We start from the raw sequence: 45,638 nt of genomic DNA on the forward strand, positions 1-45,638 counted from the left end.
TTTTTTTTAATTTAATTAAATATTTTATACATGTAATAAATTTAATTATTTATATTTTTTATAAAACAAATTTTAAAAATGTTTTATGCACGTTTATAATTCATAATTATTTTTAAAGTATTTATACTTAATAAACAAAAAAAATTATTTAAAAATTAAACACATATTTAATCATAAACTAAAATCTAGTATATTAATATTTAAAATAAAAAATTTAATGTAATAAAATTATGTACCATACAATAAATAATATTAATTCTAAAATAAAAATAACTCTTTATTAAAACAAAAAGAATTGTTTAAAACGGAATATCATCATCAAAATCTACTATAGATTCATCATTTTCTAAACTTTTAGAATTTATATATTTTGTTGATTTATTTACCACAGATTTTTTTTCATTTAAGTTTTCTTTATTTGGTTTATTATTTTTAGGAACAAATGAAGTGTTAGAAACGTTATTAGAAACAGCAGACGAATGTCTATTGCCTAACATTTGCATAGTACCACCTATGTTCACAATGATTTCAGTAGTATACCTATCTATGCCGCTTTTATCCTTCCATTTTCTAGTTTGCAATGAACCTTCTATATAAACTTGAGATCCTTTCTTTAAATACTCCCCAGCAACTTCTGCTAACTTTCCAAATAAAACCACTCTATGCCATTCTGTTTTTTCTCTCATTTCTAACGTATTTTTATCTTTCCAAGTTTCTGAAGTAGCCAATGTTAGATTTGCAACTGCTCCTCCATTAGACATATATCTAACATCAGGATCCTGACCTAAATTACCAATAATAATAACTTTATTAACACCTCTACTAGCCATAACTGAAACCTTATTAGTTAATGTAAAATTACATTAGTATAAAATACTGACTTCTTTAACTATAATTCTATGTAAGTTTTCTGTATTATACTAATAATAATTTAATATTATTTAATATTTAATATATATTTACATTATTTCATAAATATTTACTTTTATTTAAATATTTTTCCTATTAAACATCTTATTTAGTTAAATGTATACTTCTAATAATTTATCTTTCATACTGTTTATACTAATAAACATCTAATTAAAGATTAAAAAATATATTTAGTAAAATAATGTTTATATATATAAATTTTTGATATATTACTATATTATTATATTACAAATACATACTATTTTTTATAAAATGAATACAAATTTAAATTTTCATAATCAAAATCGATTTTGCGTTGCACCAATGCTAAATTATACTGATGAATTTTGTAACTATTTTCATCGAAAACTTACTAAAAAATCTATCTTATATACTGAAATGATGACCACAAGATATATTTTAAATAAAAAAAAAATTTTAAAAAAAAATTATACAATCCGATTGCCATTCAACTAGCTGGAAGTAATATAGTAGAACTAGTTAAATGTGCAAAAATATCGTACAATCAAGGTTATCATGAAATAAACTTAAATATAGGATGTCCTTCTAAAAGTGCTAAAGCCGGTATGTTCGGTGTTTTTTTAATGAAAAACAGCACTCTAGTAACTCAAATAGTAAAAGCAATAAATGATTCTATTCCAACTCCTATAAGTATAAAAACTAGAATTGGAATAAACAATAAAGATAGTTATAATTTTTTAAGCGAATTTATACATGAAATATCTACAAATACTCTTTGCAAAACATTTATTATACATGCTAGAAATGCTTTTACAAATATATATAGTCCAAAAAAAAATAGATCTCTTCCTGCTTTAAAATATAATATTGTATACAAAATAAAACAAGAATTCCCTCATTTAAATATAGTTATTAACGGAGGAATAACTACAATTAAAGAATCATTGTTTCATTTAAAAAAAGTAGATGGAGTTATGCTTGGGCAAGAAGCATATAAAAATCCGAATTTATTAAAAAAAGTAGATAAAGAAATTTTTAATTATTCTAAAAAAAAAACAAGTAATATTCAATTATTATATAGCATGTTTCCATACATAGAAAAAAAAATAAATTGCGGAATTCCAATATATAAAATAACACGACATATACTTGGACTTTTTAAAGGAGAAAAAGGATACAAACAATGGAAAAAATATCTTATTCAAGAATCTTACAAAAAAAATGCTAGTATTAATATGTTAGAAAAAGCTATGAAATTTATTCATATATAATTAAAGTATATTTAATAAAATATAAATATATATAATATTTTATAAATAATTATATTTTTAATTTCTTATGCATGTATTTTTTCAAATTTAAATACATTTAAAATTTATCTTTTAAAAAGATCATTTTTTATATAGTTTAATAAAACTTTATTCTATATTGTTGTAAACAATATAAAATAAAGTTTTAACATTAATGCTTTCATCTTTTTTATTAATAAATTTTATATCAAACAATATTTAATTCCATTAAAAATTAACCTAACTCTCTATTTTTTAAATTATTATTGAATTTTAAACTAAAATTTATATTCCTCAGTTTTTATCTATATTTTGGTAAATATATAAAATATGAAAAGTAATAAATTATTTCACCAAAAAATTAATACTTTTTCTCAAAATTTGCAAGTTCTACCTCATTCATTAGAAGCTGAACAATCTCTTTTAGGAGGTTTAATGCTTGATAATGACTATTGGGATAGTATTTCAGATCGCATAGTAGCTGACGATTTTTTTACACAATCTCATAAATTAATTTTTAAAGAAATGCAATATCTTCTACAATCAGGACATCCCATTGATTTAATTACTTTATCTGAATCACTAGAACAAAAAGGAAAACTAGAAATTATAGGAAGGTTTTCTTATCTAGCAGAATTATCAAAAAACACTCCAAGTACTGCCAATATCACTGCTTATGCAGATATAATTAAAGAAAGATCTATTTTTCGAGAAATTATTCTAACAGCTAACAAAATTATTGAAAAAAGCTATAATCCTAGAGGAAAAACTAGTGAAGAACTACTAGATTATGCAGAATCTAGTGTTTTTAAAATTTCAGAAAAAAAATTAAAAAAAAATTCTGGACCTAAAAACGTTGAGGAAATTCTAAATTCTACTATTTCTACTATCGAAAAAATGTACCAAACTCCTTATCATGGAGTTACTGGAATTAACACTGGATATAAAGATCTAAATAAAAAAACATCTGGGCTCCAAACATCAGATTTAATAATAATAGCTGCTCGTCCTTCTATGGGAAAAACAACGTTTGCTATGAATTTATGTGAAAACGTAGCTATGATCTATGATAAACCTGTTTTAATTTTTAGTTTAGAAATGTCAGGAGAACAAATTATGATGCGGATGCTAGCATCTTTGTCTAGAGTAGATCAAACACAGATACGTACTGGACAACTAGATGATGAAGATTGGTCTAGACTATCAGGTACTATCAATATTCTTTTAAAAAAGAAAAATATGTTCATAGATGATTCAACTGGATTAACACCAACAGAAATAAGGTCTAGGGCTAGAAGAATATACCGAGAAAATAAAGGGTTAAGCTTAATAATGGTTGATTACCTACAATTAATGCGTGTTCCTTCTTTTGGTGAAAATAGAAATTTAGAAATAGCAGAAATATCTAGAACACTTAAATCTTTAGCTAAAGAATTAAAAGTTCCTATTATAGCTTTATCTCAACTTAATAGATCACTAGAACAAAGATCGGATAAACGACCTGTAAATTCAGATTTACGTGAATCTGGTTCTTTAGAACAAGATGCTGATCTTATAATGTTTATCTATAGAGATGAAATATATCACGAAAATAGTGAACTTAAAGGAATAGCAGAAGTAATTATAGGAAAACAAAGAAATGGACCTATAGGAACTATTAAGTTAACTTTTAATGGACATTGGTCTCGATTTGACAATTATTCTAACAGAAATCACAAAAATTAAAAACTATAAACTTAAGAAAAGATATTAATAAATATTAAACATCTTACTTTATATAAAGATATATAATAAAATTTTTTATATAAAAATTTTTTTCAATTATATGAATAACATCTTGAATATATAATATATTTTTCATAAAAAATAAATTATATGAAACATAAAATTTATCTTAAAATGCTATACTAGATAATAATTAACAAATTTTTGTACAAAACACAGATTTTTTAAAAAATGTATGTAGATTTGTATTTATATATAAACAAAATATACATCAACAATACATATTTAATTTTACTTATGATGTTTTTTTCTTATTAAAATAAGAATTTAATTTTCATTAATAAATATTATTTTCGTGAAAAATATTTCTTCAAAGAATAAGAAATTTTGTATTTATTAAAAAAATTATTTAAAATAAACTCTTATATAAATAAATACCTAATTAATAGAAAATAAAAATAAATAATATATTTTATTTATATTATGTTAATAAAATCAGATTAATTAATAATATGTTTAGTTAATTTTTTAAATCCTTACTTATAAAAATAAATTAACTAACTAAATTTAGTATATTATGTTTTTATTTTATGTATAAAACTTTATACAACTATTATTTTCATCTCATAAACACTAAAATAGTCTACTATTTAATAAAGAAAATGACAATATTGGCTTTCGATTTTGGAATAAAAAAAATAGGAGTTGCTATTGGACAAACAATAACTAATACAGCAACCATATTAAACCCAATACAAGCAAAGAACGGTGTTCCAGAACGTAATTCTTTAAAAAAAATTTTTAAAGAATGGAATCCAAAATATGTAATAATTGGATTACCATTAAATTTAAATGGAAAAAAACAAAAAATTACTTATAAAACTATTAAATTTGCTAAATACATACGCGAAAATTTTTTAGTAAACATTGAACTACATGATGAACGATTTACTACAGTAGAAGCTAAATTACAGTTAATACATAAGTACAAAAAAAAATCACTAATAAAAAAAATTGATTCTTTATCTGCTGTAATAATATTAGAAAGCTGGTTATGTAAATTAACTGTCAAAAATAAACTAAAATATGGTTTTTAATGTATATAATTATATTATTAATTAATTATTAAAAAAATTTTATAAAACTAAAATCCAATAATTATTTTCGTATATGAAATAAAAATATATCTAAAATTACATCTATATTCATATTTAAATTTACATAATGAATTTAATTAATATTTATCAAAAATGCCAATATATTAATTATGAAAAAATTACCTAATTTAAGCCTATACATTCATATCCCATGGTGTTCAAGAAAATGTTATTATTGCGACTTTAACTCTTATCAAATAAAAAAAAAAATTCCTCAAAAAAAATATATCGAAAATTTATTAAATGATTTAGATAAAGATTTATTAATTATAAATAACAGAAAAATAAAATCTATTTTTATTGGAGGTGGAACACCTAGTTTATTTGATCCGGAAATAATAGAATATCTGATATGTCATGTAAAAAAAAAGCTACAAGTTTCTAAAACTGCAGAAGTTACTATTGAATCTAACCCTAATACAATAGAACTAAAAAAAATAAATCAATTTATAAAAATCGGAATTAATAGATTTTCTATTGGAATTCAAACTTTTAACACTAAAATACTAAAATCTCTAGGTAGAGAATACAGTCGATCACAAGTACAAGATTTATTGTATAACATATCAAACATTCAAAATATAAATTTTAATATTGATATTATGCATAATTTACCAGGACAATCTTATAACAATGCTATATATGACTTAAAAAAAATAATACTCATAAATCCGTCGCATATTTCATGGTATGAATTAACAATAGAACCCAACACTATTTTTTTTTATAAAAAACCTAAAAATATTCCTAATGAAAGAACTAATTTAAAAATACTCAAAAAAGGAAAATACATGTTAGAAAAAGCTGGATATTCTCAATATGAGATATCTTCTTTTGCGAAACCAGGTTTTCAATGCATACACAATAAAAATTACTGGGATTTTAACGATTATATTGGCATAGGATGTGGCGCTCATGGAAAAATTACTCAAATTAATGGAGATATTATTAGAACTATAAAAAACAAAAATATTGATATGTTTATGAAAGGATTATATTTAAAAAAAAAATATAAAATTAAGGAAAGAGATTTACCTATAGAATATTTTATCAATAAATTTAGATTATTAAATCCTATAAAAAAAATTTGTTTTTCTTCAAAAACTAATATTCCTTATGTAAACATAGAAAATAAAATAAAGATAGCTGTTAACCAAGGATATTTGTTAGAAACACAATTCTACTGGACAATAACTAAAAAAGGAATAAATTTTATGAATAATCTACTAGAAATATTTTTAAATTAAATAAAATTAAAAAAATTAATAAATAATTTTTTATTTAATAATTTTATTTAAATTAAAAATATAACATAACGGTTATACGTACTTGTTACTAATATAGTTTTTATAATTTTTTACATAAAATATAAAAATTAATTTTTCCTAACAACTTACTTTTTTTTTCAAAGACTGTAGTTGGACAAAAAAAAAGTTTGTTAGAACTATCGTACAATATTGTTATATTTAAATAATTTTTTATACTACTTAATGTTTTAACAATATCATCGGAATAGTCTTTGCAATCTGTAGAAATGCATAAATCGCCCCCTCTTTTTAATTTTTGTAATAGTAAAATAATAAATTGCCTATTTAATAATCTTCTTTTTTTGTGCTTGTTCTTTGGCCAAGGATCAGGAAAAAAAATTTGAATTCTTTCAATAGAAAAATCTTCTATCATATTTTCAAAAACTTCTGTAGCATCATAATATATAATACGTAAATTTTTTAATCCTAAAGAGTAAATAATACGTGCACATTGCAATATTCCCGGAAAATATACTTCTATACCTAAATAATTATTGTTTTTTTTTCGTCTTGCTGTTTCAACTAAAGATATACCTGTTCCAAATCCTATTTCTAATACTAAAGGATATTCATTAATAAAAAACTTATTTAAATTAACAAAATTTTTAGTGTACATCATTCCTATTAAAGACCAATATTTTTTAATTTCTAGTTCATGACGTTCTTTTATTTTTCTTCGTCTACATACAAAACTATTAATTTTTTTCAAGAATTTATGATTTTTAACTTCATGCGTAAATAAAAAACTATTTTCCATATTTATCTTCCTATTTATTTTATAATAAAATTATTTATAATACAGTATCGATAACATATTTAAATATCTCTTAAACAAAAGAATAATTCTCTATATAACATCAAATTAAAAAATAACTTAAATTTGATCTAATATAATTTTCTTTTATAACCATTTTATTCACTATAATTTTTATTTATAAGTTGAGATAAAAATGAATGTTTCACAAGAAATTTTAAATTGGTTTCATATTTTTGGAAGAAAAAACTTACCATGGCAAAAAAATAAAACAATATATTCTGTTTGGATATCAGAAATTATGCTTCAACAAACTCAAGTAAAAACTGTTATTCCATATTTTATAAAATTTTTAAAAAAATACCCCACAATTAATAGCATTTCTTTATCTTCAGAAAATGCAGTTTTACATAAATGGAGCGGATTAGGATATTATAAAAGAGCTAAAAATATTTATAAAGCAGCTAAAATAATTTCTAGTAAATATAATGGACAATTTCCAGATGTTTTTAATCATGTAATAAAACTACCGGGAATAGGAAAAACAACTGCAGGAGCAATATTATCTATTAGCTATAACTATTTTTTTCCTATATTAGATAGTAATGTAAAAAGAATTTTAATACGATTATATGGAATAAAATTTAATAAATATAATAAAAAAATAGATAATGTTCTATGGAAAAAAATTCAATCTATATTACCTTTACATAATGCCGGAAAATTTAATCAAGCGCTAATGGACTTGGGATCTTTAATTTGTTATCCAAAAAGTCCAAAATGTAATATTTGTCCTATTAATTATGCATGTATGTTTTTTCAAAAAAATTTTTTTCAAAAATATTCTGTTAGAAATAAAATTCTACAATTAAAAAATTATTGGTGTATTATTATTAATTACAAACAATATATTTTTTTAAAAAAATGTAAAAAATACACGTTTTGGAAAGACTTATTTTGCTTTCCACTATTTACTAAAAAAAACTATTTAATTAACTGGATAAAAGAAGAAAAGATAGTTCCTGTAAAAATAAAACAATTACGATCTATGACACTATATATTACTCGATATAAATTTATAATTACCCCTATATTCTTAATTATAAAAACCAATAAAGATTTTAAACCTGAAAAAGATGCTATTTGGTTTAATTTATTAAACCATCAAAAAGTTGGAATTCCAAGTTTAGTTTTAAAAATTCTAGATAAATATTCTCATTTAATATCACAAACAAATTACAGTGTATAAAATAAATATGAAACGTATAGTATTCTGTGTTTTTTATAAAAAAAATTTAGAAGGAATGGATAAAGTTCCATATCCTGGAAAATTAGGTAAAAAAATTTATAAAAAAATTTCTAAAAAAGCTTGGTTAAAATGGATGAATTATCAAACTATAGTAATTAATGAAAAAAAACTTAATATGTTTGATCCTAAAGATCAAATAAAAATCATAAAATTTATGAATATTTTTTTATTTAAAAAATAATATACTAAATACTAGTTAGAAAAAAAATATTTATATTTCAATATGAATTATTGTTTGTTATTAAATAAAAATTTAATTTTTACTTGTTATTTTACTTATATGTTTAATACGTCGATTTTATAAAAAATAAATTTAAACGATGTTTTATATAAATTCTTTTTGCATACAATAGTATATTTTTTAACAAAATTATTTTTTTAATATCATAGTTATAATATTTTAGGAAAAATTTTATTTGAATAATATACTCATAAAATTTTTTTTGATTAATTATTGAGTTACAATAATAAACCCATTCTTCTTGTTCTGATCTACTTAAAAGATAAAAGTAATTTCGAGCACGGTATCTATAAAAAACTTTGTTCATTCTATTATCTTCAAATTTTAAAATGTTCCAATTCTTTTTAGGCAACATATGAATGCTTTCTAAAATAAGTTTGTCACTATTACTTAAAAAAGAACGATAGATTAATAAATCAACATTTTTTTCATCTTTATTAATCTGAAAAGAATACTTACTTAAGAATAAAAGAACTATGTCTTTTAAAAGAAAATAATTGTTTTTAATCCATTTTCTATTTTTTAAAATTATATTTTTATTCAAATTTAACCTGAAAAAATCATTTTTTTTTAAAATAGTTATTGGAGCTATAATTTCACATCTATTCATATATAAAAAACTAAATCCACACGAAAAAAAATATTCTATATTATTGCTTTTTATCAAATTAAATCTATTTTCTATAAATTTTAATTCTATGTCTTTTACTCCTACATTTATATATATAAGTAAATTTTTATTATTTGGATCTATTACTATAGGAAAAAAACAATTACAATAATATTGTTTAAATCCAAAAAAAGAAGACGCATGAATAAATAACTTACTTCTACTATTTTTTAAGACATCTAACAAACCACTTTTTTTTCTTATTTTAAAGAAAAAATTTAGCATTTTTGGATATTTTTCCTGTACTAATTTTAACAAACTAATAGTTGTATAAACATCAGAAAGTGCATCATGTGCACAATAATGATTTATATTATTTGCTCTAGCTAAATCTTCTAATTTAAAACTAACAGAACCATCTTTATTCTTAGGCCAATTTATTTTATTTGGACGAAAAACATAACAAGCTCTAATTATTTTAATTACATCTAATCTTGAATTACCATTTTTCCATTGCCAACCATATATATCTAACAAATTTCTATAAAAAATATTTCTAGTAAATTCGTCATCAAATTTAATATTATTAAAACCAACAATACAAGATGATTTTTTATTTAAAATACTATAAATTTTTTTTGAAAACAAAGATTCATTAAATCCATGTTTAATAGTATATTCAGGAGTAATACCGGTAATCAATACTGATTTTGGATCAGGAAGATAATCTTTCGGAGGGTAACAATAAAATACTGTGGGATCTTCTATTATTTTAAATTTTGAATTAGTACGGATAGATGCAAATTGAGCTGGTTTATCTAGTGACGGATTAAGGCCAAAAGTTTCATAATCATAAAAAAGAAAAGTATTGCTCATAATGTATATTTATATATATACCCTTAATTAGTTTTAAACTATTCTCAATCATTTGTACTTAGTATATATTAAATATATAATTTTATGTTTAAAAAATTATTTTTAAAGTAATTTATTTAATTAACTATAATAATATTATAGTTTTTCTATTTAAAACCTTTTTTTAATATAAAATATTAAAAAAAATATAATATATTTTATATTAGTAAATCGCTACTACTGCAGCATAAAATTAATTATCATAAATATTTTATATGATTTAGAAATATTAATTTATATATGCTATTTATATTTCTTTAAAACATTTTTGATGAAAACTTAACAAGTTTGTTATTCTTTAATGTTTTTTTTAAAAGTAAAAGTATAGTTTATTAAAAACATTTAGAATGTTAAAAATATTATTTACTTTTAAAGTAAATAATACTTCTCCTCCGACTGGGCTCGAACCAGTGACATGCGGATTAACAGTCCGCTGTTCTACCAACTGAACTACAGAGGAATTATATATAATATATCAATAAAAATAAAAGTTGTCAAAATTATAATTTTTTTTACACCTATAAAATAGAAATATATTCATTACAAGAAATAAACTAAGGATATGTAACTTTATCTAAATAAATTTATATAGATAAATTATTATTATATATGGTATAATAAAAAACATTTCGGCCCCTTAGCTCAGTGGTAAGAGCAAGCGACTCATAATCGCTTGGTCGCTGGTTCAAATCCAGCAGGGGTCAAGTAAAAATAAGTCTTGACTTATATAAAATTAATTTATAATTATAAATATAATTATCAATTTTTATAAATCTATAATTACTAGATATAAATTACTTAACTAAAAAATGAATACTTTTTATTATTTTTATTTCCATATTTATTATTAAATTAATGTAATATTACTTTCGATATTACTAAAAAATTTTTATATAGGTTATAATTTATATTTATATTTAAAAAAAAATTTATTTTTTAAAATTTAAATATTTTATTTATAAAATTAAATTTTTATTTTGTTCCAGTATGTCCAAATCCGTTTATACATCTATCTGTTTTTTCTTTAAACGTTTTTACTATTTTAAATGTTGGTTTAAAAATAGGTACGAATATAATTTGAGCGATACGCATTCCAGGAAAAATTAGAAATTTTTTATTAGTTCTATTTAAAACTGAAATCATAAGTTCACCTTGATAATCTGAATCTATTAATCCTACAGTATTTCCTAAAATAATCCCTTTTTCATGACCTAATCCAGATCTAGGTACAATAATACCAGTAATACTGGTATCCGCTATATAAATAGCTATTCCAGTAGAAATTAAAATGCTTTTCATTGGAATTAAATCTATATTTTTATTAATGCATGCCACTAAATCTAAACCTGAGGATCCATTAGTAGCATACTTAGGAATAGAAAATTTTGTTCCTATTTTAGGATCTAAAATTTTACACTTAATTATATAATTTTTTTTATTTTTCATTTTTTTTAAATTAAAATTTAACTTTATTATTTTGCACTATAAAACAATTTTTTTATAAATTTAATTATTTTTTATAAAAATTAATGTTACCGAAAATATATATATATATATAAAATCGTTAACAAAAATCAAATCGGGTAACTTTTTTTTATAAACTAACATGGAATAATTTCTACTAAAAAATCTGTTTTTACTTTTTTATGCGGTTGAAAAACTATAGTATGTACACCTATATAATGTAAATTTCCATCATTAAAAATTAATTCTTTTTTATTTACTTCCATTCCTAATGATTTTATTGCAGTAACAACTTCTGAAGGACCGACAGAACCAAATAACTTTCCTTTACTTCCAGCTTGAGAATAAACAATAACTTTACCTACTGATTGTAGTTGATTTATTTTATCTTTAGCGTTTAAAATTTTTTTAAATGATTTTTCTTCCAATTCTCTTTGATGTAATTCATGGTTTTTAATGTTTTCTTTGCTAGCAAAAATAGCTTTTCCTTTAGGTATCAGAAAATTACGAGCATAACCTGATTTAACTTCTACAACCTGTCCTGCATTTCCTATATTTTTTATTTTTTCTAAAAGAATTAGTCTCATTATTTTTCTACTTTTTTCAAAGTTAAACACATATTATTTATGTAAATCTGTATACGGTAAAAGAGCTAGATATCTAGCTTTTTTAATAGATTGAGCTAATCTACGTTGATACCTTGCTTTAGTTCCAGTTATTCTACTAGGAACTATTTTTCCACTTTCTGTTATATAGTTTTTTAACATATTTATATCTTTATAGTCTATTTCCAAAGTTTTGTCTGCAGTAAACCTGCAAAACTTTCTTCTTCTAAAATATCTTACCATATTTATTTCCTATATAATTTTAATAAAAATATTCTATGAAATATATTATATTAGTGATTACTACAATTAGTTCTATGTAATAAATATTTTACGATACCAATGATCTATTTGTTACCGGAGATAATCTCTTTTCTTGTTGTTGTTCTTTGACAGCATTCATCATAATAGAAGGCGTAATATTATTTTTTGTAGTACACATAATCAAATGTCGTATAATAAAATTATCAAATTGTATTTTTTTTCTAACTTCATGAATATAATTAGAACTTAATTCAATATTCATCAATATATAATGAGCTTTTTGTAATTTTTTTATAGGATAAGCTAATTGTCTTCTCCCCCAATCTTCAGTTCTATGAACTTTACCTTTCTTCTCTACAATAAATCTATTATAATTGCTTATAAAAACTTTTACTTTATCACTTTTATCTGGATGAATCATTAAAACTATTTCATAGTATTTCATTAAGATCCTCTTCTATCATTCAACTTCATTTACTATTACTATATTCTTTATAAAAATAATAAAAGCATTAAATACTACACAATTCTTTTCAATATATATTATATAGGTAAAAAACTCAATATATATAAATCTATTTAATTAAAGGTGCAAATATAATAACAAATTGCTTTTTTAAAGTTTAATTTATATGTATATATTTCTATCAGTTTTAAACTATATTGTAAAATATAATGTTTAAAACAAAAAAGTTATATCTCATTTTATATTTAGACGAAAATATTAATAGAATTATCAATATATATCATTATAAATTTATAAAAAATTTATTTTTCTTTAAAAATATTTTCTTTGATAAAAATAAGAACTCAATTTTTCTAGATTCAGTAGAAACAGTATGTATTTTAACTATAACTTTATCTCCTAAAGAAAAAAATGAATCTGACGATTTTCCAACTAACTTTTGTTTCTGATTATCATAAAAATACTTATTATCACCTAAAGTAGATATATGAACTAAACCATCAATTAAAAACCTAGATAACCTAACAAAAAATCCGAACTCAACAACATGAAAAATAGTTCCTTCAAACTCTTCTCCTAATTTTTTTTTTATAAAATCACATTTTAACCATTCTATTGCATCTCTTACTGCACACTCAGCTCTTCTTTCAGCAAAAGAACAATAATTAGCTATTTTATTTATTTTGTCTTTATAAAACAACGCGTTTTTATTTATAAAACATTTTCTTTTATTTTTTCTTTTTAAAATCTCATACTTCAATACCCTATGTACTAATAAATCTGGATAACGTCTTATTGGAGAAGTAAAATGTGTATAACAACGCAAAGATAATGCGAAATGACCTTTATTATTTACATTATAAACAGCTGACTTCATAGAACGTAGTAACAATTCTTGAACAATTTCATAATGAGAGTGAGTAAATAATTGTTTTAATATAGCTGAATAATCTATCGTACAAGGTACAATATCTTTATTTAAATAAAAACCTAAACCATGTAGTATTTCTTGACAATTCCTAATACTTTTTGCATCAGGAGGTTCATGATTTCTGAAAGGTACAAAAGATTCATTTTTTATTAAAAATTGAGCTGTCACTAAATTAGCTAGAACCATGCACAATTCAATTAACTCATGAGAATTATATATATTTTTTTTATAAATATCTTTTATTTTTAAAGAAGATGACAACTTTATCTTGTACTCTTTTTTTTTAAAAGAAATTTTATTTTTTAATACTGGAGAAGATTTTAAGACTAAATATAATTGATATAAACAATGTAAATCTGTTAACAACTTATTATATTTAATGCACACTGATTTTTTGTTCTTCCAAATATTATACAATTCTGTATAAGTAAGACGAGCATGAGAATTAATAATTGCTTGGTAGTGTTTATAATTTAAAATATCTCCTTTCACTGATAAAATTATTTCACAAACTAAAGATAATCTATCTTTTTTAGGAATCAACGAACATAAATTATCAGATAAATTTTTAGGAAGCATTGAAACAACATAAGAAGGAAAATAAACAGATGTACTACGATTTTTAGCTTCCTCATCTAATAACGAATTAGGTTTTACGTAATAACTAACATCGGAAATAGCAATCCATACATTCCACGTACCATCTTGATTACTTCTACAACATATAGCATCGTCAAAATCAAAAGCCTCCTCATCATCTATTGTTACTAAAGGTAAACTTCTTAAATCTACATAATTATTAATTACATCGTCAGGAAAATTATCATCTAAATTAATTATTTCTCGTTGAACATCTTTAGAAAATTTTTTTGGAATAAAATAATTATGCAGTGCTATTTGTGCTGCTAGTAATGCAGTCATAGTTTTTCCAAGTAATTTATATACTATACCTGTAGCTATTTTATTTTTTGTAGCTCTTTTAATAAGTTTTACTATAACTATAAATCCTGATTTAACAGATTTTTTTTTATTTTTATCAACTATTAATATTTGAAAATTAAATCTTAAATCATAGGGAAAAACTAAAAATTTATTGTTACGTTTAAAGCATTTACCAGTGATAAATGATGAATGAACAGTATTTACTTTAATAACTACAGCTTCATATTTTTTTTTATCAGGCATTTTAAAAACATATGCAGAAATTAAATCTCCATGTATACAGTTTTTCATTTGTTTTTTAGATAACCAACAACTTTCCTTTAGATGTGAATTATTAAAAAAACCATAACCATTACGATGACCTTCTACTGTTCCTTTAAGTATATTTTTTTTATTTATTAAAATATATGTTAATTTTCTAATTAATAATAATTCTTTTCTTTTCTCCATATAATATAAAGTATTTTTTAACCTTTGCTTTTCTTCTAAACTTGCTATTTTTAACACTTTTTCTATTTGTTCTTTGGTTATAACACTTTTATTATTTTTTTTCATCCAAGAAAGAAGTAAATTTCTTAAAAATACAATTGACCTATTTTTTTTGTAGACACTGACTACCATAACTATTAGCTCCTACATTTAATTCATATATATTTAATTATAAAACCATTCTTTAATGCATTTTATTTTAAAAATAGAGTCAATATTTTTGATACAGTATACAACTAAAAAAATAATACATTATTTATAATTTAATTTTATTGAATTAAACTTAAAAAATTAAGAATGAATTTATTACTTTAATGTTTAATATAAATGATTTTTAATAATAAGAAAATTGTACTTTTGTATATAAAATAACTTATGCACTAACATAAACTATTGTTTTTTTAAATGTACTTTAAAAATTTTTTTTTATAAAAATAGTATCTTCTCTTGCTGGACCAGTAGAAATTATAACTACTGGAACTTTTAATATACTTTCTATATACTTAATATAATCTTTCGCAGAATCGGGTAATAAATTCCATTCAGTTATTCCAACTGTAGATTTATTCCATCCTAAAAACTTTTTATAAATAGGTACTATATTTTTCCAATCATTTATGGAACATGGAATACTATATATTTTTTTACCTGTTTTTATATGTTTATAACCTATACAAATATTTATTACTTTTATAGTATCTAACACATCTATTTTAGTTAAACATATTCCATTCAACGAATTTAATTTTACTGCATACTTAACTAAAACTAAATCTAACCAACCTACTCTTCTTTTTCTTCCAGTGGTAGAACCAAATTCATTTCCTATTTTACATATACTATTTGCTATAGTTCCAAATTGTTCTGTTGGAAAAGGTCCATTACCTACTCGAGTAGTATATGACTTTACAATACCCAAAATATAATTTATAGCAGAAAGTCCCATTCCTGTACCCGAAAAAACAGAACCAATTGTACTATTAGAAGATGTTACATACGGATATGTTCCATGATCTATATCCAATAAAGAACCTTGAGCCCCTTCAAATATTATGTTTTTTTTCTTTTTAATCATTTTATGCAATGTACTATGTACATCTATTACTAAACTTAATAAATACTTTCTATGTTCATGTAACTCATTTATTACTGTAGTATATTCTATTTTTTTTGATTGATAAAAATTAGTTAATTGAAAATTATAATAATCTATATTTCTTTTTACATGATTTTGAAAATAGTTTATATCTTTTAAATCTCCAATTCTTAAACATCTTCTGGCTATTTTATCTTCGTAAGCAGGACCTATACCTCTACCTGTTGTTCCAATAGATTGCAAATCTAAATTTTTTTCTCGAGCTTTATCCATAGCTACATGATATTCTAATAATAACGGAATTGATTCAGATAAAAATAATCTATTTTTTACTGAAATTCCTTTTTTTTCAAGTATACTAATTTCTTTTACAAAATTACAAGGAGATAATACTACACCATTAGATATAACACATATTACATTTTTATTTAAAATACCAGAAGGAACTATATGTAATACAGTTTTTTTATTATTTAAAACAATTGAATGTCCAGCATTATGACCTCCTTGATATCGAACTACATAATCAACAAATTTAGTTAATAAATCTACGATTTTACCTTTTCCTTCATCCCCCCACTGCATTCCTAATATAACCATTCTTTTATTTTTCATTATTAAATATCCCTTACTCATAAAGATTTAAACCATTTCCGTTATTGGTAAATAGTAATTCTATATGTCATATATATATATTATTTAAAACAAAAAAATTAAATAGAATATATTTACTTATATTTTACATATAAAAAATTATATTATATAAATTAAAAATTTTATTTTAAAATATAAAATACCACTTTTTTATGTTTTTATTTTTATACAACACTAATTTTATAAAAAAAAAAAACTAAAAAGCTCTATTCTACGACAAACATTTATATATATATATATATTTAATATCTATCTAAACAATTGAGTACATATTTTTAAAATACAACTTATTATTAAAAATTAATATTATCAACACTTACTAAAAACATTAATATTATACTTAATTTAAAAAAATGTGATCTTATCATACAAATCATTTTAGATAATATTTTACTCTGTAAAAAATTAAATAATAAATTAATACATATAATTTAATAGTATTAAAAAATAAAATTATTTAATTTTTTATAGTTAACAATATACATTCATATATTAAGTTTGCATGTAAATAAGTATTTATTTAAAAAAAATAAGTTCATATACTTATCTTTAATAACAATAAAATTAGTACTTGTTCTACAACTAGTATTTTGAAAAAAAATATTTATTAACGTAAACTACTTTATTTATTAAAAGTTTAAGTTTTTATAAAATAAAACATTTATTTTTTTTAAACTCCTTATAGGACAACACTAGATCTTAGTCTAACATTTTTTAATAAATTAATCAGTCGTATTGATAAAAAGATACACTGTGTATTAGAAAAATAAAAATTTGTGTATATATATTATAAATACAATTATATGTTTCATATATGCATATATTATAATCATTAAATTTTTAAATAATTATTAATTGTAATATATTTGTATTTATACTGATATCAGTATTATTATCAATGAAAAACAATATTTGAACGATTTACTATAAAATATTTAATTCTTTGATGTAATCGTCAATTAATTTTATACTATGCACTTTTATTTCTTTTCCATGAACTCCAATACTATATAATGTTTTTTGCTTGCATATTTCATTAAAAATTTTTTTTTGAATATCAATTATCTTAGAACTTAATATGTCATCAGTTAAACATTCCGCGATTATTCTTTTAGAACAAAAGAACAAAGCTTGATTCAAATAAAAATTAATTTTTTTTTCTTTAACTAAAAGAAAATATTGAGTTGGATTAAAAATTTCATAACAAAATTCTATTTTTACTTGCACTTTACAATTATTTTTAGTTATAAGTTTGAAGGAAACAATTTTACTTTTTACATTTTTGTAATCTGTCAAATCTAATAAGCGTTCAAATTTTTTATTCCAATTGAACTCTGGTTGTATAAAATTACTAATTCTCCAAAAAAAATCTCGAGTTTTCTGATTCGAATAATAAATTAAATATAAACCAGTTAACATCCAAAAAAATAAAAAAATAAAAATAACATATGTAAATATTTTTTTAAATCTTACAAAAAAATTTTTTTTTTTCTTATTTTTATAACTTGAATAATTTAAATTTAATAAATTATTTTTTTTATCGCATTTATCTTTAATTTCTAATATTTTTTTTTCTTTACGAACATTATTATGTTCTATTTTTTCATGTCCCCATGCATCTTTTTTTATCTTATTAGAATTTTTTTTATTTGACATAACTATCTCCTCACATACTCTTTCTTGTACTAATTTTAGTATATACCGTATATATACTTTATATATAATTTAAATAATTAAAAACATGAAAGAATTTTATTTATATGCAAAAGATAGTTAATTATCAAATCTTTTATTAACTATTTTTCTTTAAAACTATATAAATTACGACAACATTATATATTTATAATTAAAATATATTTAACTTTATTTAATCTAAATATATTGTTGTTTATTTAAAACAGTTAATAATGTATCAGTAGCTAGATTTTTATTTTCAGAATCTAAATAATACAAGGATTTCCAACTACGAATCCATGTCATTTGTCTTTTTGCTAAAAAAACAGTAGCTTTCATTATTTCATGAACTAATTGATTATAATTTATTTTATTAGTTAAGTATTTATACATCTGCCTATAACCAACACAACGCATAGACGGCAAATTTTCATGAATATTTTTTTTAGATAAAATCATTTTTACTTCGTCTTCAAAACCAGATTCCAACATAGTTTGCAATCGAATTTTTATATTATTATATAAAGTATGTTTGTTTTTTGGTATTAGTGCAAATTGACATATATTATCTAAAAACTTTTCGTTAATATCCATATTATTTTCTATTAAAGAACTTTTTTTACATAAAATACTTAATTCTAATGCTCTAAATAATCTATAAGAATCATGTGGGTGAACTTTTTTTATTAACTTTGAATTTTTTTTCTTTAAAAAATTATATATATATTGTGTCCCTTTATTTTTTAAAATATTAATAATAGAATTTCTTAACTTTGTACTCTTTTTCGGACTAGATTTCAATCCATTTAATAAAACTTTATAATATAACATTGTTCCACCAACAAAAACTGGAATATTCCCCCTGTATTGTATGTTTTTTACTTCTCTTTTTGCATCATGAAAGAATTCAGCTACTGAATACGTTTCAGTAGGATCTTTTATATTTATTAACTTATGAGGTACATTTAACAATTCAAAACTAGTAGGCTTAGCAGTCCCTATATTCATATCTCTATAAATTAATCCTGAATCTACGCTAATAATTTCAATAGGAAGAATTTTTTTTAGATTTATAGCGAATGAAGTTTTTCCGCATGCTGTAGGACCCATAATAAATATTACAAACGATTTTCTGAATGTCATAACTTCTTCTATTTTAAATAGAAAATATATTCCATAAAATTTACTTAAACTATTCAAACAAATTATTTTTTATTTCAAACCTAAAAATATTAGTTTATCTTCGATAAATTTAATATTTTCATTACTTAAAAAATGATTACTACATTTTACTTTAAAAAAATTACATTTAATTACAATAATTATATACAAGTATATTTTTTATTTATTTAAATATACAAAAATGATATAACTTCAGATAATTTTCTTTTAATGTTCTATATTATAAATAATGACAATTATATATTATAAATAGTATTCATCGTATAAATAGTATCTATATGCATACTAAAACAGTATAAATTTTATATTTTAACCTGATACATCTATATAATATATATATATATGTTAAAATAACAGTATTCTTCTACATATTTTCGATACCTGTATTTATAATTTATAAAAATAAATATTGTTATAAAAAATATTATTTATAATATAAAATAACTATATTTTTATAACTATAAATTAAATGTACTATCAAAATTTAATCTATTAATTATAAATCAGAAAATTCAATAATTCAGTCATACATTATTATAAAACTTTATTAATCCATTAGTCGAACTATCAAAAGAAAGATCAAATTGATTTTTACTATCTAAACTCTTTTCAATATCATTAGCCATTTTTTTACCTAATTCAACACCCCACTGATCAAAACTATAAACATTAAATATTACTCCCTGAACAAACGTTTTATGTTCATATAAAGCAATTAATGAACCTAAGTTATATGGATCTAATATATCTAACATTATAGAATTACTAGGTTTATTTCCATCAAAGTTTTTAAAAGTTGAAAATAACTTTTTATTATTACTAATTTGTATATTACTATTTACGTCTTCTTCAAAAACATCACTACTTTCACCAAATGCTAATGCTTTTGTTTGTGCTAAAAAATTTGCTAATAATTGAATATTATGTTTTTGAAATTCATTTGTTTTATTAATAGGAATTATAAAATCACAAGGAATTAATTTCGTTCCTTGATGAAGTAATTGATAAAAAGCATGCTGGCTATTTGTACCTATTCCTCCCCATACTATAGGGCCTGTTTGCCAGGATACTTTTTTTCCCTGTTTATTTATATTTTTTCCATTAGATTCCATATTAGTTTGTTGTAAATACTCTACAAACTTATGCATATAATTATTGTATGGAAGAATAGCTTCTGTTTCTGTATTAAAAAAATTATTGTACCAAATTCCAATTAATGCCAATATAACAGGTATATTTTTTTCTAATCTTTCACTAGAAAAATGCACGTCCATGTCATAAGCTCCTTTTAAAAGACTAATAAAATTTTTATATCCAATAGCTAAGGAAATAGAAAGTCCAACAGAAGACCATAATGAATACCTCCCTCCAACCCAATTCCAAAATCTAAATATATTATTTTTTGAAATTCCGAAATTTTCAGCACATTGTACATTCGTAGTTAATGCAAAAAAATGCTTTTCTAAACTCTTTTTTATTTTTGTTTTTTTTAGAAAAATATTTTTTATTGTCATTGCATTTGTCATTGTTTCTTTCGTAGTAAAAGTTTTTGAAGAAATTAAAAAAATAGTTGTTTCAAAATTTATTTTTTTTAAAATATTTAAAATATTACAAGAATCAATATTGGATATAAAATGTATATTTAAATGATTTCTATATTGTTGTAAAGATTCTATAACCATATTTGGACCTAAATGAGATCCACCTATTCCGATGTTAACAATATCGGTAATTTTCTTATTAGTATATCCAGTCCATTTACCTTTTATAACTAAGTTTGAAAACACTTTCATTTTTTTTAAACTATTTTTTATATCTATCATTACATTTTGTCTATCTACTAAAATTGGATTATTACTCATATTACGTAATGCTATGTGCAATACTGGTTGATTCTCTGTTTTATTTATTTTCTCACCTGAAAACATATCTTTTATAGATTTTTCTAAACCCATTTCTTTAGAAAGTTGTATTAGTAATTTTATTGTATTCTTTGAAATATTATTTTTTGAAAAATCTACTAACATTTTATTATTAAATACTAGCGAAAAATTTTTAAATCTACTAGTGTCTTTTACAAAAAAATTTTTTATATGTATTTTACTTATAATCTTAAAATGATCACTTAATTCTTTCCAAGAATTAGTTTCATTTGGATTTATTGTATTCATAAAGCAAATCCTATTTAATATTTAAAATATGTAAAATGTATACCTTATACAATATATAATTCAATTCTATACTATATATTAATATATTATACTTTCTCAAGTATTTATTTTTCTATTTTAATGATTCTTAAATTAACATACTATATATTTATATTTATATAAGCAATAATAAAATTATATATAAATTCAAAAAATAACTATCTTTTAAAACAAATCATTAGTTAAATTATAATATATTATTTTTTTAATAATTTTATTCAAATATAACTATTTCTTAATTAGGAATTTTATTCCATGAACTCTAATAATTTAGTATGGATAGACTTAGAAATGACAGGTTTAAATCCAAATTTTCACAAAATTATTGAAATCGCGATTATTGTTACAGACATTCATTTAAATATTTTGTCTATAGGACCATGTATTGCTATTAATCAATCAAAAAAAACTATACATTTTATGAACTCATGGAATAGAATAACACATAAAAAAACAGGACTATTAGATAAAGTAAAAACGAGTTCATATAACGAAAAAAAAGCTGAAAAAGAAATTATTCTATTTTTAAAAAAATGGATCCCAAGAAATTCTTCTCCTCTATGCGGAAACAGTATAAATAAAGATAGACAATTTTTACTAAAATATATGAAAAGATTAGAATTATATTTTCACTACAGATCTATTGACGTTAGTACTATAAAAGAATTAATTAAAAGATGGAATCCTTATTTAAAACTGTTTAAAAAACAATCTATTCACAATGCAAAAAACGATTTATTAGAATCAATAAAAGAACTAAAATATTATAAGAAGAATTTTTTTATCAATTTTTGTTAAAATTAATTAATATAAAATTATTTTTTATATAAAAAACAACAACACCTAGAATACTTGAAAATACTATAAATTTCAGTATAATAGACATAGTTGTACTATAATAATAAATTATATTTTTACTTGCGGGAATAGCTCAGTTGGTAGAGTACAACCTTGCCAAGGTTGGGGTCGCGAGTTCGAATCTCGTTTCCCGCTAATACAAATATTATTTTTAAGTATTTTTATATATATTAATATTTAACTATATTTATCTCATTCATTATGTCTAGTAATTATTTATTATCTTATTACATCTAAATATAGATCTACTTAAATTAATCTAATAAATTAGATTAATTTATCAGAAAATATTTTAGTAATATATTTTTTATATAAAATATTTAAAAGAACGACATTATTAATATATTTATATTTATATTTATATTCATATTTATTTTAATTATTAAATATGTATTTAACTAAATTTAATAATATATAAACTTACACTATTTCTGTTTTATACTTTCTGAAAACAAAGAAAATCTTTTGTTGAATCTATCAATTCTACCTTTTTTATCTAATACTCTTTGTTTTCCTGTGTAAAATGGATGACATTTAGAACATACGTCTAAACCAATATCTATATTTATAGTAGAAAATATTTCTATTTTATTATTACAAGAACAAGTAGCTACTATTTTAGTATACTTTGGATGTATATTTTTCTTCATCGACATATTCCTTATGATAAATTTTTTTAGTTTATAATGTAAAAACTATAAAAATATAATTTATTTATTAATTTTATACTCAAAAGCAAAGTACTAATAATTAAAAATTATAATATATACTTTACCATATTCTAAAAAAAAGTTTATATTCGATACATTTTATAGTCTAGCTAAAAAATAGCTATATATATTTAATTTGCTCATTATAAATGATAAATTGTACTAATATACTATCAAATAAAACTAATCCTAGTAATATACCCATATAATAAATATTATGCGATAAAGTCATATTACTATAAAACAAAACCTTACTGCTAATATAATCTTTTCATTTTTGCATAAAACTATAAATTAAATATTAATTATTTAATTTATTTGCAATAATTGCATAGATTTTTAAAAACCTCCATACAATTTGTTAAATAACACTATAAATATAGTTAATTTTATCATACTAAATAACACCTATAAAATTATAGAGTATTATATATAATATATATATATTATATATATATATATTATATATAATATATATAATATCTTTTTTTTTAATATTTACTTTTATATAAAACTATATTTAATGGTTATAACTAAGATTTTTTTCAATTTTAAAAAAGGAATTATTTATTAATGACAACTATACTGAGTGTCCGATTAAATAAAAAAGTAGTTATTGGAGGAGATGGACAAGCTACTTTAGGGCATACTATTATGAAAAGCAATGTTAAAAAAGTAAGATCTCTTTACCATGAACAAGTATTAGCTGGTTTTGCTGGAAGTACAGCAGATGCTTTTACTCTATTTGAATTGTTTGAAAGAAAATTAGAAATATATCAAGGACAACTATTACGTGCAGCTATCGAATTAGCAAAAGATTGGAGAACTGATAAAATTCTAAGAAAATTAGAAGCACTATTAGCGGTAGCTAATAAGTGTACTTCTTTAATTATAACTGGAAATGGAGATGTAATTCAACCAGAAAATGATTTAATTGCTATTGGATCAGGAGGTTCATACGCTCAAGCTTCAGCTAGAGCTTTACTAGAAAATACTAAACTAGAAGCTATTAGTATAGTAGAAAAATCGCTTAAAATTGCTGCAAATATATGTATATACACCAATCACTCATTTACTATTAAAGAATTAAACTCAGAGAAATAAGGACTATTTTATGTCTTCAATGACTCCAATAGAAATAATTAATGAACTAAATAAATTTATTGTTGGTCAAAAAAAAGCAAAACGAGCAGTAGCTATAGCTCTAAGAAATAGATGGAGAAGAATGCAATTAAATGAAGAACTAAAATATGAAGTAACGCCTAAAAATATTTTAATGATTGGTCCGACTGGAGTTGGAAAAACAGAAATAGCAAGAAGATTAGCTAAACTAGCTAAAGCGCCTTTTATAAAAGTAGAAGCTACGAAATTTACAGAAATAGGATATGTTGGAAAAGAAGTAGATTCTATAATTAGAGACTTAACCGACGTCGCTATAAAAATAGTACGTATGCAAATTATTGAGAAAAACAAATCCCAAATATCAAAACTAGCTGAAGATAGAATATTAGAGGTTCTAATTCCTACTCCAAAAAATAAATGGGGAGAACCTGAAAATTTAAAAAAACCTGTAACTACTATTGAATCTTTTAGAAAAAAATTAAAAGAAGGAAAACTAGACGATAAAGAAATAGAAATAAATATAGCAGTAACTCCAGTAGGAGTGGAAATTATGGCTCCACCTGGAATGGAAGAGTTAACTGGACAATTACAGTCATTGTTTCAAAATGTAGGTGGACATAAAAAAAATGTACGCAAACTTAAAATAAAAGATGCTCTAAATTTATTAATTGAAGAAGAAGCTAGAAAATTAGTAAATCCAGAAAAATTAAAACAAAAAGCTATTTATGCTGTTGAACAAAATGGAATAGTTTTTATCGATGAAATTGATAAAATTTGTAGAAATAATAATAACTCCTCTGGTCCTGATATATCTAGAGAAGGAGTTCAACGTGATTTATTACCTTTAATAGAAGGATGTACTGTTTCTACAAAACATGGGATGGTTAAAACAGATCATATTTTATTCATTGCCTCTGGAGCGTTTCAAGTATGTACTCCTTCTAACTTAATCCCAGAACTACAAGGAAGATTACCTATTAGAGTCGAATTGAATGCTTTAACTATAGAAGATTTTAAAAAAATTTTAACTGAACCTAAACATTCAATTACTATGCAGTACGCAGAACTAATAAAAACGGAAAAAGTAAATGTTATTTTCACTCAAGAAGGAATATCTGCTATAGCCAAAGCTGCTTGGAAAGTTAACGAATCAATGGAAAATATAGGAGCAAGAAGATTATATACTGTTTTAGAACAATTAATGGAAGAAATTTCATTTAATGCTAGTGAAAATCAAGGTGTTACAATTACTATTGATGAAAAATACGTTAGTAAATATTTAGATAAATTAATTTATAATGAAGATCTTAGTCGATTTATTTTATAAAATTTTTATTTTTTATTACATTTAATTAAAATTATTAAATCTTTTCTGTCTCAATTTTTTTCTATGAGATAGAAAGATACATATTATTTTTTTAATCACCATTATTTAAATAATTTAAAATATTTATTATGTAATATATTTAAATCAACAAAATTTATAAATGTTTTTTAAATAGACAATATGTTTTATCTACATATGCTAAATATGTTATGTACATATATTTTTCTATCTTTTTAAAATTAATTAAACACTATTTGTCTTTATAAACAATACAATAAAATACCGTTCTAAATAATAACATATATTTATATGTATAAATTAATTTATGATTTATAAATAGCAAAAATCTAATAAAATATAAATATGTATTAAAAATATTTTTTTGCAAAAATATAAATTTTTAATAAAAATATAAAAAATATTGATTCATTTTATTAAAAATAATCAAATACTATCTATCTAAAAAACACAAAGATCAGGATATAAAAATATGTCAATCTGGACAACTGCTAAAATTATACGAATTAAAAAATGGACAGATCAATTATTTACTGTTTTTATGACTGCAAAAATAGACAATTTTATTGCAGGACAATTTTCTAAAATTTCTATTTTAACAGGCAACACAAAAAGAATACAAAGAGCTTATTCTTACGTTAATCCTCCAAATAATAATATATTAGAATTTTATATATCCCGTATTTCAGAAGGATGTTTAAGCCCAACTTTATATTCTTTAAAACCTAAAGATAAAGTTTTTATTACTAAAAAATCATTCGGATGTTTTACGCTAAATAATATTTCTAGTTGTAAAATATTATGGATGATAGCTACAGGAACTGCAATAGGACCATATTTATCAATATTACAACAAAAAAATGAAGAGATAAAAAAATTTAAACATATAATACTAATTCATGCAGTTCGATACTCACAAGACCTAACATATTCAAGTACTATACAAAAATTAGAAAAAATATACTATGGAAAACTAATTTTTAAAAGCATTGTAAGCAGAGAAAAAACAAAAGCATCTCTTTTTGGTCGAATACCAAATCTACTCATAAATCAACAATTAGAAAAATCAGTGAACTATTTCATTTCTCCTCATACATCTCATGTAATGTTATGTGGAAATCCTAATATGGTAAAAGAAACATGCGATGTTCTTCAAAAGAATTATAAAATGAAAAAAAACTTTAAAAAAAACCATGGAAATATTAGTAGCGAAAACTATTGGTAAAAATAAAAATATATATAAAATTTTTTAAATAGTTAAACAATTAAATATATTTAAACCATAATTTTAGTTGTTCAATTAATATTTAAATACAAAAATGCTATTATGCTTCTTGAAAATATTTTAAATTTTGCATTCAAAATACAACAATATATACAATACTAATAAAAATAGTGTTTTATATATGAAATTTATAAAAAAAAATTATGTGTAATTCGCTTTATTAAGTACAATTAAAATCAAATTTATATAAAATGTATTTATATATGTATTGTCAATCAATACGATAAAAATCGATGTTTTTCTATTTTTTATAAGTATATCTAAATTAGATGGAATCAAAAAATATTATTTATAATAGAACTTTAAATTTATTAAAATAATTAATCAATCATTTATTTTAATAAATTAAATTCATTAAAAACAAATTTTACTATAATAAATAGTAAAATTTGTTTTTACATTTTTTTAAATAGAATTAAAATAATTAATAATTGTAAATTTTTTTAATGTTTTTCAATAAATTACTTTTACTGTACTAAAATTTGATATTCTATATCCGATATACGGTTTCGATCAAAAGTAACAATTGTTCTCACACCGAACATATTTTTTTCAGAACTACCTTGTTTTTCTAACTTATTTGACTGAATAATTTTAGTAGCTATTACTTGATGCTCATTGTTCTCTGATTTGATAAATTCATAACGGTAAATAGGATCTTGATTTTCATAACTATGAACTTGTGGATAGTTTTCTCTAATGAATTCATGAGGAACTTCAAATAACTTTTTGCTAGCAAGTACAGAAAATATTTTCTGGTCTTCTAAATCTGGTATTTTTTCTTTAAAGTCACGCATAAATTGATCTAAAGATTGGTTTTGTAATAACGAATCGTTCCATACATACTCTGATTTTTTAAACTTATTTGTAAAATTATTACTTAAATTGTTAGAGTTTTTAATCTCTTTAAATTCATCTTCTAATTCGTTTTTAACATCTTTAGTTTCTAAAAATGCAATGTCTTTAGAAAGATATGCCCAATTAATATTTGTTTGAGAATTTAATAAAGGATTTACTCGTTCTATATAAGGAAAATTTTTATCTGGAGTAATCAAACGTTCATTATCATTTTTTCCTACCGAAACAGAAGAAATAGGCATACCATAGTTATTATAACATTCCTTTTCTACTTGTTGTCCTTCATAATCTATTCCTAAAAAATCACATACTTTATTTTTAACATGTTTAAATCTATGAAATATTGGAATAATTTTTTCATTTACAGTTTCTACTACATCTTTAGAAACATTCGCAACTGTAGAATTTAATTTAGAATAATCAATATTTTTAGAAAATATAGCGTCTTCTTCTGGTTTATCAGAATCTATAGATCCTAAGTCAACAGTAACTCCCATCATTGGTAAGCTACCAAACATACGAGTAAAAAAATTTTTATCTGTATCTTTTAATTCTGCTGAATTATTTGAAAAAAAAAGTTTTGGAATTAAAGAAGAAAAAGAAAAAAAATTTAAATTATCAATTGCAATAAATTTATTATTATCTACATTATCTACACGTTCAATACGAGAAGAATCTGAATCTTGATTTACTCCATTGTTATCACTAGAAATATACTCTCCTTCACTAGTTGTAGGATCATATAAAATTACTGAAGTTGCATTTAGATTTTTACCATCATTTATATCGTTATTACTGTTATTTAAATTTTTAATAAGTGTAGTTAAATTGTTTTCTTGTATATCATTTTTAATAGTAGAACTGTTTGAATTAACTAATTCAATATTTGACATAATTCTACGTCCTCTTCAAATGTTTTACTTTCGTAATTTCTAATGAATCATATGTAATCAAGATTAACGGTAGTATTTTTTTTAAAATTAAACCATACATTCAATAAATCGTTTATATTATTCATTGCTAATCAAGCATAATTTTACTTACTAAAATATATTAAGAAAATAAACATATTTATATGTTATGTAATAATAGTATTTATTACTACATTTAAATATTATATTAAGTATATAATACATTATACTTAAAAATTTTTACATACAAATAAAAATTTATATTTATATATAACTATTTTTTATATATTAAATACGTTCAATATTATTAAAAATAAATATTATATTTTTTATTAAAAATACTTCTGTGAATTTAAATAATATAACTATATATATGTAACTGAAAACATATCGAATTATATTCGACATTAAAAAATTAAAAATAAAAGTACATAAATTATTTGTATATACCAAATATTTTTTAATTGTTCTTTACTATTTAAAATACTAACATTTTGTTGTTTACTTGAATATACAAATTTTAAACAAAAATTATTATTACAGATAATTTTTTTACTACTAATATTTAATTACTAGTCAGTATCGTTACTTATTGTATATTTATGACTTATTTCAAATAAACAAAATATTTCTTCATTATTATATATAAGTATTTTAAATATATAAATATATTAAATGTCAATATGTTTTGATATAAATTTTAAAAAAATAAATCTATAATTATTTTATTATTATTTTTATTTCAAAAAAAATATGTTTAAAATATAAAATTTACTTTTTTAAGAAAAAAATACCATCATAAACATGAGTAGCTAAACCTATCATATATATATAATTATTTTTTCCTTTCCATTTAACATATAAAAAACCTCCAGGCAAATTCACTTTTATTTTTTTTTCATTTGACAATAGCCTTTTACTAATTAATATAACTACAGAAGCACAAGCTCCACTACCGCATGCTCTCGTCTCTTTATTTACTCCTCTTTCATATACTCTTAATTTGATTTCATAAAAATTAATTACTTCTACAAAACTAACATTTACTCCCTTTGGAAAAATACTATATGTTTGTAGAAAATTACCTATTCGAACAATATCTATTTTTTCAATATTTTTACAAATAATAACACAATGAGGATTTCCTAACGATACAACACTAAAGATTATATTTGTATTTTCAAAAATAACAGAATAACAATTTTCTACTACATTTTTTTTTAAACAAGGAATATCTTCTGTATTAAATAACGGAAAACCCATATTTACTTGAATTAAATTACTTTTTAAAAAAGAAACTTCTATGTTTCTAGTTAAAGTTTTTAATCGTATAATTTTTTTTTTTGTTATATTTTTAATTAACAAGAAATAAGCTAAACACCTTGCACCATTTCCACACTGTTCTACTTCTGATCCATTAGAATTAAAAATTCTATATAAAAAATCTACATTACATGTTGTAACTTTTTCTACTAATAATAGCTGATCAAAACCAACCCCTAAGTTTCTATGGGATAATTTTTTAATTAAAGAAACAGTAAATAATATATTTTGAAATCTATTATCTACCACCATAAAATCATTTCCTAACCCATGCATCTTAGAAAAAAATATTTTTTTTTATCATTCATAATTTTAACTCTAATTAAAACCTATTCAATAAGTACATCTACTATGCTAAGATTATATCTTATATCATAAATTTGAAAATGATAAATATATACGATAAAGTATCTTAATTTTATACATGCTAAATTATTAAATTTAACTTATATAAGCATTAAATATAGCTACAAAAAAAAGTGTTTAAAAAATAATCTATTAATTTTAATTACTATAAATCCGCTAAAAGATTGAACAACTAATATTTTAAAAAAAACAAAAAAATAAAACCATTAATTGTATTATTATACAATAATGATTATTGTTTTTATTTAATTTATTATTAACTTAATAAAACTAAAACATTTATATACTTAATATAAAATATACTATGTCTTAAAATAAATATTATTTTATATACATTTAAATTGTTTAAACTATTTTTACTCTTATAAAAAATTTAACTATAAAAAACTATAAATCATTTTTATCGGCGAAAGAGGATTTGAACCTCTGACCTACTGGTCCCAAACCAGTTGCGCTACCAAGCTGCGCTATTCGCCGAAAACTATACAGTTTGAAATAAAAAATTACATATATATTTAAATCTATAATTATTTTTACATTTTGGGTGATTAATGGGATTTGAACCCATGACCACTGGAATCACAATCCAGCGCTCTACCAGCTGAGCTATAATCACCAATAAAACTATTCTTCTTTATTTCTTTTTTTTTTTTTAAATTTTAAAAAAAATCATTTATATATATTATTATATACAAATTATTGAATTTGTCTAAAATAATTTTTTACTAATTTATAAAATAAAATATACGCTTATCAGGACTCGAACCTGAAACCTTTACCTTCGAAGGGTAAAGCTCTATCCAATTGAGCTATAAGCGCCTATAAATATCTATATATTAATAGATATATATGGATTTTTTAAAAATAAATATATATATTTTTTATTGTCTTAATAAGAATACATAAAAAACAAAATATTTATAAAAAAACTAAATCTAGATATTAAATTAAATTTAATGTCTTTTATTTTAAAATTTCAATATTTAATAAAATTTGTAAAATGGTATATCTATATAGTTTTTCTTTCGTATAATACTAACTACTATTTAGCACAATAAAATTGTATTATAAATATATTTTAATTAAGACCTCTTCATCATATTAAAAAATTCATCATTAGTTTTTGTCATAGCTAATTTATTAATCAAAAACTCCATTGCATCTATTTCACCCATGGGATGAATGATTTTTCTTAAAATCCACATTTTTTGTAATTCTTCTATAGTAGTTAACAATTCTTCTTTTCTGGTACCAGAACGATTGTAATCTATAGCCGGAAAAACTCTTTTTTCTGCTATTTTTCTAGATAATGGTAATTCCATATTTCCTGTTCCTTTAAATTCTTCGTATATTACTTCATCCATTTTAGAACCAGTATCTATTAACGCTGTAGCTATAATTGTCAAACTTCCACCTTCTTCAACATTTCTTGCTGCTCCAAAAAATCTTTTAGGTCTATGTAAAGCATTGGCATCTACTCCTCCAGTCAACACTTTTCCGGAAGCAGGAACTACTGTATTATATGCTCTAGCTAATCTAGTAATCGAATCCAATAAAATTATTACATCTTTTTTATGTTCAACTAATCTTTTTGCCTTTTCTATCACCATTTCAGCAACTTGAACATGTCTAGAAGCTGGTTCGTCGAAAGTAGAAGCTACTACTTCTCCTTTTACTAATCGTTGCATTTCTGTAACTTCTTCTGGACGCTCATCTATTAACAAAACCATTAGAACACACTCTGGATGATTATATGCAATACTTTGAGCTATATTTTGCAAAAGCATAGTTTTTCCAGCTTTAGGAGGAGCTACAATTAACCCACGTTGTCCTCTACCAATAGGAGAAGCTAAATCAAGTACTCTTGCTGTTAAATCTTCTGTAGATCCATTACCTCTTTCCATTCTTAATCTAGAATTAGCATGCAGCGGGGTTAAATTTTCAAATAAAATCTTACTTCTTGCGTTTTCAGGCCTATCATAATTAACTTGATTTACTTTTAATAAAGCAAAATATCTTTCACCTTCTTTTGGTGGACGTATCTTTCCTGAAATAGTATCTCCAGTACGTAAATTAAATCTTCTTATTTGACTAGGAGACACATAAATATCGTCTGGTCCAGCAAGATAAGAACTGTCTGCTGAACGTAAAAACCCAAAACCATCTTGTAAAATTTCTAAAACACCATTTCCAAATATATCTTCTCCACTTTTTGAATGTTGTTTTAATATTGAAAATATTATATCTTGCTTTCGCATACGTGCCAAATTTTCTAATCCCATAGTTTCGCCAAGAATAATTAATTCTGACACTAGTTTATTTTTCAGTTCAGTTAAATTCATATTGGTGGGTTCTTAGTAAACGTGGGATAATCCTTAAAAAAATAATGTATTAATTGAAATAAAATACTAAATACATTATGGTATTAAAAGAAATGGATAAAAATATACAAAATTAAAATATTTATTTTAATTTAATTAGAAAATTTATTTTTTCATATAAAATTATGAAAAATATTATATATATTTTTTATTTTAAATGTTCGTCTAAAAAACTTATTAACTCTTGTTTAGATACAAATCCTACTTTATTTGCTGAAACTTCTCCATTTTTAAATAATAACAATGTAGGAATACCTTTAATAGAATATTTATTAGATATGATACTATTATGTTCTACATTAATTGACGCAAATAATAATTTACTTGTATATTCTTTCGCAACTTCTTCCAGTACAGGTGCTAATAATTTACAAGGATGACACCAATTAGCCCAAAAATCTACTAATGAAAATCCTTTGTTTTCTAATATTTTTTCCTTAAAATTATTATCTGTTATAGAAATAACGTATTTTGTTTTCATAATCATGTAATCACTTTTTAAAAATTAGTTACGATATAAAAATTAAATAAATAATAATTTATATTAAATAATTAATAATTCAGTATTGTTGAATTTATTAATGTATTATACTTATAGTATAATACTAAAATTTAGTTTATCATAAAAAAAAAAAAAAAACTAGCTTTGCTAAAATTTTTACTGTTTTAATAAAAAATTAAAAAATATAACTTTTTCAAATAAAAAATTTAAAATTCATTAATATATATAATTATTATAAATTATGATATTACTATAATCTACTTTTCTATATTATATCTTCTTTAAGTAATTCGTAAAAAAACTAACAATTTTATTTATTATTTGTTAAGTATATCATATCTTTTTCTAAAATTACAAAACGTTAACACCAATATTAATTAATCATGAATCAAATCAAATTTAAAACAACCTTCTTTTTTCTTCTACATTATATTAATAAACACTTTTTATGTTCGAGAAAAACCCCTTTGCTATACCAATAGCAAAACCATGTAAAAATTTAATCTATTAAAATAATACATTACCATAAGTTAAATACTTTCAAATTTATTGTTTTTTACACTAATCTTTATTAGTAAAGTATACTTATATTTTTAATAAAACATCTTTTATTATTTTAGCATTAAATTTTTCTTTTATCAATTAAATATTATTAATTCAAGTTATAAAATTATTTTTATCATCAATAATCTTTTTTGTTTTTTTATAACTTTTAAATTTAGAAACGACCTATTTTTTTCATTTGTCTCTAATCAAGATCTGCAAAATATTTCCAATGAATATTATTTCATAACTGTATTTGATTATTTAATACAATCAAAAAAATTTAACAAAAAATCTTTTCATATAATCTTTTTCTAAAATCTGAGACTAATAATTATTTCTATACAAAATAGTATATTACTTTATAGTAAAAAAAGGGCTTTTTATCATCAAAAATATACTTTACTGAATGATAACTACTGATTCATCTTTTTATTTTTTAATTTATTATCTTATTTCTTATTCCATGATCTAAATGAAACTATATATATATATTTTTATTTAAGAAATTAAGCTATTATTGATTTTATTTGTTTTTTACAGAAGAATAATTTTCTTCTAATTTAATAACTTTAATAGAATAAAACAAGCTTTTAAGCATGAAAATCTTTTAAACTAACTCTTTCTACATAAATAAATAGATTAATCGTTATCACCTACTAAAGAAAAACTATTGTTTTATAATAAAAAACTGAATTTATACTAAATCAAGTTTGTATATGTATATTAATCAAATAAAAATTATTGATTTTTTAACTATTTTTTATTTCGTTATTGTTTTAGAATAAACAAGTAAGAAAATATAAAATATCATCAAATTTTAACATGTTCGATTTTTTTAAATAATTATTTTACAAGTTATAACATTCAGTAATTTTTTTCTATCAGAAATAATATAAAACATATTTATGTTTAAAATTAAAAAGATTATTATTCTATTCAAAAAATTTTTATTATAATAAGTTTGTTAAAACTTTATTTGATTTCAATAAGTTATAAGTAAATTTATATAATAAATTATTCTATTCTTGCTCACCAAGCATAAATTACTATCTATTTTTAATAGATATAGTTTAGATTTTATATCTCTACGTTCTACAAGAATGAAAAGTTAATTTTTTCAATCTTTAATATCTATATCTCTCACTCTTTTGATTATTCTATCTTTCATTTATTTTTCTACTATACTAATGAAAGTTTAAACTATGAAATCATGTTATTTAAAAAAAAACTATATTTAATTAAATAAATAATATCTTTTATTATAACTAATATTTATTAATACTACTTCTAGTCATAAACGAGAATAACTCTTTTATAAAAGCAATAGTGTGTTTTTGATAATTATTAACAATAAATATATTTCTTATATATATAAAGAAAGAAAAATAATTACTAGAACATGTTTCTTTAAATAAATTTAAAAATAGTTTGAATAAAATTAAAATATTAAAATATTTTTAAATTTATAAAAATATTTATTTATATTTAATAAAATTATTTTTTTATATGAATAAAACATCCTTTATTTTTTAATAACTACTTTAGAATAATTTTGTGTATGTTTCATATATATTCTTAATTTTCTTCCTATTACTTCAATAGGATGATTATAAATTTTTCTATTTAACTCATTTAGTTCAACATTATTCACTATATTTTTTTTAACTAATTGATTCAATTTATTTATATTTAAACTGGACATAAAACTTCTAAAAATTGGTAAAGCTTCTCTAGTAAATAAATAGTTTCCATATTCAGCAGTATCAGATATTACTAAATTCATCTCATATAATCTTTTCCTAGCAACCGTATTAGCAATTAAAGGAAGTTCATGTAAAGACTCGTAATAAGCTGATTCTGCAGAAATACCAGATTCTAACATAATTTCGAAAGATAGTTCAATACCAGCTTTTAAAATAGCAACCATAACTATTCCATTATCAAAATATTCTTGATCTAAAAGAACAGTTTCTGATTTTTTTGCTTTTTCAAAATCACTATTTTTATTTTCTCGACGTAAATAAATTAAATCTTGATTATTATTTTTCCAATCGCTAATAACTTTTTCTGAAAATTTTCCAGAAATGATATCATCCATATGCTTACGGTACAAAGGAGAAAACATATTCTTTAATTTGTTAGATAATTTACAAGCTTCAATTTTAGCAGAACTAGACAATCTATCTAACATTAACCAAATTCCACCTTGTTTCAACGTTTCAGTAATTTTTTCCCAACCATTTTGAATTAAATTAACTGCATAATTTTCATTTATGCCACTACTAATTAACTTTTCAAAAAAAGATATTGAAGCACTCTGAAGAACTCCACATAAAATTGTTTGTTCACCCATTAAATCTGACTTTACTTCAGCTATAAACGATGACTCTAAAACTCCTGCTCTATGAGAACCTATTGAAACAGCCCATGCTTTTGCAGCATACATACCTTCTTTTTTTATATCATTGTTAGTATGAACTGCTATTAAAGCTGGAACTCCAAAACCACGTAAGAACTCTGCTCTCACTTCAGTACCAGGACATTTTGGAGCTACCATAATCACCGTAATGTCTTCCCTTATTTTTTCACCAACTTCCACTATGTTAAAACCATGAGAATAACCTAAAAAAGAACCTGATTTCATCATTGGTAATATTTTCTTCACTACTTCCGAATGTTCTCTATCTGGTGTTAAATTAATAACTACATCCGCAAAAGGAATAATAGATTCATAATCTAAAGCTAAAAATTCATTTTGAATAGCGTTTTTCCAAGAAACTCCTTTTTTTTCAATAGTTTCATTTCTAAGAGCAAAAGAAACATCCAATCCAGAATCTCTCATATTTAAACCTTGATTTAATCCTTGAGACCCACAACCTATTATTACTATTTTTTTATTTTTTAAAAAATTTACCCCGTTTAAAAAATCGGATGAATTTATAAATTTACTCTTTTTTATTTCTATTAATTTTTTTCTAAAACACAACTTATTAAAATAATTAGACATAATTACTCCATTTAACTTAATATTACTAATATTAGATTATATATATAGTTATATTTCAATACTAACAATTTCTGTTTTAAAACTATTTATATAACAACAAAACACAAATTTAAAAAATATTTTTTATTAATCTAAAACCGTTAAATTATAATGCTTTAATATCTCTTACCGCTCCCATATTAGCACTTGTAGCAAACTTAGCATATACTTTTAGTGCAGTAGAAACTCTTCTAACTCTATCTTGAGGAGTATATGCTTTTTCTTTTCTGAATTCCTCTATTTTTTTTCTTTTACTCACTTCTAAGGTACTAATCATTAAGTTTATTGAACGATTAGGAATATCTATGTTAATAATATCACCATCTCTTACTAAAGCTAGTAAACCTTTATTTGCAGCTTCAGGAGAAATATGTCCAATGGACAAACCTGAAGTTCCACCAGAAAATCTACCGTCAGTTATTAATGCACAAAACTCATCCATACCTGTAGATTTTAAATAAGTAGTAGGATAAAGCATCTCTTGCATTCCAGGACCTCCTTTTGGTCCTTCATAACGGATAACTATTACCTCTCCTTTTTTTATTTTTAGATGTAATATAGCATCTACCGCTTCTTCTTGACTTTCATAAACTCTTGCTTTTCCAGAAAAAGTATAATTTTTTTCTAAAACACCAGCAGTTTTTACAACACATCCATCTTTAGCTATATTTCCATACAAAACAGCTAATCCTCCATCTTTACTATAAGCATTTTTACTAGATCGTATACATCCATTTTTTCTATCTATATCTAATTGTTTCCATCTGCAACCTTGAGAAAATGCTTTTGTAGTTCTTTTTCCCTTTGGTGCAGCTCTAAACATTTTTAACACTAATTTATGCTTAGTTGATAAAATATCATAAATTTTTATCGTATTCTTTAAAGTTAATCCTAATATATTTTTCACAGTAACATTAAGCAAATTTATTTTATTTAATTCACTTAATATCCCCATAACTCCACCTGCTCTATGAAAATCTTCCATATGGTATTTTTTACTATTCGGAGATATTTTACATAAATTAGGAACTTTTTTAGCTAATTGATTAATATCTTTCATGCTAAAATCAACTTTTCCTTCTTGAGCAATAGCTAATAAATGAAGTATAGTATTAGTAGAACCTCCCATAGCTATATCCATAATCATTGCATTGTTTAACGCATGTTTATTAGCAATCATTCTTGGCAAAACTGAATAATTATCATTCTCATAAAAAGATTTTGTTATTTTTACTATTCTTTTAGCTGATTTTAGAAATAATTTTTTTCTATCTATATGAGTTGCTAAAAGAGTACCATTTCCTGGAAGAGATAATCCTATAGCTTCTACAAGACAATTCATGGAATTAGCAGTAAACATTCCAGAACAAGAGCCACATGTAGGACAAGCAACCCCTTCTATTTCTCTAGAAACCTCTTTTGAATACTCATCTTTAACTCCTGACAAAATAGCATCCACTAAATCTAAAGAAATTTTTTTATTTTTTAAAAAAATCTTCCCAGATTCCATTGGACCTCCTGATATAAAAACAGAAGGAATATTTAATCGCATCGCAGCCAATAACATACCAGGAGTTATTTTATCACAATTAGATATACATATCATAGCATCTGCACAGTGTGCATTTACCATATATTCTACAGAATCTGAAATTAACTCTCTTGATGGCAAAGAATACAACATTCCTGAATGTCCCATTGCTATACCATCATCAACTGCTATAGTATTAAATTCTTTAGGAACACCACCTGTTTTTTTTATCTCAGCAGATACAAGTTTTCCCACATTCTGAAGATGAATATGTCCAGGAACAAATTCAGTGTATGAATTTACAACAGCAATAATTGGTTTCTTAAAATCATTGTCATTCATTCCGGTAGCTCGCCACAAAGCACGAGCACCAGACATATTTTTACCTCTAGTAGTTGTATAAGATCGATATACTGGCATGCTTTATATTACTCTTTTAGTTATAATTTATTTTAATTAGATTTAATTAATATATTTTGAATTATTCTAATATACACACTTTATATAATTAACAACTTTTTAAATATTTTGATCCAAAAATTAAATAAAAAGCTAAAAAATTAAATCTTGTATTCTTAAAAAATATAATAAATATTTTATATTTATTAATTTGTTTAAATAAAAAACATATATGCTATATACTTTTGAAATTATAAAACTCAATTAAAAAAAATTTCAACTAATATAAAATATATATATTTATTTTTTATATATGAATTATTTAATATATCTCTATTATTTTTATAGTAATGAATCAATAAATGAATAAATTTTTATCTTACAGGGATGGAGGGACTTGAACCCACAACTTTCGGTTTTGGAGACCGATGCTCTACCAATTGAACTACATCCCTAATATCATTATTTTTTGAATAAACTTGAAAGGAATTATCAGATTTTTTACATAATCTTGGTACTATACTATAAAAAAATTAATATTGTCTAATATTTTTTTTATTTTTATAGTTTATGAATACGTAATTAATACAACTTTGCATATATTGCATATATATGTATATATAAAATATATATTGCTTATATTGCTTTTTATTCTAATTAAAACTACATTTTTAGCTTTTATATAATGTTTTTTTAAAATTAAAATTTAATCACTTTAAACTAATTAAATAAATTTTTATAAAATTTAATTTTTTTATTTTAACAATATTTATCATTAGAGAACAAGATGAAATTACCAATTTATTTAGATTATGCAGCAACAACACCAGTAGATCCACAAGTAATAAATATAATGAACAAATTTCTATCTATATCAGGAAGCTTTGGAAATCCAGCGTCACGTTCTCATAAATTTGGATGGATTGCAGAAGAAGCGGTAGATATTGCTAGAAATCAAATTTCCGATCTCATTAAAGCAGATCCTAGAGAAATTATTTTTACTTCTGGAGCTACTGAATCAAATAATTTAGCTTTAAAAGGATTTCTAGATTTTTATAAAAGTAAAAATCATATTATTACTAGTAAAACAGAACACAAATCTATTTTAGATACCTGTCAATATTTAGAAAAAAAAGGATTTAAAGTAACATATCTAACTCCAAAAAAAAATGGATTAATTGATTTAAATGAATTAGAAAATATTATTTCTAATAAAACCGCATTAGTATCTATCATGTATGTTAATAATGAAATAGGAATAATACAAAACATATTTGAAATTAGTAATATTTGTAAAAAGAAAAATATTGTTTTACATGTAGATGCAACACAAGCAATTGGAAAAATTTCTATAAATTTAAAAAAAATACAAATTGATTTAATGTCTTTTTCTGCCCATAAAATATATGGACCAAAAGGAATAGGAGCTTTGTATGTAAGAAGAAAACCAAGAGTTCGTTTAATTTCTCAAATACATGGTGGAGGTCATGAACGAGGAATGCGATCCGGTACTCTGCCTGTTCATCAAATTGCAGGATTTGGATTAGCTTGTTCTCTAGCTGGTAAAAATTTAAAAAATGATAATATGCACTGTATGAATTTAAGAAATCAACTTTGGAACGGAATAAAAAAAATTGAAGAAGTATATTTAAATACTGATCTAAAAAATAGTTCTCCTCATATTTTAAACGTTAGTTTTAACTATGTTGAAGGGGAATCTTTGATAATGGCTTTAAAAGATCTTGCTGTATCTTCTGGTTCCGCTTGTACTTCTTCTAGCTTAAAACCTTCTTATGTACTTCGTTCTATCGGAGTAAAAGATGAATTAGCTCATAGTTCTATTCGTTTTTCTATTGGGAAATATACCTCTGAAAAAGAAATTGAGTACTCTCTTAATCTAATACACTTAGCTATAAAAAAACTACGATTATTATCTCCTTTATGGGAAATGTATAAAGAAGGAATAGATATTAATAAAGTACAATGGAATACATAGTATTTTTCTTATAAGAGTAATATACTTAAATATTACTTATTTAAAATTACTTAACATGGTGATAATTATTATGTCATATAGTAAAAAAGTTTTAGATCATTATGAAAACCCTAGAAACGTAGGATCTTTTCCAAGTACTGATAAAAATGTTGGAACTAGTATTGTAGGAGCTCCTGCTTGTGGAGATGTAATGAAACTACAAATAAAAGTTAATAATAATGAAGTAATCGAAGATGCTTGTTTTAAAACATACGGCTGCGGATCTGCAATAGCATCAAGTTCTCTAGCTACAGAATGGATAAAAGGAAAATCAATTAATGAAGCAGAAAAAATCCATAATACTGATATAGTAAAAGAATTAGCATTACCTCCTGTAAAAATTCATTGTTCTGTTTTAGCTGAAGATGCTATAAAAAAAGCTATTTTAGATTATAAAAAAAAAAATTTATATCAAAAAAATAAAAAATGTTAAATATTAACATAATTTATAAAAATAATTTATTTATAATAAAACGCACTAAAACAACAGTTTTAGTGCGTTAAAAACTATTTGCAGTTAAAAAAATAGAAACATAATGTAATTTAAAACTATAATCTTCACTATAAGTTGATAAGGCTATATAATGAATTATTTTGTTTTATTTAACTTACCAGAAAAATTTGAAATAAACCTAAAAAAATTAACTAGAAATTTTTATAAACTACAAAAACAGTTTCACCCTGACTTATCCATGAAAAATTCCAAAAATATACAAACAAAATTTTTAAATAAATCTATATATATAAATGCAGGTTATAAAATTTTAAAAAATCCTATACAAAGATCTGAACATTTACTTTCAATAAATGGAATTACCACTCTCTCTTTAAAATATAAAAAAAGATATAATAATTTTTTAAAAATACAGTTTTTTTTGTATGAACAGTTAGATAAGATATTAAAAAAAAAAAATGAAAAAAAATTAAACAGTTTGTATAAAAAAATAAATAATTTTGAATTAGATAACATGTGCAAACTTAAACTTTACTTAAATAAAAAATTATGGAATATAGCAATATATACTACTCTAAAACTAAAATTTTTTGAAAATTTTAAAAAAAAAATAAAATGTTAGTTTTCTAATAAAAATAGTCCTCTCTTTTATAAACTTGTCTATATTAAATGTATCTAACTTTATTTAATTATCATTTATATGTGTAAAAACCATATTATATAACAATTTTTTTAAATCAATCATATTGTTAAAGTAATATACATTTCTTTTTTATTAAAATAATTATTAATTATTAAATTGAATTTACATTTAATATTTAAAATTTATATGATTAAACATAATATTTAAATTATTTGTTACAATACAATCACCATTATTTATATTGTTGTTTCACTGCATCTTTATTTTAAATTTTACGAGTCTTCTATGCCAAAAATAACATTTTTACCACATCAAGAAATATTACCAAACGGAATAACTATAACAGCAAAAACTGGAGATACAATTTTAGAAGCAGCTTTAAAACATAATATACAGATAGAACATACTTGCGAAAAATCATGTGTTTGTACTACCTGTCATTGCATTGTAAAAAAAGGGTTTAGTTCTCTATCAAAAATACAAGAAGATGAAGATGATATACTAGGACAAGCTGTAGGGTTAGAAGAACGTAGTCGATTAAGTTGTCAAGCCAAAATTGGAAATAAAAATATAGAAATAGAAATACCTTATAACACTTTAAAAATAAAATAATAAAATATTCGTTTAATTATTCATTAATAAAAATATTTGTTTAATTATTAAAAATTAAACTAAGCTAAATCGATTTATTGCAATTTGATATTACACTTACTAAAATTACTAAATGCGAGTAATTAGCAGATTACTCGCTAAATAAAATTTATTTACATTTCATTATAACTGAAATATAATATTTTATACTTAAATTCATCAATTGTTAATATATGGATTAATACTATTCTTAAAAAACAATTTAACTGGACTTCCAAACATTTTTAATTTTTTTTGAAAAAAATGTTCTAAATACCTTTTATACGATACAGGCAGCATATTCATTTTATTTCCATGAATAACTATTTTTAAAGGACTAAAACCTACTGGATTTGCATATTTTAATTTTATTCTTCTACCTTTATTCATAGGTGGATAGTGATGTTTTATCGCATTCCTTAATATGCTAGTCAAACAGGAAGTACTAACATTTTGTACTGAGGATAAATACACCTTAAAAATAGATTCTAACAATTCTTTTATACCAAACTTGAACTTAGCTGAAATAAAATGTATTTTAATTAATTTTATATCTTTAAATTTTAAATTAATATACTGTTTCATTCTATTTTTGTTCTTTTCTATAATAGAATCCCATTTATTAACCGCAATGATTACTGTTTTTCCATGTTCTAATGCATAATATAATAGAAAAAGATCTTGGTGAGTAATATTTTCTTCAGGATTAACAACTAAAATAGAAATTTTACTATTTTTAATTGATTTTAATGATTTTTTAATAGAAATTTTTTCTATATCATCATATTTTTTTTTTTTATTCCAGCAGTATCAATAAATATGTATCTTTTACTATAATGTTGAACTGGAACTGACAAACTATCTCTAGTTGTTCCAGAAAAACTAGAAGTTATCACTCTATCTATTCCAATAATAGAATTAATCAAAGTAGACTTACCAACATTAGGTCTTCCTATTACAGCTATATTAATAGGAATATTATCATTAGATATTGATTGATCTGACCTATTTTTTTGAAAAAATACACTAGGAAAAAAAAATTTTTCGTCTTGTGTAATATTGTTAATTTTTTTTCTTATTTTATAAATTTCATGTATTATATATTTAATAAACCACTTTTTTATTTCTTTTTTATTTAAAGAAGAAACGTAATACATATGTTTAAAACCTAAACTATAAAAATCATTTACTTCTAACTTTTCTTTTACTTTGTCCATTTTATTTATTAATACTATGATTCTTTTCTTTTGAATACGTAATGTTTTAGCTAAAACATAATCATCATTTGTTATCCCTTCATACCCATCAACAACAAACAAAACTATAGTAGCTTCTTTTATAGCTATAAAAGTATGTCGATCTATCTCTTTTTCTAAATTATTTTTATTTTTGCAATAAAAAATTCCAGCTGTATCAATTATTACTATTTTTTTTTGATAATCTAAATTCCCATAATTTCTATCCCTAGTTAATCCTGGATAATCTGAAATTAAAGCATCTCGAGTATTAGTTAATACGTTAAATAATGTAGATTTTCCAACGTTAGGTCTACCCACTAAAGTTACTATTTCTTTCATTTCTTTTCCCGATTAATAAATTTTAAAGATATTAAAAACTGATTATACATGTTTATAAACTATTAATATTTTATAATCACAGTATATAATGTTAAACATCCGTATGTTTTCGAAATGAAAATATTTTCATATGTAAAAAATTTCGTACATAAACGTTTTTCTCTAAAAAATAACTAATTTTCCAAAATTTAATAGCACTCTCTTTATTTCCAAGAGCGAAAAATATGTCTCCTTTTAAATTACACACGGAACTTGTCCAAGATGATTCTTGAATAAATGAAATTGATAATAAAGCCTTTTTAAATTCTCTTAACTCAAAATGTAATTTTGCTACCCTGAAATGAATTAAGTTAATTATACTATTATCTTTGCTCCATTTTAAAACATTTTGTAATACATCAATAGCTAAATTAAATTTATTTTTTGTAACATAATATTTGCTTAAATTTAAACTTTCTAAAACGCCATATACATTGTGGTTTTGTTTTATCAATAATTGAACTTTATTCATGTTTTCTTCATTACTAAAATCATTATCATCCATTATATTTTCATAATTTTCACAATTATCGCTGTCTTCTATAGTCAGTATTCTTTCTTTTTTAAAAAAGTAAAAATATGTTATCCCTAAAAAAATTATTATAAAAAAAACAAAAAACCATGTTTTAACGTTTAATAAATTTCGTAATTTATATTTATTCATTATTATTAATCCTTAATTCTAATGAGATTATATTTTATATTTCTACTACTATGCGAATAATTTTATTTATATTTTTATCATTTTTATATTAAAAAAATTTTATATTTCTAGCCAAGTATACATTATTTATTACAACTATTTAAAATTAATCATTTTTTGCTTTTATTAAAAATATTACAAAAAAAATAAATTCTATATTAAATATTCTAGTTTGGATTAGTAATTTTATATATAAAAC

The 45,638-nt window shown here is 22.0% G+C and carries 35 protein-coding genes, 7 tRNA genes and 1 pseudogene; 16 read left to right on the forward strand and 27 right to left on the reverse strand.

Annotation, left to right across the window (positions count from 1 at the left end; genetic code table 11):
- Positions 1-299: 299 nt before the first annotated feature.
- Positions 300-830 carry a single-stranded DNA-binding protein gene (locus D9V65_RS02170; protein WP_158342079.1) on the reverse strand — a complete coding sequence of 177 codons (531 nt, stop codon included), beginning with the start codon at positions 828-830 and terminating at the stop codon, positions 300-302.
- A 403-nt stretch (positions 831-1,233) separates the two neighbouring features.
- Between D9V65_RS02170 and dusA the strand changes: the two are divergent.
- From dusA to hemW, 4 genes and pseudogenes are all read left to right on the forward strand, one after another.
- Positions 1,234-2,162: pseudogene (gene dusA, locus D9V65_RS02180) on the forward strand (tRNA dihydrouridine(20/20a) synthase DusA).
- 348 nt (positions 2,163-2,510) lie between these two features.
- Positions 2,511-3,905: a replicative DNA helicase gene (gene dnaB, locus D9V65_RS02185; protein ID WP_158342085.1), complete on the forward strand. Its 1,395-nt coding sequence runs from the start codon at positions 2,511-2,513 to the stop codon at positions 3,903-3,905.
- A gap of 662 nt (positions 3,906-4,567) precedes the next feature.
- The gene (ruvX, locus tag D9V65_RS02190) at positions 4,568-5,002 is read left to right on the forward strand and encodes a Holliday junction resolvase RuvX (RefSeq protein ID WP_158342087.1); all 435 of its coding nucleotides are present in this window, start codon (positions 4,568-4,570) and stop codon (positions 5,000-5,002) included.
- A gap of 170 nt (positions 5,003-5,172) precedes the next feature.
- A complete protein-coding gene (hemW, locus tag D9V65_RS02195; protein ID WP_158342089.1) occupies positions 5,173-6,309 on the forward strand; it encodes a radical SAM family heme chaperone HemW in 1,137 nt (378 codons plus the stop codon).
- A gap of 100 nt (positions 6,310-6,409) precedes the next feature.
- On the opposite strand, the gene trmB is transcribed toward hemW, so the two are convergent.
- Positions 6,410-7,126 (reverse strand): tRNA (guanosine(46)-N7)-methyltransferase TrmB, encoded by a 717-nt coding sequence (gene trmB / locus D9V65_RS02200; protein ID WP_158342091.1) that lies wholly within the window; start codon positions 7,124-7,126, stop codon positions 6,410-6,412.
- A gap of 193 nt (positions 7,127-7,319) precedes the next feature.
- On the opposite strand from trmB, the gene mutY reads away from it, so the two are divergent.
- Positions 7,320-8,372: an A/G-specific adenine glycosylase gene (gene mutY, locus D9V65_RS02205; protein ID WP_158342093.1), complete on the forward strand. Its 1,053-nt coding sequence runs from the start codon at positions 7,320-7,322 to the stop codon at positions 8,370-8,372.
- 7 nt (positions 8,373-8,379) lie between these two features.
- A complete protein-coding gene (locus D9V65_RS02210; RefSeq protein ID WP_158342095.1) occupies positions 8,380-8,613 on the forward strand; it encodes an oxidative damage protection protein in 234 nt (77 codons plus the stop codon).
- Between the two features lie 103 nt (positions 8,614-8,716).
- On the opposite strand, the gene sbcB is transcribed toward D9V65_RS02210, so the two are convergent.
- Together sbcB and D9V65_RS02220 are read right to left on the reverse strand one after the other, a co-directional pair.
- A complete protein-coding gene (gene sbcB / locus D9V65_RS02215) occupies positions 8,717-10,159 on the reverse strand; it encodes an exodeoxyribonuclease I (protein WP_158342097.1) in 1,443 nt (480 codons plus the stop codon).
- 426 nt (positions 10,160-10,585) lie between these two features.
- Positions 10,586-10,658: transfer RNA gene (locus tag D9V65_RS02220), tRNA-Asn, on the reverse strand.
- A 171-nt stretch (positions 10,659-10,829) separates the two neighbouring features.
- Between D9V65_RS02220 and D9V65_RS02225 the strand changes: the two genes are divergently transcribed.
- Positions 10,830-10,902, forward strand: a tRNA-Ile gene (locus D9V65_RS02225).
- A gap of 268 nt (positions 10,903-11,170) precedes the next feature.
- On the opposite strand, the gene dut is transcribed toward D9V65_RS02225, so the two are convergent.
- The 9 genes from dut to pgi all read right to left on the reverse strand — a co-directional run bounded on the left by dut (position 11,171) and on the right by pgi (position 22,136).
- Positions 11,171-11,644 carry a dUTP diphosphatase gene (gene dut / locus D9V65_RS02230; RefSeq protein ID WP_158342099.1) on the reverse strand — a complete coding sequence of 158 codons (474 nt, stop codon included), beginning with the start codon at positions 11,642-11,644 and terminating at the stop codon, positions 11,171-11,173.
- A 155-nt stretch (positions 11,645-11,799) separates the two neighbouring features.
- The gene (rplI, locus tag D9V65_RS02235; RefSeq protein WP_158342101.1) at positions 11,800-12,249 is read right to left on the reverse strand and encodes a 50S ribosomal protein L9; all 450 of its coding nucleotides are present in this window, start codon (positions 12,247-12,249) and stop codon (positions 11,800-11,802) included.
- A 33-nt stretch (positions 12,250-12,282) separates the two neighbouring features.
- Positions 12,283-12,510, reverse strand: a complete 228-nt coding sequence (rpsR, locus tag D9V65_RS02240; protein WP_158342103.1) for a 30S ribosomal protein S18 — start codon at positions 12,508-12,510, stop codon at positions 12,283-12,285.
- Between the two features lie 88 nt (positions 12,511-12,598).
- Positions 12,599-12,976 carry a 30S ribosomal protein S6 gene (gene rpsF, locus D9V65_RS02245; protein ID WP_158342105.1) on the reverse strand — a complete coding sequence of 126 codons (378 nt, stop codon included), beginning with the start codon at positions 12,974-12,976 and terminating at the stop codon, positions 12,599-12,601.
- A gap of 304 nt (positions 12,977-13,280) precedes the next feature.
- Positions 13,281-15,491: a ribonuclease R gene (gene rnr / locus D9V65_RS02250; RefSeq protein WP_158342107.1), complete on the reverse strand. Its 2,211-nt coding sequence runs from the start codon at positions 15,489-15,491 to the stop codon at positions 13,281-13,283.
- A gap of 280 nt (positions 15,492-15,771) precedes the next feature.
- A complete protein-coding gene (locus D9V65_RS02255) occupies positions 15,772-17,070 on the reverse strand; it encodes an adenylosuccinate synthase (protein WP_158342109.1) in 1,299 nt (432 codons plus the stop codon).
- 963 nt (positions 17,071-18,033) lie between these two features.
- Positions 18,034-18,765 (reverse strand): hypothetical protein, encoded by a 732-nt coding sequence (locus tag D9V65_RS02260; protein WP_158342111.1) that lies wholly within the window; start codon positions 18,763-18,765, stop codon positions 18,034-18,036.
- 216 nt (positions 18,766-18,981) lie between these two features.
- Positions 18,982-19,926, reverse strand: coding sequence for a tRNA (adenosine(37)-N6)-dimethylallyltransferase MiaA (miaA, locus tag D9V65_RS02265; protein ID WP_158342113.1), 945 nt, complete (start codon positions 19,924-19,926; stop codon positions 18,982-18,984).
- Positions 19,927-20,489: 563 nt separating this feature from the next.
- On the reverse strand, positions 20,490-22,136 hold the full coding sequence (pgi, locus tag D9V65_RS02270; RefSeq protein ID WP_158342116.1) for a glucose-6-phosphate isomerase: 1,647 nt from the start codon (positions 22,134-22,136) through the stop codon (positions 20,490-20,492).
- Positions 22,137-22,430: 294 nt separating this feature from the next.
- Between pgi and orn the strand changes: the two genes are divergently transcribed.
- Entirely contained in the window at positions 22,431-22,973 is a 543-nt protein-coding gene (orn, locus tag D9V65_RS02275) for an oligoribonuclease (RefSeq protein WP_158342118.1), read from the forward strand.
- A gap of 122 nt (positions 22,974-23,095) precedes the next feature.
- Positions 23,096-23,168 (forward strand) — tRNA-Gly (locus D9V65_RS02280).
- 290 nt (positions 23,169-23,458) lie between these two features.
- Here the strand turns inward: D9V65_RS02280 and rpmE are convergent.
- Complete coding sequence (gene rpmE / locus D9V65_RS02285) at positions 23,459-23,683, reverse strand: 50S ribosomal protein L31 (protein ID WP_158342120.1); 225 nt, start codon at positions 23,681-23,683, stop codon at positions 23,459-23,461.
- A 633-nt stretch (positions 23,684-24,316) separates the two neighbouring features.
- Here rpmE and hslV point away from each other — a divergent pair.
- The 3 genes from hslV (at position 24,317) to D9V65_RS02300 (ending at position 27,435) form a co-directional block, all read left to right on the forward strand.
- Positions 24,317-24,847, forward strand: a complete 531-nt coding sequence (hslV, locus tag D9V65_RS02290; protein ID WP_158342122.1) for an ATP-dependent protease subunit HslV — start codon at positions 24,317-24,319, stop codon at positions 24,845-24,847.
- Positions 24,848-24,857: 10 nt separating this feature from the next.
- Positions 24,858-26,192 (forward strand): HslU--HslV peptidase ATPase subunit, encoded by a 1,335-nt coding sequence (gene hslU / locus D9V65_RS02295; RefSeq protein ID WP_158342125.1) that lies wholly within the window; start codon positions 24,858-24,860, stop codon positions 26,190-26,192.
- A 490-nt stretch (positions 26,193-26,682) separates the two neighbouring features.
- On the forward strand, positions 26,683-27,435 hold the full coding sequence (locus D9V65_RS02300) for a ferredoxin--NADP(+) reductase (protein WP_158342127.1): 753 nt from the start codon (positions 26,683-26,685) through the stop codon (positions 27,433-27,435).
- A gap of 527 nt (positions 27,436-27,962) precedes the next feature.
- Here D9V65_RS02300 and D9V65_RS02305 read toward each other — a convergent pair.
- From D9V65_RS02305 to D9V65_RS02350, 10 genes are all read right to left on the reverse strand, one after another.
- The gene (locus D9V65_RS02305; protein WP_158342129.1) at positions 27,963-29,246 is read right to left on the reverse strand and encodes a hypothetical protein; all 1,284 of its coding nucleotides are present in this window, start codon (positions 29,244-29,246) and stop codon (positions 27,963-27,965) included.
- A 789-nt stretch (positions 29,247-30,035) separates the two neighbouring features.
- Entirely contained in the window at positions 30,036-30,863 is an 828-nt protein-coding gene (gene dapF, locus D9V65_RS02310) for a diaminopimelate epimerase (protein ID WP_158342131.1), read from the reverse strand.
- 493 nt (positions 30,864-31,356) lie between these two features.
- Positions 31,357-31,430, reverse strand: a tRNA-Pro gene (locus D9V65_RS02315).
- A 66-nt stretch (positions 31,431-31,496) separates the two neighbouring features.
- A tRNA-His gene (locus tag D9V65_RS02320) sits at positions 31,497-31,569 on the reverse strand.
- 129 nt (positions 31,570-31,698) lie between these two features.
- Positions 31,699-31,772: transfer RNA gene (locus tag D9V65_RS02325), tRNA-Arg, on the reverse strand.
- Between the two features lie 263 nt (positions 31,773-32,035).
- The gene (gene rho / locus D9V65_RS02330) at positions 32,036-33,295 is read right to left on the reverse strand and encodes a transcription termination factor Rho (protein ID WP_158342133.1); all 1,260 of its coding nucleotides are present in this window, start codon (positions 33,293-33,295) and stop codon (positions 32,036-32,038) included.
- Positions 33,296-33,482: 187 nt separating this feature from the next.
- Positions 33,483-33,815: a thioredoxin gene (gene trxA / locus D9V65_RS02335; RefSeq protein ID WP_158342136.1), complete on the reverse strand. Its 333-nt coding sequence runs from the start codon at positions 33,813-33,815 to the stop codon at positions 33,483-33,485.
- A 2,089-nt stretch (positions 33,816-35,904) separates the two neighbouring features.
- Positions 35,905-37,389 carry a ketol-acid reductoisomerase gene (ilvC, locus tag D9V65_RS02340; protein WP_158342138.1) on the reverse strand — a complete coding sequence of 495 codons (1,485 nt, stop codon included), beginning with the start codon at positions 37,387-37,389 and terminating at the stop codon, positions 35,905-35,907.
- Between the two features lie 145 nt (positions 37,390-37,534).
- Complete coding sequence (gene ilvD, locus D9V65_RS02345) at positions 37,535-39,379, reverse strand: dihydroxy-acid dehydratase (protein ID WP_158342140.1); 1,845 nt, start codon at positions 39,377-39,379, stop codon at positions 37,535-37,537.
- Between the two features lie 361 nt (positions 39,380-39,740).
- A tRNA-Trp gene (locus D9V65_RS02350) sits at positions 39,741-39,813 on the reverse strand.
- A 332-nt stretch (positions 39,814-40,145) separates the two neighbouring features.
- On the opposite strand from D9V65_RS02350, the gene D9V65_RS02355 reads away from it, so the two are divergent.
- The 4 genes from D9V65_RS02355 to fdx all read left to right on the forward strand — a co-directional run bounded on the left by D9V65_RS02355 (position 40,146) and on the right by fdx (position 43,102).
- Positions 40,146-41,354, forward strand: a complete 1,209-nt coding sequence (locus D9V65_RS02355) for an IscS subfamily cysteine desulfurase (RefSeq protein ID WP_158342142.1) — start codon at positions 40,146-40,148, stop codon at positions 41,352-41,354.
- A gap of 70 nt (positions 41,355-41,424) precedes the next feature.
- Positions 41,425-41,826, forward strand: coding sequence for a Fe-S cluster assembly scaffold IscU (gene iscU, locus D9V65_RS02360; protein WP_158342144.1), 402 nt, complete (start codon positions 41,425-41,427; stop codon positions 41,824-41,826).
- 151 nt (positions 41,827-41,977) lie between these two features.
- Positions 41,978-42,469 (forward strand): Fe-S protein assembly co-chaperone HscB, encoded by a 492-nt coding sequence (hscB, locus tag D9V65_RS02365; protein WP_158342145.1) that lies wholly within the window; start codon positions 41,978-41,980, stop codon positions 42,467-42,469.
- Between the two features lie 306 nt (positions 42,470-42,775).
- A complete protein-coding gene (gene fdx, locus D9V65_RS02370) occupies positions 42,776-43,102 on the forward strand; it encodes an ISC system 2Fe-2S type ferredoxin (RefSeq protein ID WP_158342147.1) in 327 nt (108 codons plus the stop codon).
- 198 nt (positions 43,103-43,300) lie between these two features.
- On the opposite strand, the gene D9V65_RS02375 is transcribed toward fdx, so the two are convergent.
- The 3 genes from D9V65_RS02375 to D9V65_RS02385 form a co-directional block, all read right to left on the reverse strand.
- The gene (locus tag D9V65_RS02375; protein ID WP_315984279.1) at positions 43,301-43,897 is read right to left on the reverse strand and encodes a GTP-binding protein; all 597 of its coding nucleotides are present in this window, start codon (positions 43,895-43,897) and stop codon (positions 43,301-43,303) included.
- Positions 43,894-44,697, reverse strand: coding sequence for a GTPase (locus D9V65_RS02380; protein ID WP_158342151.1), 804 nt, complete (start codon positions 44,695-44,697; stop codon positions 43,894-43,896). Before D9V65_RS02380 ends, D9V65_RS02375 begins: the two co-directional genes overlap by 4 nt.
- 91 nt (positions 44,698-44,788) lie before the next feature.
- Positions 44,789-45,400, reverse strand: coding sequence for a YfgM family protein (locus tag D9V65_RS02385; RefSeq protein ID WP_158342153.1), 612 nt, complete (start codon positions 45,398-45,400; stop codon positions 44,789-44,791).
- Positions 45,401-45,638: the final 238 nt, after the last annotated feature.

The sequence above is a fragment of the Buchnera aphidicola (Anoecia oenotherae) genome (assembly GCF_005080765.1).
Lineage (GTDB): Bacteria > Pseudomonadota > Gammaproteobacteria > Enterobacterales > Enterobacteriaceae > Buchnera_E > Buchnera_E aphidicola_AB.

Excerpts from the sequence above, each read along its gene's own strand:
- D9V65_RS02170 (WP_158342079.1), bottom strand. The coding sequence starts at position 830 with ATGGCTAGTAGAGGTGTTAATAAAGTTATTATTATTGGTAATTTAGGT.
- dnaB (WP_158342085.1), top strand. The coding sequence starts at position 2,511 with ATGAAAAGTAATAAATTATTTCACCAAAAAATTAATACTTTTTCTCAA.
- ruvX (WP_158342087.1), top strand. The coding sequence starts at position 4,568 with ATGACAATATTGGCTTTCGATTTTGGAATAAAAAAAATAGGAGTTGCT.
- hemW (WP_158342089.1), top strand. The coding sequence starts at position 5,173 with ATGAAAAAATTACCTAATTTAAGCCTATACATTCATATCCCATGGTGT.
- trmB (WP_158342091.1), bottom strand. The coding sequence starts at position 7,126 with ATGGAAAATAGTTTTTTATTTACGCATGAAGTTAAAAATCATAAATTC.
- mutY (WP_158342093.1), top strand. The coding sequence starts at position 7,320 with ATGAATGTTTCACAAGAAATTTTAAATTGGTTTCATATTTTTGGAAGA.
- D9V65_RS02210 (WP_158342095.1), top strand. The coding sequence starts at position 8,380 with ATGAAACGTATAGTATTCTGTGTTTTTTATAAAAAAAATTTAGAAGGA.
- sbcB (WP_158342097.1), bottom strand. The coding sequence starts at position 10,159 with ATGAGCAATACTTTTCTTTTTTATGATTATGAAACTTTTGGCCTTAAT.
- dut (WP_158342099.1), bottom strand. The coding sequence starts at position 11,644 with ATGAAAAATAAAAAAAATTATATAATTAAGTGTAAAATTTTAGATCCT.
- rplI (WP_158342101.1), bottom strand. The coding sequence starts at position 12,249 with ATGAGACTAATTCTTTTAGAAAAAATAAAAAATATAGGAAATGCAGGA.
- rpsR (WP_158342103.1), bottom strand. The coding sequence starts at position 12,510 with ATGGTAAGATATTTTAGAAGAAGAAAGTTTTGCAGGTTTACTGCAGAC.
- rpsF (WP_158342105.1), bottom strand. The coding sequence starts at position 12,976 with ATGAAATACTATGAAATAGTTTTAATGATTCATCCAGATAAAAGTGAT.
- rnr (WP_158342107.1), bottom strand. The coding sequence starts at position 15,491 with ATGGTAGTCAGTGTCTACAAAAAAAATAGGTCAATTGTATTTTTAAGA.
- D9V65_RS02255 (WP_158342109.1), bottom strand. The coding sequence starts at position 17,070 with ATGAAAAATAAAAGAATGGTTATATTAGGAATGCAGTGGGGGGATGAA.
- D9V65_RS02260 (WP_158342111.1), bottom strand. The coding sequence starts at position 18,765 with ATGTCAAATAAAAAAAATTCTAATAAGATAAAAAAAGATGCATGGGGA.
- miaA (WP_158342113.1), bottom strand. The coding sequence starts at position 19,926 with ATGACATTCAGAAAATCGTTTGTAATATTTATTATGGGTCCTACAGCA.
- pgi (WP_158342116.1), bottom strand. The coding sequence starts at position 22,136 with ATGAATACAATAAATCCAAATGAAACTAATTCTTGGAAAGAATTAAGT.
- orn (WP_158342118.1), top strand. The coding sequence starts at position 22,431 with ATGAACTCTAATAATTTAGTATGGATAGACTTAGAAATGACAGGTTTA.
- rpmE (WP_158342120.1), bottom strand. The coding sequence starts at position 23,683 with ATGAAGAAAAATATACATCCAAAGTATACTAAAATAGTAGCTACTTGT.
- hslV (WP_158342122.1), top strand. The coding sequence starts at position 24,317 with ATGACAACTATACTGAGTGTCCGATTAAATAAAAAAGTAGTTATTGGA.
- hslU (WP_158342125.1), top strand. The coding sequence starts at position 24,858 with ATGTCTTCAATGACTCCAATAGAAATAATTAATGAACTAAATAAATTT.
- D9V65_RS02300 (WP_158342127.1), top strand. The coding sequence starts at position 26,683 with ATGTCAATCTGGACAACTGCTAAAATTATACGAATTAAAAAATGGACA.
- D9V65_RS02305 (WP_158342129.1), bottom strand. The coding sequence starts at position 29,246 with ATGTCAAATATTGAATTAGTTAATTCAAACAGTTCTACTATTAAAAAT.
- dapF (WP_158342131.1), bottom strand. The coding sequence starts at position 30,863 with ATGCATGGGTTAGGAAATGATTTTATGGTGGTAGATAATAGATTTCAA.
- rho (WP_158342133.1), bottom strand. The coding sequence starts at position 33,295 with ATGAATTTAACTGAACTGAAAAATAAACTAGTGTCAGAATTAATTATT.
- trxA (WP_158342136.1), bottom strand. The coding sequence starts at position 33,815 with ATGAAAACAAAATACGTTATTTCTATAACAGATAATAATTTTAAGGAA.
- ilvC (WP_158342138.1), bottom strand. The coding sequence starts at position 37,389 with ATGTCTAATTATTTTAATAAGTTGTGTTTTAGAAAAAAATTAATAGAA.
- ilvD (WP_158342140.1), bottom strand. The coding sequence starts at position 39,379 with ATGCCAGTATATCGATCTTATACAACTACTAGAGGTAAAAATATGTCT.
- D9V65_RS02355 (WP_158342142.1), top strand. The coding sequence starts at position 40,146 with ATGAAATTACCAATTTATTTAGATTATGCAGCAACAACACCAGTAGAT.
- iscU (WP_158342144.1), top strand. The coding sequence starts at position 41,425 with ATGTCATATAGTAAAAAAGTTTTAGATCATTATGAAAACCCTAGAAAC.
- hscB (WP_158342145.1), top strand. The coding sequence starts at position 41,978 with ATGAATTATTTTGTTTTATTTAACTTACCAGAAAAATTTGAAATAAAC.
- fdx (WP_158342147.1), top strand. The coding sequence starts at position 42,776 with ATGCCAAAAATAACATTTTTACCACATCAAGAAATATTACCAAACGGA.
- D9V65_RS02380 (WP_158342151.1), bottom strand. The coding sequence starts at position 44,697 with ATGAAAGAAATAGTAACTTTAGTGGGTAGACCTAACGTTGGAAAATCT.
- D9V65_RS02385 (WP_158342153.1), bottom strand. The coding sequence starts at position 45,400 with ATGAATAAATATAAATTACGAAATTTATTAAACGTTAAAACATGGTTT.